At 62.5% G+C, this 57,671-nt stretch carries 52 protein-coding genes (2 of these 52 only partly in view); 40 read left to right on the forward strand and 12 right to left on the reverse strand.

Annotated features, from left to right (window positions below; translation table 11 throughout):
- From FJ492_RS17930 to FJ492_RS18005, 16 genes are all read left to right on the forward strand, one after another.
- Window positions 1-1,883, forward strand: the 3' portion of a protein-coding gene (locus tag FJ492_RS17930) for a TAT-variant-translocated molybdopterin oxidoreductase (protein ID WP_140771254.1). The gene continues 1,096 nt to the left of window position 1, outside the view; the window shows 1,883 of its 2,979 coding nt (coding positions 1,097-2,979); its start codon lies off the left edge, out of view; its stop codon occupies window positions 1,881-1,883.
- Window positions 1,876-3,255, forward strand: coding sequence for an NrfD/PsrC family molybdoenzyme membrane anchor subunit (gene nrfD / locus FJ492_RS17935; protein WP_140771256.1), 1,380 nt, complete (start codon window positions 1,876-1,878; stop codon window positions 3,253-3,255). Before FJ492_RS17930 ends, nrfD begins: the two co-directional genes overlap by 8 nt.
- Window positions 3,252-3,779: a DUF3341 domain-containing protein gene (locus FJ492_RS17940; protein WP_140717491.1), complete on the forward strand. Its 528-nt coding sequence runs from the start codon at window positions 3,252-3,254 to the stop codon at window positions 3,777-3,779. Before nrfD ends, FJ492_RS17940 begins: the two co-directional genes overlap by 4 nt.
- Entirely contained in the window at window positions 3,776-4,315 is a 540-nt protein-coding gene (locus FJ492_RS17945) for a cytochrome c (protein ID WP_140771258.1), read from the forward strand. The genes FJ492_RS17940 and FJ492_RS17945 overlap by 4 nt, the downstream gene beginning before the upstream one ends.
- Window positions 4,312-5,451, forward strand: coding sequence for a hypothetical protein (locus FJ492_RS17950; protein ID WP_140771260.1), 1,140 nt, complete (start codon window positions 4,312-4,314; stop codon window positions 5,449-5,451). The genes FJ492_RS17945 and FJ492_RS17950 overlap by 4 nt, the downstream gene beginning before the upstream one ends.
- Window positions 5,444-5,941 (forward strand): hypothetical protein, encoded by a 498-nt coding sequence (locus FJ492_RS17955; RefSeq protein WP_140771262.1) that lies wholly within the window; start codon window positions 5,444-5,446, stop codon window positions 5,939-5,941. Before FJ492_RS17950 ends, FJ492_RS17955 begins: the two co-directional genes overlap by 8 nt.
- 26 nt (window positions 5,942-5,967) lie before the next feature.
- Window positions 5,968-6,693: an SCO family protein gene (locus tag FJ492_RS17960; RefSeq protein WP_181166675.1), complete on the forward strand. Its 726-nt coding sequence runs from the start codon at window positions 5,968-5,970 to the stop codon at window positions 6,691-6,693.
- The gene (gene coxB / locus FJ492_RS17965) at window positions 6,690-7,649 is read left to right on the forward strand and encodes a cytochrome c oxidase subunit II (RefSeq protein ID WP_140771266.1); all 960 of its coding nucleotides are present in this window, start codon (window positions 6,690-6,692) and stop codon (window positions 7,647-7,649) included. The genes FJ492_RS17960 and coxB overlap by 4 nt, the downstream gene beginning before the upstream one ends.
- Window positions 7,646-9,286 carry a cytochrome c oxidase subunit I gene (gene ctaD / locus FJ492_RS17970; RefSeq protein ID WP_140771269.1) on the forward strand — a complete coding sequence of 547 codons (1,641 nt, stop codon included), beginning with the start codon at window positions 7,646-7,648 and terminating at the stop codon, window positions 9,284-9,286. The genes coxB and ctaD overlap by 4 nt, the downstream gene beginning before the upstream one ends.
- Window positions 9,286-9,924 carry a cytochrome c oxidase subunit 3 gene (locus FJ492_RS17975; protein WP_140771272.1) on the forward strand — a complete coding sequence of 213 codons (639 nt, stop codon included), beginning with the start codon at window positions 9,286-9,288 and terminating at the stop codon, window positions 9,922-9,924. Before ctaD ends, FJ492_RS17975 begins: the two co-directional genes overlap by 1 nt.
- Entirely contained in the window at window positions 9,921-10,175 is a 255-nt protein-coding gene (locus tag FJ492_RS17980) for a cytochrome C oxidase subunit IV family protein (protein WP_051442783.1), read from the forward strand. The genes FJ492_RS17975 and FJ492_RS17980 overlap by 4 nt, the downstream gene beginning before the upstream one ends.
- Before the next feature lie 183 nt (window positions 10,176-10,358).
- Complete coding sequence (locus tag FJ492_RS17985; protein WP_246676055.1) at window positions 10,359-11,462, forward strand: glycosyltransferase family A protein; 1,104 nt, start codon at window positions 10,359-10,361, stop codon at window positions 11,460-11,462.
- A gap of 239 nt (window positions 11,463-11,701) precedes the next feature.
- Entirely contained in the window at window positions 11,702-12,637 is a 936-nt protein-coding gene (locus tag FJ492_RS17990; RefSeq protein WP_246676056.1) for a glycosyltransferase, read from the forward strand.
- 21 nt (window positions 12,638-12,658) lie between these two features.
- Window positions 12,659-15,661, forward strand: a complete 3,003-nt coding sequence (locus tag FJ492_RS17995) for a trifunctional glycosyltransferase/class I SAM-dependent methyltransferase/polysaccharide deacetylase (RefSeq protein ID WP_246676057.1) — start codon at window positions 12,659-12,661, stop codon at window positions 15,659-15,661.
- The gene (locus FJ492_RS18000; protein ID WP_140771276.1) at window positions 15,658-16,647 is read left to right on the forward strand and encodes a glycosyltransferase family A protein; all 990 of its coding nucleotides are present in this window, start codon (window positions 15,658-15,660) and stop codon (window positions 16,645-16,647) included. Before FJ492_RS17995 ends, FJ492_RS18000 begins: the two co-directional genes overlap by 4 nt.
- Window positions 16,644-18,458 carry an ABC transporter ATP-binding protein gene (locus FJ492_RS18005; protein ID WP_140771278.1) on the forward strand — a complete coding sequence of 605 codons (1,815 nt, stop codon included), beginning with the start codon at window positions 16,644-16,646 and terminating at the stop codon, window positions 18,456-18,458. Before FJ492_RS18000 ends, FJ492_RS18005 begins: the two co-directional genes overlap by 4 nt.
- A gap of 63 nt (window positions 18,459-18,521) precedes the next feature.
- On the opposite strand, the gene galE is transcribed toward FJ492_RS18005, so the two are convergent.
- Window positions 18,522-19,493: a UDP-glucose 4-epimerase GalE gene (gene galE / locus FJ492_RS18010; protein ID WP_140771280.1), complete on the reverse strand. Its 972-nt coding sequence runs from the start codon at window positions 19,491-19,493 to the stop codon at window positions 18,522-18,524.
- A complete protein-coding gene (locus FJ492_RS18015) occupies window positions 19,490-20,464 on the reverse strand; it encodes a UDP-glucuronic acid decarboxylase family protein (RefSeq protein WP_140750714.1) in 975 nt (324 codons plus the stop codon). Before FJ492_RS18015 ends, galE begins: the two co-directional genes overlap by 4 nt.
- 369 nt (window positions 20,465-20,833) lie before the next feature.
- Here FJ492_RS18015 and FJ492_RS18020 point away from each other — a divergent pair, with 369 nt between their 5' ends.
- Together FJ492_RS18020 and FJ492_RS18025 are read left to right on the forward strand one after the other, a co-directional pair.
- Window positions 20,834-22,330, forward strand: coding sequence for an aldehyde dehydrogenase family protein (locus tag FJ492_RS18020; RefSeq protein ID WP_140771282.1), 1,497 nt, complete (start codon window positions 20,834-20,836; stop codon window positions 22,328-22,330).
- Window positions 22,331-22,464: 134 nt separating this feature from the next.
- Complete coding sequence (locus tag FJ492_RS18025; protein ID WP_140717463.1) at window positions 22,465-22,740, forward strand: hypothetical protein; 276 nt, start codon at window positions 22,465-22,467, stop codon at window positions 22,738-22,740.
- A 76-nt stretch (window positions 22,741-22,816) separates the two neighbouring features.
- On the opposite strand, the gene FJ492_RS18030 is transcribed toward FJ492_RS18025, so the two are convergent.
- Together FJ492_RS18030 and FJ492_RS18035 are read right to left on the reverse strand one after the other, a co-directional pair.
- Window positions 22,817-23,317 carry a peptide deformylase gene (locus tag FJ492_RS18030; RefSeq protein ID WP_140771284.1) on the reverse strand — a complete coding sequence of 167 codons (501 nt, stop codon included), beginning with the start codon at window positions 23,315-23,317 and terminating at the stop codon, window positions 22,817-22,819.
- Between the two features lie 82 nt (window positions 23,318-23,399).
- Complete coding sequence (locus tag FJ492_RS18035) at window positions 23,400-24,485, reverse strand: CaiB/BaiF CoA-transferase family protein (protein WP_140509290.1); 1,086 nt, start codon at window positions 24,483-24,485, stop codon at window positions 23,400-23,402.
- A 118-nt stretch (window positions 24,486-24,603) separates the two neighbouring features.
- On the opposite strand from FJ492_RS18035, the gene FJ492_RS18040 reads away from it, so the two are divergent.
- Genes FJ492_RS18040 through FJ492_RS18050 form a run of 3 tightly spaced genes read left to right on the forward strand, consistent with a single transcriptional unit; the run spans window position 24,604 to window position 26,534 of the window.
- Window positions 24,604-25,626, forward strand: a complete 1,023-nt coding sequence (locus FJ492_RS18040) for an LLM class flavin-dependent oxidoreductase (RefSeq protein ID WP_140509289.1) — start codon at window positions 24,604-24,606, stop codon at window positions 25,624-25,626.
- Window positions 25,627-25,675: 49 nt separating this feature from the next.
- Complete coding sequence (locus tag FJ492_RS18045) at window positions 25,676-26,320, forward strand: ThuA domain-containing protein (RefSeq protein ID WP_140509287.1); 645 nt, start codon at window positions 25,676-25,678, stop codon at window positions 26,318-26,320.
- Window positions 26,321-26,330: 10 nt separating this feature from the next.
- The gene (locus FJ492_RS18050; protein WP_281408173.1) at window positions 26,331-26,534 is read left to right on the forward strand and encodes a hypothetical protein; all 204 of its coding nucleotides are present in this window, start codon (window positions 26,331-26,333) and stop codon (window positions 26,532-26,534) included.
- A gap of 14 nt (window positions 26,535-26,548) precedes the next feature.
- Here the strand turns inward: FJ492_RS18050 and FJ492_RS18055 are convergent, their stop codons facing one another.
- The 3 genes from FJ492_RS18055 to FJ492_RS18065 all read right to left on the reverse strand — a co-directional run bounded on the left by FJ492_RS18055 (window position 26,549) and on the right by FJ492_RS18065 (window position 30,027).
- Window positions 26,549-26,968, reverse strand: a complete 420-nt coding sequence (locus FJ492_RS18055; RefSeq protein WP_140717546.1) for a VOC family protein — start codon at window positions 26,966-26,968, stop codon at window positions 26,549-26,551.
- A 24-nt stretch (window positions 26,969-26,992) separates the two neighbouring features.
- Window positions 26,993-29,008, reverse strand: coding sequence for an amidase (locus tag FJ492_RS18060; protein WP_140771288.1), 2,016 nt, complete (start codon window positions 29,006-29,008; stop codon window positions 26,993-26,995).
- A gap of 92 nt (window positions 29,009-29,100) precedes the next feature.
- Window positions 29,101-30,027 carry a LysR substrate-binding domain-containing protein gene (locus tag FJ492_RS18065; RefSeq protein ID WP_140771290.1) on the reverse strand — a complete coding sequence of 309 codons (927 nt, stop codon included), beginning with the start codon at window positions 30,025-30,027 and terminating at the stop codon, window positions 29,101-29,103.
- Window positions 30,028-30,111: 84 nt separating this feature from the next.
- Here FJ492_RS18065 and FJ492_RS18070 point away from each other — a divergent pair, with 84 nt between their 5' ends.
- The 5 genes from FJ492_RS18070 (at window position 30,112) to FJ492_RS18090 (ending at window position 34,308) form a co-directional block, all read left to right on the forward strand.
- Window positions 30,112-30,942: a class I SAM-dependent methyltransferase gene (locus tag FJ492_RS18070; protein ID WP_140771292.1), complete on the forward strand. Its 831-nt coding sequence runs from the start codon at window positions 30,112-30,114 to the stop codon at window positions 30,940-30,942.
- Between the two features lie 11 nt (window positions 30,943-30,953).
- A complete protein-coding gene (locus FJ492_RS18075) occupies window positions 30,954-31,463 on the forward strand; it encodes a hypothetical protein (protein ID WP_140771294.1) in 510 nt (169 codons plus the stop codon).
- 156 nt (window positions 31,464-31,619) lie between these two features.
- On the forward strand, window positions 31,620-31,850 hold the full coding sequence (locus FJ492_RS18080; RefSeq protein WP_140771296.1) for a hypothetical protein: 231 nt from the start codon (window positions 31,620-31,622) through the stop codon (window positions 31,848-31,850).
- Window positions 31,851-31,926: 76 nt separating this feature from the next.
- Window positions 31,927-32,127, forward strand: coding sequence for a hypothetical protein (locus tag FJ492_RS18085; RefSeq protein ID WP_140509276.1), 201 nt, complete (start codon window positions 31,927-31,929; stop codon window positions 32,125-32,127).
- 477 nt (window positions 32,128-32,604) lie between these two features.
- Window positions 32,605-34,308 (forward strand): phospholipase D-like domain-containing protein, encoded by a 1,704-nt coding sequence (locus tag FJ492_RS18090; protein WP_140771298.1) that lies wholly within the window; start codon window positions 32,605-32,607, stop codon window positions 34,306-34,308.
- Window positions 34,309-34,378: 70 nt separating this feature from the next.
- Here FJ492_RS18090 and FJ492_RS18095 read toward each other — a convergent pair whose 3' ends face one another.
- The gene (locus FJ492_RS18095; protein WP_140771342.1) at window positions 34,379-35,578 is read right to left on the reverse strand and encodes an alpha-D-ribose 1-methylphosphonate 5-triphosphate diphosphatase; all 1,200 of its coding nucleotides are present in this window, start codon (window positions 35,576-35,578) and stop codon (window positions 34,379-34,381) included.
- Between the two features lie 381 nt (window positions 35,579-35,959).
- Between FJ492_RS18095 and FJ492_RS18100 the strand changes: the two genes are divergently transcribed.
- From FJ492_RS18100 to FJ492_RS18125, 6 genes are all read left to right on the forward strand, one after another.
- Window positions 35,960-39,121, forward strand: a complete 3,162-nt coding sequence (locus FJ492_RS18100) for an AAA family ATPase (protein WP_140771300.1) — start codon at window positions 35,960-35,962, stop codon at window positions 39,119-39,121.
- Window positions 39,122-39,144: 23 nt separating this feature from the next.
- Window positions 39,145-40,299: a YcaO-like family protein gene (locus FJ492_RS18105; RefSeq protein WP_140771302.1), complete on the forward strand. Its 1,155-nt coding sequence runs from the start codon at window positions 39,145-39,147 to the stop codon at window positions 40,297-40,299.
- A 5-nt stretch (window positions 40,300-40,304) separates the two neighbouring features.
- Window positions 40,305-41,027, forward strand: a complete 723-nt coding sequence (locus tag FJ492_RS18110) for a TfuA-like protein (protein ID WP_140717439.1) — start codon at window positions 40,305-40,307, stop codon at window positions 41,025-41,027.
- A gap of 79 nt (window positions 41,028-41,106) precedes the next feature.
- Window positions 41,107-42,288: a hypothetical protein gene (locus FJ492_RS18115; RefSeq protein ID WP_140771304.1), complete on the forward strand. Its 1,182-nt coding sequence runs from the start codon at window positions 41,107-41,109 to the stop codon at window positions 42,286-42,288.
- Window positions 42,289-42,321: 33 nt separating this feature from the next.
- The gene (locus FJ492_RS18120) at window positions 42,322-43,026 is read left to right on the forward strand and encodes a hypothetical protein (protein WP_140771306.1); all 705 of its coding nucleotides are present in this window, start codon (window positions 42,322-42,324) and stop codon (window positions 43,024-43,026) included.
- Window positions 43,027-43,121: 95 nt separating this feature from the next.
- A complete protein-coding gene (locus FJ492_RS18125; protein WP_246676058.1) occupies window positions 43,122-43,703 on the forward strand; it encodes a GNAT family N-acetyltransferase in 582 nt (193 codons plus the stop codon).
- Between the two features lie 62 nt (window positions 43,704-43,765).
- On the opposite strand, the gene FJ492_RS18130 is transcribed toward FJ492_RS18125, so the two are convergent.
- A complete protein-coding gene (locus FJ492_RS18130) occupies window positions 43,766-44,824 on the reverse strand; it encodes an aminopeptidase (RefSeq protein ID WP_140771308.1) in 1,059 nt (352 codons plus the stop codon).
- A 257-nt stretch (window positions 44,825-45,081) separates the two neighbouring features.
- On the opposite strand from FJ492_RS18130, the gene FJ492_RS18135 reads away from it, so the two are divergent.
- Both FJ492_RS18135 and FJ492_RS18140 read left to right on the forward strand, forming a co-directional pair.
- On the forward strand, window positions 45,082-45,834 hold the full coding sequence (locus tag FJ492_RS18135; protein WP_140771310.1) for an SDR family oxidoreductase: 753 nt from the start codon (window positions 45,082-45,084) through the stop codon (window positions 45,832-45,834).
- The gene (locus FJ492_RS18140) at window positions 45,831-46,757 is read left to right on the forward strand and encodes a sigma-70 family RNA polymerase sigma factor (protein WP_140771312.1); all 927 of its coding nucleotides are present in this window, start codon (window positions 45,831-45,833) and stop codon (window positions 46,755-46,757) included. The genes FJ492_RS18135 and FJ492_RS18140 overlap by 4 nt, the downstream gene beginning before the upstream one ends.
- A gap of 80 nt (window positions 46,758-46,837) precedes the next feature.
- On the opposite strand, the gene FJ492_RS18145 is transcribed toward FJ492_RS18140, so the two are convergent.
- The 3 genes from FJ492_RS18145 to FJ492_RS18155 all read right to left on the reverse strand — a co-directional run bounded on the left by FJ492_RS18145 (window position 46,838) and on the right by FJ492_RS18155 (window position 49,303).
- Complete coding sequence (locus FJ492_RS18145; protein WP_140717427.1) at window positions 46,838-47,461, reverse strand: FMN-binding negative transcriptional regulator; 624 nt, start codon at window positions 47,459-47,461, stop codon at window positions 46,838-46,840.
- Window positions 47,462-47,590: 129 nt separating this feature from the next.
- Window positions 47,591-48,739 (reverse strand): amidohydrolase, encoded by a 1,149-nt coding sequence (locus FJ492_RS18150; protein ID WP_140771314.1) that lies wholly within the window; start codon window positions 48,737-48,739, stop codon window positions 47,591-47,593.
- A gap of 108 nt (window positions 48,740-48,847) precedes the next feature.
- Window positions 48,848-49,303, reverse strand: a complete 456-nt coding sequence (locus FJ492_RS18155; protein ID WP_140771316.1) for a hypothetical protein — start codon at window positions 49,301-49,303, stop codon at window positions 48,848-48,850.
- 213 nt (window positions 49,304-49,516) lie between these two features.
- On the opposite strand from FJ492_RS18155, the gene FJ492_RS18160 reads away from it, so the two are divergent.
- From FJ492_RS18160 to FJ492_RS18185, 6 genes are all read left to right on the forward strand, one after another.
- Complete coding sequence (locus tag FJ492_RS18160) at window positions 49,517-50,377, forward strand: xanthine dehydrogenase family protein subunit M (RefSeq protein WP_140509253.1); 861 nt, start codon at window positions 49,517-49,519, stop codon at window positions 50,375-50,377.
- Window positions 50,377-50,853, forward strand: coding sequence for a (2Fe-2S)-binding protein (locus FJ492_RS18165; protein ID WP_140509251.1), 477 nt, complete (start codon window positions 50,377-50,379; stop codon window positions 50,851-50,853). Before FJ492_RS18160 ends, FJ492_RS18165 begins: the two co-directional genes overlap by 1 nt.
- 1 nt (window position 50,854) lies before the next feature.
- The gene (locus tag FJ492_RS18170) at window positions 50,855-53,119 is read left to right on the forward strand and encodes a xanthine dehydrogenase family protein molybdopterin-binding subunit (RefSeq protein ID WP_140771318.1); all 2,265 of its coding nucleotides are present in this window, start codon (window positions 50,855-50,857) and stop codon (window positions 53,117-53,119) included.
- Window positions 53,120-53,137: 18 nt separating this feature from the next.
- The gene (locus FJ492_RS18175; RefSeq protein WP_140509248.1) at window positions 53,138-53,383 is read left to right on the forward strand and encodes a MoaD/ThiS family protein; all 246 of its coding nucleotides are present in this window, start codon (window positions 53,138-53,140) and stop codon (window positions 53,381-53,383) included.
- 208 nt (window positions 53,384-53,591) lie between these two features.
- Entirely contained in the window at window positions 53,592-54,884 is a 1,293-nt protein-coding gene (locus tag FJ492_RS18180; protein ID WP_140771319.1) for a DUF4062 domain-containing protein, read from the forward strand.
- A 129-nt stretch (window positions 54,885-55,013) separates the two neighbouring features.
- A protein-coding gene (locus tag FJ492_RS18185; RefSeq protein ID WP_140771321.1) for an SIR2 family protein crosses the window boundary here: on the forward strand, window positions 55,014-57,671 show its 5' portion. The gene runs 492 nt beyond the window's last position; only the first 2,658 of its 3,150 coding nucleotides appear in the window; the start codon lies at window positions 55,014-55,016; its stop codon lies off the right edge, out of view.

Genomic DNA, 57,671 nt, shown 5'->3' on the forward strand with positions numbered 1-57,671 from the left:
AGACGCCGTTCGTGCATGCGGTGGCCTTTGCCATGAATGTCAGGCTCGGAGCCGTCGGCAACACGCTGGATTTCATCGAGCCGCCGCACGCCATGCCGATCGACGGCGATCTTGCCGCGCTTTGCCAGGCCATCACCAGCGGATCGGTCGACAGCGCCATCGTGCTCGGCTCCAATCCCTTGCACACGGCGCCGTCGGACGTCGATGTGCGCAAGGCCTTTTTGAAGCTGAAGCTTCTCGTCCACTGGGGACTCTATCGCGACGAGACCGCATTTCTGGCGCAGTGGCACATTCCCGCCGCGCACGAGTTGGAGAGCTGGAGCGACATCCGTGCCTATGACGGCACGGCCTCGATCGTGCAGCCGCTGATCCAGCCTCTGTTCGGAGGCAAGAGCCTGCATCAACTGCTGGCGGCGCTCGGCGGTGAGTTCGATGCCGATATGCAAGCCCTGGTGCGCCAGACATGGGCTGACATGGACGAGGCAGGCTGGCGAAAGGCATTGCGCGATGGCGTCATACCGAACAGCGTCATTGCTCCTGTCGTCGTCTCGATGCCGGCGGATATCGGCGATCCCGCGCCGCATGCTCCTGTTGCCAATCGGCTGGAGGTCCGCTTCGAGGCCGATCCCTGGCTTCGCGACGGCCGCAACGCCAATTCGCCGTGGCTGCAAGAGTTGCCCCGCCCGCTGAGCAAGCTCGTCTGGGGCAATGCGGCGCTGATCTCGCCGGCGACCGCACAGCGCCTGGGGCTCGAAAACGGGCAAGTGGTCAATCTGGCACGAGGCGGCAAGGATCTCGACGCGCCGGCCTGGATCATGCCCGGACAGCCTGACGACACGGTGACGCTGTCGCTCGGGTTCAGGCGCAAGATCGGTTCGGTCGCCGCGTTGTCCGGTGGCTACGATGCCTTCATTCTGCGTACCACAGAGGCTCCGTGGTTTGCCGATGGCCTCGTGTTGACCGCGCGCGACGGGTCGGCGCGGGTGGTGACGACCCAGCACCATCAGGCGATGGAGGGCAGGGCGATCGTGCGGCACGCGACGCTCGACGCCTTCAGGCAAGATCCGCATTTCGTTCGTGACGGCGTGCCGCCGGCGCCGACGGAATCGCTGTACCGCGACTGGACCTACGACCAGGAAGCCTGGGGCATGTCGATCGACCTCTCGGCCTGCATCGGCTGCATGGCTTGCGTATCGGCCTGCCAGGCCGAGAACAACATCGCGACCGTCGGACCGGATGAAGCCGCCCGCGGTCACGAAATGCATTGGCTGCGCATCGACCGTTACTACGCCGGCGCGGTCGACGACCCCGACACCTTCTTCCAACCCGTGCCTTGCATGCATTGCGAGAAGGCGCCCTGCGAGGCGGTCTGTCCGGTCAACGCGACGATCCACACCCATGACGGCCTGAACGCGCAGGTCTACAACCGCTGCATCGGCACGCGTTACTGTTCGCAGAACTGCCCCTACAAGGTGCGCCGCTTCAATTTCCTCGAGTACCAGGAGTTCGACAAGGACAGCGCCGGGCAACGGCAGGCCGTGCATAATCCTGACGTCACCGTGCGCTCGCGCGGCGTCATGGAAAAATGCACTTATTGCGTCCAGCGCGTCGCCGAAAAGCGCATCCGCGCGCAGATCGAGAACCGCGAAATCGCCGATGGCGAAGTCGTCACCGCTTGCCAGCAGGCATGCCCGACACAGGCCATCATCTTTGGGGACCTCAACAGGAAGGGTTCTCAGGTATCGCGCGAGAAAGCCGCGCCGCATAACTATGCCCTGCTCGAAGAGCTGAACACGCGGCCGCGCACCACCTATCTCGGCAAGATCACCAATCCGAACGCCGGGATCGGCGGCAAGCCAGGCACAGAGACCGGCGATGGCTGAAGCGGTCGCCCTCAGAGCCGGAAAAGCCCAGCCGCAAGCGCCGGTGCTGCGGGGGCGCCATGATTTTCCCGAGATCAGCGGCCGTATCAGCGCGATCGTCCTGCAAGGCAAGCTGCCGCGCTTCTTCTGGGCGGCGTTCTTCGTCTGCTTCGCCTTCGTGCTGCTGTTCCTCTATTCCATCACCTACCTGATCTCGGTCGGCGTGGGCGCTTACGGCGTCAACATTCCTGTCGTCTGGGGCACGATGATTTCCAGCTTCGTCTGGTGGATCGGCATCGGCCATGCCGGCACGCTGATCTCGGCGGTGCTGCTTTTGCTGCGCCAGCCCTGGCGTGCCTCGATCAACCGCTTCGCCGAGGCGATGACGCTGTTTGCCGTGGCGATGGCCGGGCTCTACCCGATCCTGCATCTCGGCCGGCCATGGTTCTTCTACTGGCTGCTGCCCCTGCCCAACACCCATATGCATTGGCCACAATGGCGCAGCCCGCTGGTCTGGGATTTTGCCGCGATTTCCACCTACGCCAGCGTGTCGCTGCTGTTCTGGTACATGGGACTGCTGCCGGATCTCGGCGTGCTGCGCGACTGCGCCAGATCGCGCGCCGGCCAACTCTTCTACGGCATCCTGGCGCTTGGCTGGCGCGGCTCGGCCTACCATTGGGCGCGCTATCGGACCGTCTATTTCCTGATGGCGGCCCTTGCCACACCGCTCGTCGTGTCGGTGCATTCGATCGTCGCGCTCGATTTCACCTATGCCGTCACGCCGGGCTATCACTCGACGATCTTCCCGCCTTACTTCGTCGCCGGCGCGCTGCTCTCCGGCTTTGCCATGGTGCTGACCATCGCCATTCCCTTGCGCTGGGCCTTCGCGGTCGAAGACCTGATCACGTTGCGCCACATGGAGAACGCCGCCAAGCTGATGATCGCGGCCGGCATGATCGTCATCTACGGCTATGCGTCGGAATCATTCTTCGCCTGGTATTCCGGGCAGCCTTATGAGCGCGCGATGATGGCCCAGCGCGCAGTCGGTCCTTACGCGCCATTGTTCTGGATCATGCTGTTTTGCAATTGCATCGTGCTGCAGCTGCTCTGGCTGCGCCGCGTGCGGCTCAACATGCCGGTTTTGTTTTCGATCGCGCTGGTCATCAACATCGGCATGTGGCTGGAGCGCTATGTCATCGTGGTAACAGGTCCGAGCCGTGACTACCTGCCGTCGTCCTGGGGCGAGCAGTCTCTGACCTGGCTCGATTTCGGCATCCTGTTCGGTTCGGTCGGTACCTTTTTCGCGCTGGTCTTCCTCTTCATCCGCATCCTGCCGGCGATCACCATCTTCGAGGTCGAGGAATTGGTCGAAGAGAAAAGCGGGGCCGCATGAGCCTCCATGGCGTCATCGCGGCTTTCGCCGATCCCGATGCGCTGACGCAGGCGGCGCGCACGATGCGCGACAAGGGTTACCGGCGCATGGATGCGTTCTCGCCCTTCGAGGTGCGCGGCCTTGCCGAAATTTTGGGCATGCCAAGGACGCGGCTGCCATGGGCGGTGCTGGCGGGCGGCATTGCCGGCGGGCTGCTGGTTTATGCACTGATCCTCTATTCGGTCGAGATCGACTATCCCGTCAATGTCGGCGGCCGGCCGCTGCATTCCTGGCCGCCTTTCATGGTGATCGCCTTCGAGGCAGCCATACTGGGCGCGGCCCTGGCCGGCTTCGTCGGCATGCTCCGCGCGAACAGTTTGCCGCAATATTACCATCCGGTGTTCAACGCCAAAACTTTCACCTACGCGCAGGGCGGCAAGTTCTACCTTCTCGTCGAAGCCGCCGATCCGAAATACCGCAAGGGCATCACCAGGCGGCAGCTGACCCGGCTTGGCGCGGAGACAGTCGAGGATGTGGAGGCATGAGATGGCGGACGCCGTTCTTGCCATTCATCCTGCTGCTCGCTGGCTGCAAACAGGACATGGCCGACCAGCCGCGCTACAATCCGCTCGAGGCCAGCAAGCAATTCGCCGACGGCATGTCGGCCCGGACGCCGGTCGATGGCAGCGTGGCGCGCGACACCGACCTCGCGGCAACGCCGGACCGATTTCCGTACCCGGTCACCACAGCGTTTCTCCAGCGCGGGCAGCAACGCTTCGACATCTTCTGCTCGCCCTGCCATGGCCGCACCGGCGACGGTCATGGGATGGTGGTCCAGCGCGGTTTCCCGGCACCGCCGAGCTATCATCGGGACGCGCTGCGCAAGGCACCCGATCGCCATTTCTACGACGTGATCACCAACGGCTATGGCGCGATGTATTCCTATGCCGCGCGGGTGCCATCGACGGATCGATGGGCGATCGTCGCCTATATCAGGGCCTTGCAATATTCACGCTACGCACCTGGCAAGGCGCTGCCGGATACGCTTCGCGCGAAACTCGATGCGGAGGCCGCGCGATGAGGCATTTCGCATGGCCCGATGGTGTTTTTGCTCCGATGGTTGTTGCGGCCGCCGCGGGACTTCTGCTTTGCGGCATCGGGCTTTTTCACAATCCGCAGACAGCGCTTGCCGGCTGGCTGACTGCAGCGCTGTTCCTGCTCGGACTGCCGCTTGGCGCGATGACTGTTCTGATGGTTCATGGCCTGACCGGCGGTCGTTGGGGCGACGCGCTGCGTCCGCCCCTGCGCGCCATCGTCGCGACGCTGCCGCTGGCGCTGTTGTTGTTTCTACCTGTCCTCACCCGGCTCGATCTGGTCTTTCCCTGGGTGGGAGCGGACCCTGCGATGCTGCCGGAAGCGGTGCGACAAAAGCTTGCCTATCTCAACGTGCCATTCTTCATCGGTCGTTTCCTGGCGTGTGCACTGGCGTGGCTGGTGCTCGCTTGGCTCGTCATCGGCTGGACAGCGCCTGATGGCGACAGATCGAGACAGGGGAACACCACCGGCTATGCGATCGGGCTCATTGTCCACGGCCTGGCAGCAACGGTGCTTGCCATCGACTGGATGCTGTCAATCGAGCCGGAGTTCACGTCGACCATCTACGCGCTGCTCGAAGCCGCTGCCGAAGTCGTCGGCGCGTGTGCATTGGCTCTGGTGGTGTTGGCAGCCAGCCGCGCGATCGAGACGATGCCCGGTGGCGAGGAGGACGTGGCGCTTGGCGAAGACGTCGCCAACATGCTGTTCGGCTTCATGCTTATGTGGACGTACCTGTCCTTCATGCAGTGGCTGATCGTCTGGGCCGGCGACCTGCCGGAAGAAATCCACTGGTACGTCCTTCGTGGCCGGAACGGCTGGCAATATCTGCTCTGGCTGCTGATCGCGCTGCAGTTCGTGGTGCCCTTCTTCGCCTTCCTCATACGCTCGGTCAAACGCAGCCATCGCGGCCTGCTGGGGCTTGGCGCGGTCGTTCTTGCCGGACATTTCCTTGATGTCGTCTGGCGCGTTCGCCCGTCGCTGTCGGCAGCCGGCGCGCAGGTGTCCTGGCCGGACCTGGCGGCGTTTGCAGGGGCGGGTGGCGCGTGGTGCGCGTGTTTCCTCTACCTCTGGGAGAGGCCAGACCGCATTGCTGTGTGGCGCAGGAGGCTGGTCCGTGGCTAAGGCCTCGCATCCTGAAACGCGTGATGTCTGGCCACGCGCCCTGCTGCTCTTCGGGGTCGCGCTGGTGGTCTTCCTGGCGCTTGCGGCGCTGGCGCTGAAGCTGATTTTCGACACGGCTCCATACTGGCCCTTGGTGAATGCCGAGAAGACCAGCCAAGCAGGTCCCGCATTACAGCGCTTGCCGGGAGCCGATCTCGCGGCGTTCCGCAAGCGGGAAGATGAGGAACTCGGCAGGCTTGCCTGGGTTGATCGCGGTGCCGGCATAGCGCGCATTCCAATCGAAGACGCGATGAAGCTGGTTGCGGCGCAAGGTCTGCCGGACTGGGCAGGCGCGGCCGCTTCGCCAGGTCAGGATTGCGGCTTGCTCGAAGGCCAGGTCCCACGCGCGCCACCGGCCAGCGATTGCCACGCCGGATCATTCACCGCGCAGCCAAACGACAAGGCGCCCCAGCCGAGCCAAGCCGCACCGGCCCCGGGGGCGAGCCCATGACGCGTTTGGGGCTGCTGATATTTTTGTTGCTTCTTTCAGCTGCCGCCAGCGCTTCGGCGCGGCCGTCTTTCGAACCGAAAATCGGCGCCCAGCTCGATCTCGATCGGGTTTTTCAAGACAGCTCCGGCAAGCAGGCGCCGTTGTCGACCATTCTCGACGGTCGGCCGGCGCTCGTCATCTTCGGCTATGACAAATGTCCCAACCTGTGCGGTGTCACCCAGCAGGCGGTGGCCTCGGATCTGAACAAGACCGGCCTGGATCCTTCCACCTATCACGCGCTTTTCGTCTCGATAGATCCTTCCGAGGCGGTTGCAGACGCGGCCTCCGTCCGGAGCGAGGTCGCGCAGTCCGCCGGTGAAGCCGGCCTGTCGGCCTGGCGTTTTCTGACCAGTGCCGATGGCGGCGGTGCCGACCTTGCATCGGAGGCCGGCATCACCTTCGACCGACGTGACCGCATCGCCCAATACGTCCATCCGATCGCCGTCATCGCGCTGACGCCGCAAGGGCGGATCGCACAGGTGCTGCCGGCGCTGACTTTCGAGCCGCGCGATTTGAGGCTTGCTCTGGTCGAGGCGTCGGCGGGGCGGCTGGGATCGATCGCCGACCATGTCTTCCTGCTCTGCGCCGGCTTCGATAGCTCCAAAGGGCAGTACACCTCGACGATACAGGCGGCTCTAAAGATAGCGGGACTGGCAACGCTGCTGGGGCTCTGTGCGAGCCTTTTCATGCTGACGCGGGGGAGGCGGGTTTGAGCTTCGGCATCCCCTTCACGCCACCCGAGGCCTCGTCGATCGCCGGCAGCATCGACATGTTGTTTTACACCTTGCTGGCATTCACCGCGGCCTTGGGGATCTTCCTGGCGAGCCTCGTCGTCTTCTATGCCATCAAATATCGCGCCGGCTCCAAGGCGGAACGAACCGGCGAGCGCGCGCGCAGCCTGCCCCTGGAAGTGGCCTGGACAGTAGTGAGCCTGCTGATCGCTTTCGCCATCTTCGGGTGGGGCGCCGTGCTGTTCCTGCGCCGCGAACATCCGCCGCTCGACGCGCTCGAAATCGCCGGCCTCGGCAAGCAATGGATGTGGGAGTTCCGCCATCCCGGCGGCCAGCGCGAGATCAACGAACTGCATGTGCCGGTCGGAAAGACGGTGATCGTCTCGCTGGCATCGCAGGATGTCATCCACTCGTTCTTCGTGCCGGCCTTTCGGGTCAAGCAGGACGCCGTGCCGGGGCGCACCACCCATGTCTGGTTCATAGCTGACGAGCCGGGGCGCTATCATCTGTTCTGCGCGCAATATTGCGGCACGCAGCATTCGGAAATGGGTGGCTGGGTAACGGCGATGCCGCCGGAAGATTATGCGGCGTGGCTGGGAAACCAGGGCAAGGGCGACACGCTCGCGGCCGATGGTGAAAAACTGTTTCGGGCGCTCGGCTGTTCCGGCTGCCATGAAAAGTCCAGCAAGGTGAGGGCTCCGGATCTTGCCGGCATCTTCGGACGGCCGGTGGCGTTGGACAACCAGCAGACAGTCGTCGCCGACGAACGCTATCTGCGCGATTCCATCATAGAGCCGAAGAAGGAAATCGCCGCCGGTTACGATCCGGTGATGCCGAGCTTCGATGGAATCGTCGACGAGGGCGAGATGCAGATGCTGCTCGCCTATCTCAAATCGCTTTCACCGCGGGCGGCAACCAGGAACGAGGCGACCCAATGAGCACCGAAGCGCTGAGGCCTTCGAGCTATCTTGGCGAGGGCGCCGGTCCCGCCGCATGGCTGTTGACCACCGACCACAAGCGCGTCGCCTGGCTCTATTTGATGTCGCTTACGGCTTTCTTCTTCCTCGGCGGCGCCTTTGCCGTGCTGATGCGCGTGGAACTTGCCACGCCTGCCGGCGACCTCGTTTCCGACGATACCTACAACCGATTGTTCTCCCTGCACGGCATCATCATGGTGTGGTTTTTCCTGGTGCCGTCGATTCCGGCGACATTAGGCAATTTCCTTTTGCCACTGATGATCGGCGCGCGCGATCTCGCCTTCCCGCGCTTCAACCTCGCCAGCTGGTATGTGTTCATCCTCGGCAGTGCCTTTGCCCTGGCCTCGGTGCTCGCCGGCGGCGTCGACACGGGCTGGACGTTCTACACGCCGCTCTCGACGCTCTACGCCAACGGCTTCGTCTCCATGGCGGCCCTTGGCGTCTTTATCGTCGGTTTCTCGACGATCATGACCGGCATCAATTTCATCGTCACCATCCACACGTTGCGCGCGCCGGGACTGACCTGGTTCCGGCTGCCGATCTTCGTCTGGACGATGTACGCCACCGCGCTGGTGATGGTGCTGGCAACGCCCGTGCTGGCCGCCTCGCTGATCCTGATCGTGCTTGAACGGGTGTTCGGCATCGGCATCTTCAACCCGGCGCTCGGCGGCGACCCGCTGCTGTTCCAGCATCTGTTCTGGTTCTATTCGCACCCGGCCGTCTACATCATGATTTTGCCAGGCATGGGCGTGGTCTCGGAGGTGCTGCCCTGCTTCAGCCGCCGGCCGCTGTTCGGCTACAAGGCCGTTGCCCTGTCCTCAATGGCAATCGCGGTGTTCGGCTTCCTCGTCTGGGGCCACCACATGTTCGTCTCCGGCCAATCGGCCTATGCCGGGGTGCTGTTCTCTTTCCTGTCGTTCTGCGTCGCCATCCCCTCAGCTATAAAAGTGTTCAACTGGAGCCTGACGCTGCGCAAGGGCGAGATCACCTTCGAGACGCCGATGCTTTACGCGCTGTTCTTCCTGGCGCTGTTCACCTTCGGCGGGCTGGGTGGTCTGTTCCTGGCGGCCCTCGCCATCGATGTCCACGTCCACGACACCTACTTCGTCGTGGCGCATTTCCACTACATCATGGTTGGCGGCATGGTGACGGCCTACATGGCGGGGCTGCATTTCTGGTGGCCGAAACTGACCGGCCGCATGTATTCCGAGACGTGGGGGCGGATCGCGGCGACCGTCACCTTCCTCGGCTTCAACCTGACCTTCTTCCCGCAATTCGTGCTCGGTTTTATCGGCATGCCGCGGCGGTATCATACCTATCCGCCCGAATTTCAATTCTGGCATGTCCTGTCGTCGGCCGGCGCGGTGGTGCTGGCGTTTGGCTACCTGATGCCGTTGTTCTATCTCGGCTGGTCGATGTTTCGAGGTGCGCGAGCGCCCGCCAATCCGTGGGGCGCGACCGGGCTCGAATGGCAGACGGCTTCACCACCGCCACCGCATAATTTCGACACCATGCCGAGCGTCAGCCGGCCCGCTTATGACTATGCGATGAAGGGGTTGCAGCACGAGACGTTCAGTCCGCACAAGGACGAAGCCTGATGCGTTCATCCACCGAAAGTGTCGCCTTCGATACAAAGGCCCGCGAGAAGGCCGCCGACACGTTCGGCATGTGGGTGTTCATCGGGTCCGAGGCGATGCTGTTCGGCGCGATCCTGCTGGTGTTCCTGATCGCAAGGATCAGCTACGACACGGCTTTTGCCGCTGCTTCACAACGCCTGTCGCTGCCGCTCGGCACGCTGAACACGGCCGTTCTTTTGACCAGCAGCTTTGCAATGGTGCTTGCTCACATGTTCACGGCCAGCCGGCGTTGGCGCCCGGCTGTCTGGGCATTGATCTGCACGAGCCTGCTTGGAATTGTTTTTCTATTCGTCAAGGCCGTCGAGTACGGCAGGGAATTCAAGGAGGGCCTGGCGCCGGTTCTTGGTGCGCCGTTCAGTTTCACAGGCCCCGATCCGACCCACGCCGAGTTCTTCTTCGCGCTTTATTTCGCCATGACATCGCTGCATGCGCTGCACCTGATATGTGGCATCGCCGTGATCGCCGGCATGCTGCTGCTTTGGCCAGGAACCACGGAGGCCAGCCGCACCCACCGTGTCCAGGCAATCGGGCTTTACTGGCATTTCGTCGATATCGTCTGGGTCTTCCTGTTTCCCGTTCTCTATCTGATCAACCGATGAGCCACATCCGCAAACTTATAGTCGCTTATCTCGGGCTGCTGGCCTTGCTGGCTTTGACGGTGGGCTCGTCGTTCCTCGACCTCGGCGGATTGAACTCCGCGCTCAACCTGGCGATCGCCGCGGCCAAGGCCGCGATCATCGCCACTCTGTTCATGCACCTGACCAGCGAGGGCATCTTGCCCCGGCTGGCGGTGGCGGCGACAGGCCTGTGGCTAGCCGTTCTGTTTGGCTTGACGTTGATCGGACAATAAGGCCGAGCCTGGCCGCGTTTGGACATAGGTCATCGCCTCGCGCGCTGAGTTGGCTTGAGCGCCGCTTTTGAGGCCCTGCCTTGGCGAGATAAACACCTAGCGACTTTTTAGAACGGCCTTCGCTACCGGTCAGGATTCGGCGACCGGAGCCTTCCGGTTGACTGGCTTATTAAGGAAAAGCTAATGGACTGGCGGTTTTGCCGCGAATTCGCCCCGATCTTTGACGAGAGCGGTACCGACGACCATGCCCGCATAATTTTTATCAACCCTTGCGGAGAAAACGAAGTCCCGATGATCTCGGACAAAGCCACAGTTGGCGTCGTGGTGCCGATGTTCAATGCCGAGCGAACCATTCGCTCTACCCTGACCAGCATTTGCCGGCAGAGCTACCAGACATTGGACATCGTCGTGGTCGACGATGGATCGACGGACGGATCCGCATCGATCGTGGCCTCCTGCGCCGAGAAGGATCGGCGCATACGCCTCATAGGGCAGTCAAATGGCGGTGTTGCGCACGCTCGCAACAGCGGTGCCGCTTCTACTGACGCAGAGTTTCTGGCGTTTGTCGACGCGGATGATCTTTGGGCTCCATCCAAAATCGCACTTCAGTTGGGGACCTTGAGGGACGGTGGCTCGTCAGCAGGCCTGGCCTATTGCTGGTTTGCGCATATCGACGAGGACGATCGGGTCTTCTCGCTGCGCAATCAGCCCGATGCCCAAGGTCACGTTCTCCAGCGCATGTGCAGACAAAATTTTGTCGGTAACGGAAGTTCGCTGCTTGTCCGCCGCTCCGCATTCGAGCGAGCCGGACAATTCGATCCGTCGCTGCGAGCCAGGAGCGCACAAGGCTGCGAGGACCTTTTGATGTGTCTGAGAATAGCGGAAAGTTACGAGTTCCGCGTCGTGCCCCAGTACCTCGTGGGTTACCGGATGACGAATTTCAACATGTCGAGCGATGTCATGCAGATGCTTCGTTCCTGTGAAATCGTCCTTGCCGAGTTTCGTCGAAAATATCCGCAATTCGAAAGCGATCTCGATGCCCATCTGGTCGACATGATCCAGTGGCTTGCCACAAGAGCCCTGATTGAGGGGCGGTTTCGCGCGGCCGGCAGCCTGTTGAAGACGTCAGTCACCCTGGACCCGCGCACGACGATTTCGCGTTTGCCCGACATGGTAAACTCATATTGCCGGGCCAGGCTGGTTCCTCGCTGGATCAAGGTTGGCATGAAACGGATGTTACGCACAGACGCCGAGTTTCGGCCTGTTTACGGCGAAATTAGCTGGTGAAGATGTCATCCACCCCAGACGGGCACGCGAATATACTGAAAGCGGAACTGCGCGAGATATTTGGCGTGGAAGGCTGCGCGGGTGTCCGCCATGTGGATTTGGACATCCAAGATGCTCCCGAAGGCTGCGATGCCGGCATGATCGTCTTGTGGCGCGGCGGACGGCCGGTCGGGCATTTGCTCAGGGCGAGCGACGGCGAGTGCCGCATTGCCCCGATAGCGACCGCTCGAGACTCAAGCATGATTGCACCGGTTCTGGACCTGCCGAGCGCCAGCGTGGTCATCTGCACGCGCGACAGGCCGAACGAATTGCGGCGCTGCCTCGCCTCGCTTCCTCGGCAAACCTTCCCGCCTGAAGAGATCATTGTGGTCGACAACGCATCGAGAGGCAGCGAAACGCGCGAGGTAGCGCTCGCTGCCGGCGCGATCTATGTGCGCGAGGATCGACCTGGCCTGGATATAGCCCGCAACCGGGGAGCCTTGCGTGCATCCTCGGAGATCGTTGCATACACCGATGATGACGTTCTGCTTCATCCGCAATGGCTTGAGCGGCTGGTCACGGCATTCGACGGTCCCTCGATCGGCGCGGTGACGGGTCTCGTATTGCCCGCCGAGCTTGCCACCGAAGCGCAGTGCTATTTCGAGACATTCTGGAGTTTCGGGCAGGGCTATACACCCCGAATTTTCCGCGCGGCCGATTTTGCCGCCAGCAGGCACGAGGTGTTCCCAGCCTGGAAAATCGGGGCCGGCGCCAGCATGGCGTTCCGGCGCGACGTGTTCGACCATGCCGGGTTGTTCGACGAGCGCCTCGACGTCGGTCAGGCCGGATGTTCGGGCGATTCCGAATATTGGTACCGGCTGCTCGCCAATGGATATGACTGCCGTTACCAGCCCACCTCCGTCGCGTTCCATTTCCACAGGCGGACCATGGAAGGCTTGGCCAAGCAAATCTACTCCTACATGCGCGGTCACTCAGCGGCGTTGCTCGTCCAGCACGAGCGGACCGGCGTCAAGGCGAATTTGACGCAGGTTCTCAAATGGAAGCCACTTTGGTACCTTGCCAGGGTTCGCAGGAGGCTGCTTGGACGCAGGGTCCCTGAGGACCATTTCCTTTGGCAGGAAATCGCCGGCTATGCTTCGGGAATCCTGTTCTACCTCCGAACCAGGCGCGGGTAAGACGGCGTGGCGCATAATCCCTTGGTTTCAGTCGTGGTGCCTGCCCGGAACGCCGAGGTCACGCTCACACAGGCGCTCGATTGCCTCCTCGCTCAGGGTATCGCCGATTGGGAGGCGATCATTGTCGACGACGGCTCGACGGATAATACCGCACAAATCATCGCCGGTTATGTTGAGCGCGATGCCCGGTTTCGGACAGCGAACTCTTGCGCCCATTGCGCCGCGGGGGCGCGCAATGAAGGGATTTCGATGGCGCGTGGCCGCTGGCTGATGTTCCTGGATGCGGACGATTGGGTGGATGCCGGCTTCCTCGCAAAGATGCTCGCCGCACTGGAGGCCGCGCCTGATGCCGTGGCTTGCTATTGCGGTTCCCGGCGCGTGATGCCCGATGGCGCACTGACCCCGTCGAGCATCGCGACCGAGGTTGCGATTGAACCCTTCGAGGCCTTCGCGCGCCGATGTGCCATCCGCACGCACGCGCTGCTGATCGATCGGGCGACAATTGTCGAGTTGGGCGGCTTTGATGTGTCGCTGCACACCTGCGAGGACTGGGATTTGTGGCAGCGCGTCGCACGTCAAGGCAAACCTTGGGTGATGGTCGACGAGCCGCTCGCTTTTTATCGGGCAAGCCCCAACTCGCTCACCCGCAATTCGAGGCAGATGCTGGCAGACGCGGAAATCGTTATCGCCCGCGGCTTTTCCGCCGACTCCAGGGTCAAGCATCCAGCGTCGGCGCATGCCAATGGGGCGATCTCGGCGGACGGCCGCACCGCTTCCCAAGCACTGGCGTGGTTCGCGCTGTGGATCGCGGCAGCTGATTGCGGCGGCGGCGGCGGCTCGATCGACCGGCAGATCCTGCGTGCGCTCCCGGCCAGATATGAATGGGTGCGTGAGATCGCCAAGGTCGTTTTCGACGGCCTGATGGTGGGAAGCCTGTCGGTGCCGGAGCAATTGGCTTCCAGGTGGGACAGGTTCGGCGGCCCCTTGAGCGGTCTGATCATCGACCTCGGCCAAGTCTGGGGCGATCCCGTGGCGGGTCGCCGCGTACAATATCATCTTGAGCAAATGCTTCTCGACTTCGACGATCTTGCCGCGCCGCGCCCGCTGGCGCTAACGCTCGGCATTCGCGTCGATGCTCGAAATCCGACCTCGACCGAATTGCCGGAAGGGATCGATCAAATCTACGCCTACCTGATGATCGACGGCAAGATCGGGGCTCTGGTGCAGTTCGGTGCGCTCGGCAGAGTGACAAGGCGTCATTGGATTGAACTGATTCTCAATTTCGTGCCTCCTGAGAAGGTCATACGCGGCCTTTCCGGCTACCGCCGCATGGCGTTTCGCCTCTGGAAGGGAGCCGCGCGGCTGACGGGCCGATCGCCCCTTCCAGATCCGCGACAGAACGCCGGAGCCGACAAGCAGGATAAGCTTGCAGCAGACGCATTGCTGTCGGCGGCGGGACGCCGGTCTGATCCGGGCAGCCACTACGACAGACTGGCGCGGTTGGCAGCGGAAGCCGAAGGGCTGGTGCGTTCGAGTGCCGAGGCGGTAGAACCTCTTGCGCCGCCGCGCCGTGTCCGGGCCGAGGGTGGGCGCGACAATGATCGCGCGTCGTTCTGGGATCGCCATTTCGCGACTGAGGATCCCTGGAACTACGGTTCGGCCTATGAGCAGGAAAAATACGAGCGGCAACTCGAAATTCTGCCGGCCGGTCCCATAGAGCGGGCGCTTGAACTGGCCTGCGCGGAGGGCCACTTCACGCGGCAACTGGCGCCGCTGGTGGGCCATTTGACCGCAACCGACATTTCGGCCGTAGCCGTCGAACGCGCGCGCGCGCGCTGCTCGGACCAGAAGAATGTCGAGTTCGCCGTGCTGGATTTCGCCGCGGCTGTCCTGCCGGGTGGGATGGACCTGATCATTTGCTCGGAGGTGCTTTATTTCCTGGACGATCCCGCCGAATTGCGGCAACTCGCCTCAAAACTCGTCGCGGCGTTGGCGCCTGGCGGCAGTCTTGTCAGCGCAAACGCATTCGTGCTTCGTGACAATTTGGAACGGACGGGCTTTGATTGGGACCACCAATTCGGCGCACAAATCATCTCGCAGACGCTGGCAGCGACGGAAGGCCTCGTCCTCGAGCGATCGATCCAGACCGATCTCTACCGCATCGACCGCTTCCGCCGGGTGTTACCTGAGGATGTGGCAACGGAACCGACGATCGACCATGTTCCAATCCGCGCGCCGATCGAAATAGAGGTCGCGCGAAATATCGTCTGGGGCGGGGCGCGGGCGCTGCGCCGCGACGTCGCGCGCAGCGAGCGGCGGCAACGCATCCCTGTTCTCATGTATCACAGCATCTGCGATGAAGGTCCGGCCGCGCTCGCCCGTTATCGGTTGACCCCCGCCGCGTTCGCCGACCAGATGGCATGGCTGCGCGCCAATGGCTTTCACACGATCATTTCCGATCAGCTGGAATGGTTCGTCGCCAACCGCCATCCTTTCGTTGGCCGCCCGGTGCTCATCACCTTCGATGATGGTTTCCAGAACTTTGCCGACCAAACCTGGCCGATCTTGCGAGCGAACGACTTGACCGCGGAGGTCTTCCTGGTGACGGACCTTGTGGGGGAAAGCGCGCGGTGGGATGCCGACTTTGGTCCACCGGCGCCGCTCATGGACGCCGGGTCGGTGCGTCGCCTCGCCACCGAAGGTGTATTCTTCGGAAGCCATCTGGCGACGCACCGCGCGATCGATGGTCTTTCGAGCTCCGACCTGGCCGGTGAGCTGTTACGCTCACGGATGTTCATCGAACGGTGGACCGGCCGGCCCACGATGGCGTTCGCGGCACCTTTCTCGGTCACCGACCGACGGCTTGGCCGCCTGGCCAAGGAGTGCGGCTATCGGATCGGCTTTGGCGGCGGACATGGGCCGGCGGACCTTAATAGCGATCCCATCGACCTTCCCCGCATCGAGATTCGCGGCGATCGTTCGCTCCATGACTTTGTTGCCATTTTAGAGGCCGTCCTTGAATGAACGGCGAACCGGTCAGCGTCATCATCCCCGCGTATAACGCGCAAGATACGATCGACGAGACGCTCCGCAGCGTTCGCTCGCAGTCCTACAAGGCGCTTGAGATTATTGTCGTCGACGATGGGTCGCGCGACCAGACTGTTGCCATCGCCCGGCGTCACATGGAGATCGACCCGCGCGTGCGGCTGATCGAGCAGGCAAACGCCGGGGTAGCCGCTGCCCGCAACAGGGGATGGCAAGCGGCGCGATCTGATATGATCGCATTTGTCGATGCCGACGATCTCTGGGCGCCGACTAAGATCGAGCGGCAGATGGCTGTGCTCGATCGGACAGACGAGAAAGTAGGGCTCGTCTACTGCTGGTATTTGGTGGTCGATGCCCAGGGTGCGGTAACCGATGACCGGCATCGGCCAAACTGGCGGGGCGATGTGCTTGAACGCCTCTTCCACGGCAATTTCGTTGGTAACGGCAGCGCCGCCCTGGTACGCCGACAGGCACTGATAGACGCCGGCGGTTTCGAGAGCGGACTTCGAGAGGCCGGTGCGCAGGGTTGTGAAGATATCCTCTTCTATTGTCGCGTCGCCGAAGGGTACCACTTCGAAGTCGTCGAAGAGCCGCTGGTCGGGTATCGCTATTTGCCGGGAAATATGTCGAGCGACATGACCCGCATGCTACGATCCTGGATGCTCGTGGTGGACGAGATGCTCGGCCGCCACCCGGATGCGGCACCGACGCTGCGTGAGGGCCTGCATTTCTATTCGGCCTGGCTCCTGGAGCGAACGTTGCGCCAGAGGCAACCGCGCTATGTGCTCCCGATCCTGTCACTGTTGCTGCGCTACCATCCGGTGATCGCCATGCGGATAATCGCCTTCGATTTGCCGTGGATCGGTACGCATCTGGCCAAGCGTGTCGCGACGAGGCTGGCGCGCGGTCGGGGGCCGATCCGCCCGCGGGTGACCACGCGCTTCCCGATCGGGGACCTGAAATGAGCGACGCCAAGGATGCCATACGCCGCGGTGCGGTCCGTGCTTCGTTGCGCGATCTTTCACACCTGCTTCGCATCGTTGGAAAGCCGCGCTGGGCGACCCCCGTGCTGCTCGCGCTTGGTTTTCTGTCGTCCTTGGCCGAGACGCTCGGCATCACCCTGATCCTGCTGTTCCTCTATCTGGTGTCCAACCGGATCACGGAGGCAGGAGGTGGCCTTCAAGGTCGAGCGCTGGGCCTGGCAGTCGCCTGGTTCGGTAGTCCTACCCGGCTCGCCTTGGCGATCCTGCTGCTCATCCTCGCGCGTGGTGCGCTGGCGCTGGTATATTCGTTGATCAGCTCCAGCATTGGCGAACGGATCAGCGAACGGTCGCGAAACCTCGTCCACCAACAATATCTCAGGGTCGCTTTCGGAACCATCCAGCAGCACGAGCAATCGCAACTCATGGAGGTGCTCGGGACGGAATCGTGGTTGGTCGCGCAGGCTTATGGCGCGGTCACCCGGCTCATCATAAATAGCTGCTCGATCGTCGTGTTCGCCGTCTTCCTGCTCACTATCTCCTGGAAGATCCTGCTGATCGCAGCCCTCGGCTCAATCGCGATCTCCGCGATCTTGCGCATCTTTTCGCGGCCCGCGCGTGACCTGGGCCATCAGGTGAAGAAGATCCACCAATTGCTCGGCGAGCACATGCTCATGACGCTCCAGGCGTTGCGCACCATCCGCGCCTACGGACAGGAGGCGCTTCATCAGCGCCGCTTCGTGCAATCATCGGCGGCCGCGCGCAACGCTTCGTTGTCCATGATCCGCCTGTCGTCATGGATCGGGCCAACCACCGAGATCGGCTACCTCGGAATGTTGGGCTCCATCGTTCTGGTCTCGGGGTGGTGGCACATCAGCTTCGAGGTGACGCTGGCCGCGGTCGCGCTGCTGTATCGATTGCAACCGCATACCCAGGAGTTCGAAAGCAACCTGCTGTTTCTGGCGCAGATACAGCCGCAACTGCGCTCGGTCCTGGAGATGATCCAGTCCGAAGACAAGGAATATCCATCGCAGGGAACAATCGCGCTCAGGAATTTGGACGCGAGTATCGTCTTCGAGCGCGTCACCTTCGGATATGATCCAAACGCGCCGGTGCTCACGGACCTGTCGCTCGAGATTCCAGCCGGAGTAACCACGGCCCTGATCGGCGCAAGTGGCGCCGGCAAGACCACGATCGTCAATCTCCTCCTGCGGCTATACGAACCGACCTCCGGAGAGATCAAGATCGACGGTACCCGGCTCCAGGATATCAGGCGGGACGATTGGCTTTCCAAGATCGCGGTGACCGGGCAGGACGTCGACCTGGTCGAGGGCACGGTGACGGAGAACATCCGAATGGCCAAAGCCGATGCGACCGAAGAAGAGATCCTTGCCGCTGCCCGCAGTGCGGGTGTCGCGGCATTCGTCGAGGACCTTCCCGACGGCTACGACACCTGGATCGGACAGGAAGGACTGCGATTTTCCGGTGGCCAGCGACAGCGCATCGGCCTCGCGCGAGCTGTATTGCGCGATCCGGACTTCCTGATCCTGGACGAGGCTATGAACGCACTCGATACCGCGCTCGAGGACCAGGTTCGGCGTGCGATTGATAGAAAGCTTGGCAACAGGACCATTTTGCTGATCACGCACCGCATCGAAACGGCGCGTGACGCCGCAAACGTCATTTGGATAGAGGACGGCAGAGTGAACAGCCAAGGGCCCGCTTCTCTCGTCGTTCCTCAATATCAACGTCGCCAGCACGAAATCGTATGTGCCTCCGAGGCCGAGGGTAAGTGATCCCTACTTGAGGACGCCGCTTTTCTGGATGGTGGCGTAGGGCCACCCGGCCGTCTGGTGTAGCTATCGGCTGCGATACCAAGCCAATGCCGTCTCGACGATCCTGTCGATTCCAGATTGCTCGGGCACCCAGCCGAGTTCCCGGTGCGCCTTGCCGGCCGCGGCCACGAGCGCTGGCGGGTCACCAGCCCTGCGCGGACCGTAGATCACCGGAACGCGCGATCCCGAAGCCCGGTTCACCGCATCGACCAATTCCTTCACCGTCGTTCCGGTTCCGGTTCCGAGATTGTAGACGTCGACACCTTTGTCGCGGAGAAGCTTCTCCCCTGCCAGGACGTGGGCACGCGCGAGATCGGTGACATGGACATAGTCCCGCACCGCGGTTCCATCGCGGGTATCGAAGTCGGTGCCGTTGACGGTAAAGATCCGGCCCGGCCTGACCGCCGCCTCGATAGCGAGCGGTATGACGTGTGTTTCCGGTTCATGCCGTTCACCGATCTCGCCGTCGGGATCGCATCCGGCCGCGTTGAAATACCGGAGCATGACCGCGCTCAGACCATGGGCGAACGACAGGCTGTCCACCATCCGTTCTATGATGAATTTCGACCATCCATAGGGATTGATGGGCGACTGCGGATGCATTTCGTCAATCGGCGAGCGAACCGGTACGCCATAGGACGCGCAGGTGCTGGAAAAGATCAGCTTGTCGGCGCCGGCCTTCAGCATTTCCTCGAATAAAACCAGCGAGCCGAAACTGTTGTTTCGATAATAGAGTTCCGGGCGCTCGACGGACTCGCCCACATAGGCATAGGCGGCGAAATGCGCCACCACATCAGGCTTGTATTGTCGCAGCGCCGCCGACACGGCCGCGGCGTCGCAAATATCGCCCTCGACGAGCGGCCCCCATTTGACCGCGTCGCGCCAACCGCGCGAGAGATTGTCATATGCAATGACGGACCAACCGGCTTCGGCGAAAGCCTTGCAACAATGTGATCCGATATAGCCGGCCCCGCCGGTGACCAGGACTGTCTTCATTCGGCGGCCGCGGGCCGCAAATGCCCAGACGAAGCCAAGCCTTCGAAATAGGCGATGGTCTTGGCAAGACCATCTCGCAATGCGGTTTCCGGCCTCCAATTCAACTCGTGCAAGGCTGTCCCGATATCGGGTTGTCGCTGTTTTGGATCGTCGATCGGCAGCGGCATAAATTCGACAGTCGACCGGCTTCCAGTGAGCTCGATCACAAGATTGGCGAGTTCGAGCATCGTAAATTCGACCGGATTGCCAAGGTTGATCGGACCGGTAACATCGTCAGCTGTCTGCATCATGCGAACCAGACCTACGATGAGATCGTCGACATAACAAAATGAACGTGTCTGCTGGCCCGTGCCGTACACTGTTATCGGCTCGTTCTGCAGTGCTTGCACGATGAAGTTGGAAATGACGCGGCCGTCGTCCGGACGCATCCTCGGGCCGTACGTGTTGAAGATGCGCGCGACTTTGATCCGCAGCTTATGCTGTCGCCAATAGTCGAAAAACAGAGTTTCGGCACACCTTTTGCCTTCGTCGTAACAGGAACGAGGTCCTATCGGGTTTACCCGGCCCCAATAGTCCTCGGTCTGCGGATGAATTTCGGGGTCGCCGTAAACTTCGGACGTGGACGCCTGAAGAATTTTTGCGCGAACGCGCTTGGCCAGGCCCAGCATGTTGATCGCCCCGTGGACGCTGGTCTTGGTCGTCTGGACCGGATCGAACTGGTAGTGAACCGGGCTCGCAGGGCAGGCGAGGTTGTATATCTCGTCAACTTCTACGTAGAGTGGAAACGTGACATCGTGGCGGATGATCTCGAAGGACCTGTTGTCGAGCAAATGCGAGACGTTTCTTCGGCTTCCGGTGAAGAAATTGTCGACACATATAACCTCGTGACCTTCGCCAAGCAGTCGCTCGCACAAGAACGATCCCAGGAAACCCGCGCCTCCGGTTACCAGGATTCGTTTTGCCACCTGCATTTTGGGATCTCCAGGCCGATTTAGGATAATTCAGGAACTAGCCTGACAGTTGGGCGACTTTCCAGCCTACCGCTTTCAATTTACATTACCGACAAGACATGTTGCCTAAGTGCGCGCCCAGCGGTGTCTCGGCATTGTTTGGATCACACGAAGGGTATGGGTTGGCCAGACGCCTGCTAACCAGTTGATTTCCGACGGCTTCTCGCCCTGCGGGTCCACTATCAGCCTTGACTTAAGACGCCCGCGCGGGCCGATGCGGATGCGCTGCGTGGCCCCGGTCGTGGCCGCCAAAACGCCTTTTCAGCTTTCCTGTTTGAGGTCGCCCGCGCCGGGAGTATTAGTCGCCACGGAATTCGGGAGGAGAAAAAGATGACGCTGAATTTCGACCCGAGGACGAAGGCCACGGCGCTCTATCGTGGCGAATTCAGGCCGATGTTCATCGGCGGCATGTGGGTCGCGGCGCAGTCCGGCGAGGAGATGCAGGCGCTGAACCCGGCGACCGGCGAAGTGCTGGCGACGGTGCCGCGTGGCGGAGCTGCCGATGTCGACGCGGCGGTGGCGGCGGCGCGCGCGGCGTTCGAAGGTCCCTGGTCCAAGTTCTCGCCCTACGAGCGGCAATGCGTGCTGCTCAGGATCGCCGACCTGTTCGAGACACATTGGGAAGACCTCAGCGTCTCCGACACGCTCGACATGGGGCTGCCGATCACGCGCACGCTGGCCAACCGGCGCCGCGTCATCGGCATGCTGCGCTTCTATGGCGGCATGGCGACCGCGCTGCATGGCGAGGCGATCGACAATTCCATTCCCGGCGAGATCGTCACCTTCACAAGGCGCGAGCCGGTTGGCGTCGTCGGCGCGATCATTCCTTGGAACGCGCCGACAGCGGCCTCGATCTGGAAGATCGCGCCGGCGCTCGCCACGGGCTGCACCATCGTGCTGAAACCGTCCGAGGACGCATCGCTGACGCCGCTGCTGATCGCCCGGCTGATGCAGGAAGCCGGCGTGCCCGACGGCGTCGTCAACATCGTCACCGGTACCGGGGCCGAAGCGGGCGCGCGGCTCGCCGAACATCCCGACGTCAACAAGATCGTCTTCACCGGCTCGACGCTGACAGGTCAAGCGATCGCGCGGGCTGGGGTGACCAATCTCAAGCGCGTTTCGCTGGAGCTGGGCGGCAAGTCACCGATCATCGTCTGCCGCGACGCCGATATCGACAAGGCGGTTCCGATCGCGGCGATGGCGGTGTTCGTGCATTCGGGCCAGATCTGCATTGCCGGCTCGCGCCTGTTCGCGGCGCGCGAAATCCATGACGAATTCGTGCGCCGGCTGGCCGAGTTCGCCGGCAGGCTGCGCGTCGGCCACGGCATCCAGGCGGAAACCGAAATCGGTCCGCTCATCAATGCGAGGCAAGCCGGCAAGGTGGAAGGCTACATCAAGGCCGGCAGCGACGAAGGCGCCGAACTGGTCGCCGGCGGCGCGCGGCTGACAGGCGAACTCTATGATGGCGGCAACTTCATCGCGCCGACCGTGTTCGGCGCGGTGTCGGACACCATGACCATCGCGCGCGAAGAGATTTTTGGGCCGGTCATTTCGGCGATGCCGTTCGATACGCTCGACGAGGCCGTCACCCGCGCCAACGCAACGCCCTACGGTCTGGCCGCCGGCATCTTCACCAGCCATCTCGGCACCGCGCACAAGCTGGCGCGCCGCATCAAGGCCGGTTCGGTCTGGGTCAACATGTACCATGCCATCGACCCGGCGGTGCCGTTCGGTGGCATGAAGATGTCCGGCCATGGTCGCGAGGGCGGCATCGAGCACCTGCACGAGTATCTGGAGACGAAGTCGGTCTGGATCCAGACCGACTAGGTGTCCCGACATTCAGGTGAGGCCGGGCGGCATTGCGTGCGGCCGCAAATCGGCTGGCAACGCCCTGGTCCAGGAACTTCTCGTCATCTGAGGATTTGAATATAGGATGGAATCCCAACAGAAGGGTGTTTGCGATGACGACCAAACGGTTAGCGATCTGCGTTCTTGCCGTCGCAATGGGCTTCGGCATGTCCTCGGCATTCGCGGGGGCCAAGCACCGTCACTATCAACAAGGCGAACAGGAACGCTATGTTCCGGCCGACGACGATCTCATCGATTTTCTGTTCGGCGGCCCGCGCTATTATGACCAGCAGTTGTTCACGACGGCTGCGGGGGCCTGCTCCTACCACCGGACTGGTCCGGACGGGTTTGCGATAAACAAGATCAACGATCACCACTGCGGGAAATAATCGGCTGCCGGCCATCAGGCCAGCACGTTGCGAAGGTGACACGGTGCCGGCGTCGCTTCTCTTGCGGGTACAGCGCCTAGGAGGCTCGCATCAGCTTGCCGTAGCGCTTGATCAGCCGATCACGCTTGAGGCGCGTCAGCCTGTGCGTCCAGAACAGCCCGTCGAGCTGATCGATCTCATGTTGGTGGCAAACCGCCAGCAGGCCCTCGGCATCCTCGAACCGCTCAATGCCATCCAGATCCTGATAACGGACGCGTATGCGGGCGTGCCGCTCGATGTCCTCGGTGACGCCGGGCATCGAAACGCTGCCTTCCGCGTGACGGATCATCTCGGTGGAGGCCTGGATGACAGATGGATTTACATAGATTCCCCGCTTTGCGGCGGAAGGAAGCTGGATCACCACCAGGCGTTTCAAGATGCCGATATGCGGGCCGGTGATGCCGATCCCGGGCGCCGCATGCATGGTGTCGATGAGGTCGCTGGCCAAACCGTGCAGCTCCCTGTCGAACAGCTCTACAGGCTCCGCGACGGCACGAAGGAGGGGATTGGGGAACTTTATGATCGGTCGAACCGCCACTGACCTCGTCCTATCTGCCAGTCACTTCGTCGGGTGAGGCCGTAGACTACCGGCCAAGCTGGTATAGCCTAACACGGCGCCATCACGGTTCCGCTAGGCCCGCACGGATTTCGGCATCGTGCTCGCCGCGCGCCGGGCTCTTGGCCGATGTCTTTTGTTCCCCTCCGGAAAAGCGCGGCGCAGCAGCCGCCTGAAGCGCGCCGTCCACCGTCTGCCATGTGCCACGCGCGGTCATGTGCGGATGCCGGGCGGCTTCATGGGGGCCAAGCACAGGTCCGACGCAGGCATCGGACCCTTCGAACAGTTTGACCCATTCGTCGCGAGGTCTCGTGGCAAAGATCGCTGCAAGCCGGTGGCCGAGCGCCGGCCAGAGATCGCGATCGAACTGGTTGGCGAATTGCGGATCGGCGGCGAGGCCAAGCCTGTCGAGGAAAAGCGCGTAGAATTTCGGCTCGATGCACTGGACGCTGATGAAGCCGCCATCCGATGTCCGGTAGACGCGGCACCAATGCGGTCCGTCGAGCAGGCTTTGACCGCGCTCGGCTGCGAGCGCGCCAGACTGGCCGAGCGACATCAGCAGGTTCATCATGTGGGCCGAGCCGTCGACGATCGCGGCATCGACGATGGTGCCTTTGCCGCCGGCGCGGACGTTCATGATGCCGGCCAGCATGCCGATCACCAGATAGAGCGCGCCGCCACCTATGTCGCCGACCAGCGTCGGCGGCGCCATGGGCGGTTCTCCCGGCAAGGAGGCGTACCAGAGCGCGCCCGACAGGCCGATATAGTTCATGTCATGTCCTGCGGTGGAAGCCAGCGGTCCGTCCTGGCCCCAGCCGGTCATGCGGCCGTAGACTAGGCGCGGGTTGACGGCGAAGCAGGCCTCCGGGCCGAGCCCGAGACGTTCCAGCACGCCGGGCCGGAATCCCTCGATCAGCCCGTCGGCGGTGGCGATGAGGCGCATCAGCACGGTCACGTCGTCGTCATTCTTCAGGTCGAGCGCGATGGAGCGCTTGCCGCGATCGAGCAGCGAGCGCTCAGGCGCGCCCTGCATGGACGCTAGCTTGCGATGAACGACAATGACATCGGCGCCGTGATCGGCGAGCAACATGCCGGCGAAGGGCGCCGGCCCCAGCGCCTCGATCTCGACGATGCGGATTCCCCTGAGCATCCCATCCTCCACAGCGTTGGTGCTTTGGATTGCGAACTTTTGGCACCGAGAGGGCGACGGTGTGTAACCCCGCTCTTTTGCCATTGAAGCACGTGCCGCTCGCATATACTTCACGGCGATGAAGAAAATCGGTTTCCTGTCATTCGGGCACTGGACGCCCTCGTCGCAATCGCAGGTGCGTTCAGCTTCGGACGCGCTGCTGCAATCCATCGATCTCGCGGTCGCGGCCGAGCAGCTCGGCGCGGACGGCGCCTATTTCCGCGTGCATCACTTCGCCCGCCAGCTCGCATCGCCATTCCCGCTGCTGGCGGCCGTCGGCGCCAAGACCAGCCGCATCGAGATCGGTACGGCGGTCATCGATATGCGCTACGAAAATCCGCTCTACATGGCCGAGGATGCGGGTGCCGCCGACATCATCGCCGGCGGACGCCTGCAGCTCGGCATCAGCCGCGGCTCGCCGGAGCAGGTGATCGATGGCTGGCGTTACTTCGGCTACGTGCCGCAGGAAGGCAAAAGCGACGCCGACATGGCCCGCCATCACGCCGAGGTCTTCCTCGACACGCTGCGCGGCGAAGGCTTCGCCCAGCCTAACCCAAGGCCGATGTTTCCCAATCCGCCCGGCCTGCTCAGGCTCGAGCCGCATTCGGAGGGCTTGCGCGAGCGCATCTGGTGGGGCGCGGCCACCAACGCCACCTCGCAATGGGCGGCGAAGCTCGGCATGAATTTGCAGAGCTCGACGCTGAAATTCGACGAGAGCGGCAAGCCGTTCCATGTCCAGCAGGCGGAGCAGATCCGCATCTATCGCGAGGCGTGGGAGGCGGCCGGACATGAACGCGAACCGCGCGTTTCGGTCAGCCGCAGCATCTTCGCGCTGGTCGACGATCGCGACCGCGCCTATTTCGGCCGCGGCAATGAGAGCCGCGACCAGATCGGCTTCATCGAGGAGAATACGCGGGCGATCTTCGGCCGCAGCTACGCCGCCGAGCCGGATGTGCTGATCAAGGAGCTTGCGCAGGACGAGGCGATTGCCGAGGCCGACACTCTTCTGCTCACGGTTCCCAACCAGCTCGGCGTCGACTACAACGCCCATGTCATCGAGGCGATCCTCACCCATGTCGCGCCGGCGCTCGGCTGGCGCTGACCCATGCGGCGAGCGGTCGTCGGTCTAATAGATCGAGGGAGGTTGCCGCATGTCGAAGAAAGCCCTGATTGCCTGGGGCGGCTGGGAAGGCCACACACCGGAGCGCAGCGCCAACGTCGTGCGCGATATGCTCGAGCGTAACGGGTTCGCGGTCACGCTCGGCCACGGCACGGCGATGTTTGCCGATCCGGACCTCGCTTCATTCGATCTCATCGTGCCTGTCATCACCATGTCGACGATCGAAAAAGCGGAACTGAAGAACCTGACGCAGGCGGTTCGCCAAGGGAGCGGGCTCGGCGGTTTTCACGGCACGATGGGCGACAGTTTTCGCAATGAGCCGGACTACCAATTCATGACCGGCGGCCAATGGGTCGCGCATCCCGGCGACATCATCGACTATCGTGTCGTCATCGCCCGGCCGGACGACCCGATCACCAGCGGCGTCAGTGGCTTCGCCTACCGGTCGGAGCAATATTACATGCATGTCGACCCGGGCAACGAGGTGCTGGCGACAACCACCTTCACCGACGCGCATTTCCCCGGGATTGGCGGCGTCGTCATGCCGGTCGTCTGGAAGCGGCGTTATGGCGCCGGCAAGGTCTTTTACAGTTCGCTTGGCCACACGGCGGACGAGTTCGCGGTGCCGGAAATGGCGCTGATTGCCGAGCGCGGTTTGCTGTGGGCCGCGCGCTAGCGCGGAGACGGTGATGGACACCCGGGATAGCTGGTCTTTGCGGGAACAGCGACGGGAGATCGACGGGATGTTCGACTACCGTTACTCCCAGCTTCTGGACGTGTTTACCCGTCTCATTCTCGCAAGGCATATGGACGAAGCTCTCATCTCCGGCTTGTCGCAAGACAAGCTGGAAACGATCCGCTCATACCTTGCCCATACCGCAAAGCGTTAAATCTTGATCAGGCTCTACCAGTCGGCGACCCGATCGCCGCCGGTAAATTGCGCGCTTTTGCCGGTGTATTCGAACAGTTCGATCTTCACGCCGTTAGGGTCGCGCAGCCAGGCCTGGTAGGTGTCGTCGCAGGCGAGTTTCTTGGCGGTGACGTCGACGTCCATGGACGTGATGTGGGCGATCGCGGCGTCGATGTTCTCGACCTCCAGGCAGAAATGGTTGATCTGGTCCGTCTCGCTGAACCGTGCTCCGTCCTTCTGGAAAACCTCGACATGGCTGCGGCCGCCGCAATTGAGGTAGAAGCCGAAAATCGCGCCGTCGCGCAGGAAGTTGAACTGGACGTCCATGCCAAGGACATCACTGTAGAAGCGCCGCGTCTCTTCGAGGTCATCGGCGAAGATGCAGACATGGGCGAGTTGCTTGACCTTGATCATGGCTGAGCCCGTCCTGGCTGCTCCTCACCCAATCCCGCCGGTAACCGCATAGGCGCCGGCGGTGCGCCCATCATGCAGTCGCAGCTCCGCCGTGACAATGGAGCCGTACGAGCCGCGCCAGACACTGTGGGACCGACGATGCTCGGCGGCAGGGACAAGCGCCCGCCCGGTGAAACACGCACCGCTTCGCTGCATCTCCACGGCTTCCCCGTTGAGATGTACCTTGACGCTGGCCGTTTCGGCAACCTCGCCAACCATTTCGAGTGTGATGGCGATCTCGTCCAGATCACCCGAAGCCCGTGTCACGGCCATAAGCTTGAGCGCGGGCGCCTTGCCATTGCCGGCTCGGCTGGGTTGGCCTGAAAACACATCGCCGGCCAGCTCGGGCGTGCGCGGCGGGCGGGTGCGGCGCTGCGTGGCGCACTCGAAATCGCCGGCCATGCGCAGCAGCTTTTCGTCGTCATAGGCCTTGCCGGCGAAGGTCAGGCCGACCGGCATGCCGATGTCGGCCATGGTGCCCATCGGCACGGTGACGGTCGGGATGCCGAAATGGCGCCAGACCAGATTGCCATTGGCGACCCAGGTGCCGTTGCGCCAGGCAAGATCGGCGGACGCCTCGTTGACGTCGGCGTCCGCCGGTCCGACATCGGCGGCGGCCGGCAGGATCACGGCGTCGAGGCGGTTGTCGTCTAGCCAGTCCTCGAAATCGATGCGCCTTGTCGTCTCCAGTCCCTTGATGCCGTCCTCCAGCGTGGGAATGTCGGCCAACGGCGTGACGCCCGATTTCGCGCGCTCGACATACTGCGCCAAGTCGAAGCCGCCCTCATAACGGTCTGGCAGCGTGCCGGGCGGCTGCGGGAAAATCCTGGGGCCGTCGACCGCGGCGAGATCGGGTAAAGCGGGGTCGGCATTGGCGCGCAGGAAATCGTCCCAGCCCCAGATGCTGAGGTCCCAGAGTTCGCGCTCGGCGAAATCCCGCGGCACCAGTCCGCGCTCGACCATGGTTCGCGCGCCGGGACGGTCACGCTCGTAGTTGGAGACGACGGGAAAATCGACCTCGACCACCTCGGCGCCCAGCCGTTGCAAATCCGCACCCGCCTGTTCCCACAGCGCCAGCACCGAGGCGCGGGTTGCGATCGGCCGGTCGGCCTCGCTGTCGCGGCCGATATACATTCTGGGTACGCCGAGCCGCTTGCCCCGGAGCGACCCTTCCAACGTCATGTCCGTGTAGCGCGGCGGGCGTAGCTCGGAACATCTAGGCAAAGCGACCCAAGGCTGCGCGCGCCAGAAATCGCCTCGGGTTTCCGGATCGTCGGCGACGATGACATCGAGCAGTTCCAGCATGTCGGGTACGCTGCGCGTGTGCGGCACCACCACGTCCATGGTCGGCACCAAGGGCCAGTTGCCGCGCACCGAGATCACGCCACGCGAGGGCGTGTAGGCGACGAGCGCATTGTTGATGGCGGGAGCGCGGCCGGACGACCAGGTTTCCTCGCCGAGCCCGAAGGCGCAGAAGCTGGCCGCCGTTGCCGTGCCGGACCCGTTGGACGAACCCGACGCGAATGCGGCGGTCAGGTAACCGGCATTGTAGGGGCTTTCGGCGCGGCCATAGACGCCGCGCTGCATGCCGCCATTGGCCATCGGCGGCATGTTGGTGAGGCCGATCAGCACCGCACCGCCGGCACGCAGCCTGGCGATGGTGAAGGCATCCTCGTTGGCGACGAGATGCTCGAAGGCCGGCGAGCCGGCCGCCACCGTCAGGCCCTTGACCTTGTAGCTGTCCTTGGCGGTGTAGGGGATGCCGTCGAGCGGCCCGAGTGTCTTTCCTTGCCGGCGCCGCTCGTCGGAAGCGGCGGCATCCTCGAACATATCAGGGTTGAGCACGGGCACGGCGTTCAGCGCGATGCCGTGCCGGTCGAAATGCGCGATGCGCCTGAGATAGGCCGCGACCAGCTCGATGCTGGTGACGAGGCCGTCATCCAGCGCGCGGCGCAGTTGGTCGATCGTCGCTTCGACGAGGTGAAAGCTGGCGTCGGTCATCATTGTTCCCAGGCTGTTGTTTGTTCGCCATGGATGAGCAAGGCCGCCGGCTTCGGCAAGCGCCAATCGCAATTCGTTGCGGGCCAGGTAGCTCAGGCGCGTGCCTCGGCGTCGCCTCGGTGCCTGACATGGTCGATGAACGCGCGCAGCTTGGGCAAGACCTGGCGCTTCCCCGGGTAGTACAGGAAAAGCCCAGGCAAGGTCACGGCAAAGGACCTCAGCACCTCCTGCAACCGGCCGTCAGCGACCGGCACGCTGGCGAGCGGCTGGGGCACCTGGGCAAGGCCGGCCCCTTGCATCGCCGCGCCCAGAAGCGTCGGATAATCATGCGCGATCAGCGGCCCGGAGACGATGGCCTCGACCGACTTGTTGCCGTCGACAAAGGGCCAGGGCGCGGTCGATCCGTTTGACCGGCGCATGCGCAGGCAGGCATGGCTGCGCAGATCCTCGATGCGTTGCGGCACGTTCCGCTGGCGCAGATAATCAGGGCTACCGACGACCACGAATGGCAGCGGCGGCGTCAAGCGCACCGCGATCATGTCGGCGGCGACAAATTCGCCGGGCCGGATGCCGGCGTCGAAGCCCTCGGCGGCAAGATCGACGAGTTCTCCACTGGCGACGATCTCCAGCTCGATTTCCGGATAGGCCTGGCAGAAGGATGCGATGAGCGGCTCCAGCAGGATCGGCACCACCGACGGCGGTACCGAGAGGCGCAGCAGTCCGGTCGGCCGCTGGCCGAGGTCGCGCGCCACCTCGCTCGCGGCAACCAGTTCCTCGAATGCAGGTCCGGCACGTGACAGAAAGCGCTCCCCGGCTTCGGTCAGGCCGACGCTGCGCGTCGTGCGGGTGAAGAGCGCGGCGCCGATGCGCGCCTCGAGCGTGCGGATCGCCTGGCTCATCGCCGACGGCGTTACCTTGAGCTCGGCCGCCGCCTTGCGGAAATTACGATGCCGGGCGACGCTCAGGAAGGCCTCGACGCCGTCGAGCGCTCCCTGCCTGACTGTGAAGTTCTGCTTCATGGCGCATCGACATTATCGCGGATAGTCGCGGTTAGAAAGCGCCTCTATCTCTGCGGCAACGACGGAAATCCAGAGGAAACCGCAATGACGGATAATCTCGACGCAGTGCGCGCTCACTACCGCGCGAGCGGCCTGATCGATCGTCTCAAGACGGCGCTGGCCGCTTTGGGACCAGAGGGCCAACGGCTCATGCCGGAGCAGTTGGCGGGGCTCGACCAATTCCACACCCGCGGGCTGGCGGCGACCGCCGAGCTTGCCGGGTTGGCCGGAATTGGCCCGGAAACGATCGTCCTCGATGTCGGATCGGGGCTCGGTGGGCCGGCCCGTTTCCTGGCGGCGACCCGCGGCTGCCGGGTGACGGGCGTAGACCTCAGCGAGCCGTTCGTCGAGGCCGCGCACTATCTGACCGAACGAATGGGGCTGAGCGAACAGGTAACGTTCGAGGGCGCCAGCGCGCTGGCGCTTCCCTTCGACGACAGCCATTTCGATGTCGTGTTGCTGCAACACGTGGCGATGAACATCACCGAGCGCGGACGGCTCTATGACGAGATCAGGCGGGTGCTTAAGCCGGGCGGCAGGTTTGCCACCTATGACGTCGTGTTGAACGGCGGCGATCCGCATTATCCCGTTCCCTGGGCACGAAGCCCGGCGGAGAGTTTCTTGCTCACCGCGGCTGAAACGCTAGCGCGGATCGAGCAGGCAGGCTTTGAAACGCTGGTATGGCAAGACGACACCGAGGCAGCCAAGGCGTGGTTTTCGCAATTGCGGGCGTCCGGACCGCCCCCTTTGCTCAATCTCGGCCTCGTCATGGGGTCGGACTTCGCGGGAGTTGCCGCCAACCTCGGACGCAATCTCGGGGAAGGCCGGCTGGGCATTCTGACCGCCGTCTTCGAAGCCATTCCGGGCAAGGCTTGAAGGAGGCAGGAATGTCGCCGGCCATGATCTTCGACATCCCTCTCGCTCTGGGCTACGTGCCATGGTTGCTGTGCTTCGGCGCCTATGCCTGGCCCAGGCTCAAAGCGATGGACCGCCTCGAGGCGCAACGCGCCATCGCCACGCTGCACAGCTTCCGCTTCTTCGGGCTTATCTTCATGCTTCCAGGTGTCGTCGGGCCCAATCTGCCGGCTGGTTTCGCCGTCCTCGCGGCCTATGGTGACTTCGCCACCGGCCTGCTGGCCATGCTGGCGCTTCTCACGGCACGCAGACATCAGCTATTCTGGCCGCTTGTCATCGCCTTCAATCTCGTGGGAGCCGTCGACATCGTCGTCGACTATTATCAAGGGGTCCAACTCGCCCTTCCCGATCTGGCAGGGGAACTGGGGGCGGCCTACGCGATCCCGATCCTCTATGTGCCGCTTCTGATGATCACGCACATCGCCGCGTTCTATCTGCTGATGCGTCGCCGGCCCGAGGCGATTCAGGGCTCCCACCCCTGATGAGGAGGGACGGCATCGGCCTCAGTTGCCGCCTGCCTCCTTCATCTTCTCGATGATTTCGGCCATCAGCGGCGGCCCTCGGGAAAAATCGATTTTTTATGCAACCTCTGATGGGTGCGTGCGTTACAGGCCTTACGGGGAGATGAGGTTTGCGACTTGGAGCGTTTCGAGATCCTGTACGAGCCGACAGGCACGTTTTCCATTTTCGACAGATACACCGAATTACCGGTTGCGGTAGAAGGCAGGGCTTTGATCGGGCTCTGTCGGCACGAAGTGCCGCTCGCCCTGCTCGCCGCCATGGAACCCGACGACAGCAGGGTGCCGTCGGCCTCGCTGTTGAGCGGCTGTCGATCATACGAATATCAACGAGACGACTTGCAAGCGTGAATGAATGCTCGCATAAGTTGCGACAAGGCATACAGCATGAAAGAAAATGGTGCCGTTATAGCATGAAGGGGGAATCATGCCCGATCAGAATGCGCTTATCCGCGCAGCTATCGCACGGCTGCTCTCGGAGAAAACCGGGTCTGCCGTGATTTCGATGAAGGAGAGTATCGAGGAACTGCCGGCGACAGCCCGCAAGGCCCAGACCATTGAGACCCTGCAGGATCTGCTGCTGGAAATGGCAGAGGAGCGTGGAATGATGGTGGAGCTCGATCTTTAGCTCCGACCCCAATCGACATTTTGATCGGGTTCGGACCCGGCATGCGTGCCGTTTCGTGTGGCCGAAGGGATTCCTTCAAAATGCAATGTCGTCCGCGCTTCGGATCGGGCGGGAGGGCGCGGCAGGAAACGACCGGCGCGTCCATGTTGCCATAGGAAATAAATCCGCCCAATATTTGGGCTCTTCTTGCCGGAACGCCGGCGCGAGCGGTCCAGGCAATAACCTACCTCTGCAATACGCTTGGCACAAGCTTCGAGTTCGGATGACGCAAAGGTTGAGTTTTGAACTTAATAAGCCGGCGAATTATGTGGCGAGGAATGTTGCCAATTTTATCGAAAAGACGGCAATTTAGATGCATTTTTCGCCCTTCTTTCGTTTGCTGGACTCTCGGATCAAAGCTTTTCTATACTGACTGATCCAGTGCTGATACTGTTGTAGGGACGATAAGAAGCCCTGACAGCGGCGAGGGAGGCTCATGTGGCCGATATCATCTTGAAAGTGTTTGCAAATGCCGACGATGTGCATCTCGTCTGGTCGCATCAGGAGGACATTGAGGGATGTCTGGGATTTGCCATCCAGTGCCGCCGCGGCGCCTCCGCCCCCAACTATCTGTCGAACCGCGTCGGGTTCGAAGACGATACGGAGGTCGACAAGGACGGCAACCGGATCACCTCGCGTTCCTCGCGGATCTGGCCATTCCAACGCTATGACTGGACAGACCACGCCGCCGACCTTGGCGACGTCATTGCCTATCGTATCGTCGCGAGGGTCAAGGGTGCCTCTGGCGCGCTGGAAGACGGGCCGGCGAGCGAATGGTCCGAAATGCTGACACTTTCCGCCGATTGCGGCGACGGTGCGAGTGTCCACTTCAACCGGGGTTATGTGCTGTCGCAGTTCATGGCGCGTTACATGAAGCGCAAGGGGATCACGCTCAAGGAGTTGAAGGAAACCGCCGTCATCGTCAGCAAGAATGTCGACCGTGAGGCGAGGGCTTTTCTGGGCGGCACTTTGCGCGAAACGATGCTGAAGATGATGGCCGAGGTCGCGGCCGATGAGGAGCTGGAGCTGCATGCCGCGCTCTATGAGCTCGGCGACGAGGAACTCATCGACGGGCTGAGCGCCATCGGCAAACGGGCGAAGATCGTCCTGGCGAATGGAAGCGTCGATGCCGAGGGCGAGGACGAAAACGCGGATGCGCGGGCGCGCCTGCGCGGCGCGGATGTTGTCGTGCACGACCGCTTCCTCGCACCGAAAGCACTGGCCCACAACAAGTTCCTGGTCATCGGGCGCGCTGCGAACGACAAGTTCGAGCCGGCCAAGGTGTGGACCGGGAGCACGAACTGGACACCGACCGGTCTCTGCACGCAGCTCAACAATGGCATCATGCTCGAGCATCCGGTGCTGGCAGAGCGGTACGAAGCGCAGTTCAACCTGCTGGTCGACGCAAAGAGCGCGATTTCCGACGACCTGCTGCGATCCAACAATTCGCCCGAGCAAGGCATCGCTTTCGGTGCCGGCGCCATCGACAGCTGGTTCTCGAGCTTGAGCGATGAAATCGACATCAAGGAACTCGTCAAACTGGTGGAAGGTGCGCAGCATGGGGTCTTTTTCGTGATGTTTCAGCCGGGCAACGAGCCGGTGCGAACATTGCTCAGGCTTCAAAAGGAGAAGAAGCTCTATGTGCGCGGCGTCGCGACCCGATTTACCGGCAAGGGTCTCGAGGAGTTCAAGCTGCTGAAGGCGAAGCCCGAGGATTTTTTCCTCGATGCGGCGCAGGACACCGGGGTTGAGAAACCGGTTGGGCAATGGGCCGTGGAAGGTACGGCTGCCGACTTCCAATCGGCCATAGGTCACGCCATCACGCATTCAAAAGTGCTGGTGATCGATCCATTCAGCGACGATCCCATCGTCGTCACGGGCTCACATAATTTTTCGCACTCGGCGAGTGCCGCAAACGACGAGAACTTCATCGTCATTCGGGGCCACAAGAAGATCGCCATGCACTACGCCATCAACGCCATGCAGACCTACAGCCACTATCGCTGGCGTGCCTATCTCGCGGAGGCGGCCAAGGAGAGGAAGGATCCCTTCCAATATCTGTCGCGTGACCCGGACTGGCAAAAGCGCCGGACCTCCGGCGAGACCAAGCGCATGCTGGCGTTCTGGATGGCAGGCACCTAGAGCAATTCCGGGAAAACCGTGAAGTGGTTTCCCGGGAAAAGCGCGCGGCGCTTTCCCCGCGGGAATTGCGTCAAGACAAAGCGTTAGAGCCGTTTGCCATCCCGGGAGGCGGCGAACGGCTCAGCGTGCCGTCGCCGTAGATCATGCGGCCGGCGCGGAAGGTTGCTCGCACACGTGGCACCGGCTGGCGGTCGGCGACGACGAGATCGGCCAGAAGCCCGGCTTCGATGGCGCCGCGATCGGTGAGCCCGAGTGCCTCGGCCGGATTGGCGCTTGTCAGCGCCGCAGCCTTCGCCAGGCCACCGTCGCGCAGCTCCGCCAGGCCGAGCACGGCCGGCAGGATCGAGGCCGGGTGATAGTCGCTGGCCAGCATGTCGAGCAGCCCGGCCTCATAGGCCTGGCGGGCGGAAAGATTGCCCGAATAGGATTCTCCACGCAGCGCGTTGGGCGCGCCCATGGCCGTATACATGCCCAGCCGGCGGGCTTCCCGCGCAGCCTCCAGGGTCACCGGGAATTCGCTGAGCACGGTTCCCAGGCCGTGGACAAATTCCACCTTTTCCAGAGTGTCGTCATCGTGCGAGGCGAGCACGATGCCGCGGGCGCGGGCAAACGCCGACAGGCTCTGCAACGTGCCGAGCACACCGCCATGCCCGTTTCGATCGGCCATGCGCTTGCCGACGACCTCGGATACATCGGCTATCGACATGCCGCGCTCCTTGGCCATGCGGGCGATATACAATTCGACATCGCGGTACTGTCCCTGTCCGGGCGTATGATCCATCAGCGAAACCAGATGCAGCTTGCCGGCATCCATCAATCTTTCCAGCACGCCGACAGCCGCGGTGAACGTCACCTCGAAACGGGCATGGATGCGGTGATCGACCAGAAGGTCGTCTTTCAGCCCGGTGATGGTCTCGATGATCGAAGATGTATGTTCTTCCGAGCGCAGCAAGGCTGCGGTGGCGCTGTTGCCGATGAAGGAGAGCGCGGCATAGGCGGTGGTCACGCCGCAGGAGGCCAGCCGCTTGTCGAGTTCGGCGATGCCGATTGCCATCGGCACGTGGACCCCGCTGCGCGGCTCCACTTCCCGCTCCACCATGTCGCCATGCATATCGATGAAACCGGGCAGCAGCAGGCGGCCGCCGCCGATGAGGTCGGCGTTCTCGACAGGCTGGTCGCGGATCTCCGCGATCCGGCCGTCTTCGATCCTGACAGCGCCATTGGCAATGACGCGGTCGCGCAGGACAATCTCGAATTCACTCAGCCACATGTCCTGTTTCTTCGCGTGATCCCGGTGGGGCGCGGCCCTGTCTGTCCGTTCAAGCATGGTCGTCTCCGAAAACAGCATTCCACATTTCCGATCGCCCTCCGGCCAGGCGGTTTTCAAGGCGTGTCACGTGGATGGTTCATTCCCGAGGATCGGATAAGCTCGGTTGGTGACAGCTTTATTTCGGTCATCGAAGTCATCCCGGCCGCCCACCAAAAGCGGTCGCGGCTAATGTCAACACCACGGGGAGTTTACGCCGTGAGCATATCTCTCCATATGATCCCGGCATCGGCTTTCCCGCCCCGCCCACCGATTAAGTGTTTTGTGAACAGCATCGCACTTTGCTAATATTGCCGTCACTGTGCTCGGCGAGGAAATCGCAGCATGTCGGAGAAGAGCCCGGTCGCGTTGCCGGCGGCGTCGGTGGCAACAGGTTTTCTGGGCGGCAACGGCAAAAATGCGTCCGAAGCCCGGCATGAGCGCCGGATCCTGACCGCGCTCTGCTACGACCTGGTCGGATCGACCGACCTTCTTGCCATCCTGGACATCGAAGAGTTCGAGGAACTGATATCAGCCTTCCAGCGGGCGGCGAGACAGGCGGTCGCGTCGTGCTCGGGTGCCGTCCAGGTCGAGGTCGGCGATGGCGGCGTTGCTTTGTTTCCCGCCGAAATAGACGCCAAGGACGCGGCATCGCTGGCGATCCGGGCCGGGCTCGAAATCATCGACGCCTGCAGGCGGGTCGGTTCGGACCAAGGCCGCGCCGATCTGCATGTCCGGGTCGGAATCGCGACATCGATGACCCTGATCCACAAGGGTGACGCCGACACCGGTCGTGACAATGTCACCGGCCCTGCCTTCGCGATGGCCACGCGGCTCCAGGCCATCGCGCAGCCGGATACGGTGGTGGTCTCGGACGCGACGCGCAACCTGGCGCGACGGTCGCATGTGTTCAGCTTCAGGGGCCCCCATGCGATCAAGGGGTTTGCCGAGCCGGAGCTGGTCTGGCGCGCGCTGAGTCACAAGCGCGAGGTCGACCGCTTCTTCGCCTTCGGGCGGCTGAGCAGTCCGCTCGTCAATCGCGAGGCCGAGCTCGCCACGATCGCCGAAGCATGGGACAGCGCCGTCGCGGGAAACGGCGGCGTGGTGGTGATCGAGGGCGAGGCCGGCATCGGCAAGTCGCGCATTCTTCACGAAGTGCGCCGGCGCACGCGTCACCAGCGCGCGAAACTGCTGCTCTTCCAGTGCACGCCCGGCGGCTTGCGCTCGGCGCTGCATCCGCTGCTACAGAACGTACGCGGCGATCTCGCCGGCAACGAAGGACAGCTGAGCGCTGCCGCCGTGGCGGAAGTATTCCGCGATCATGAGGTCCGCGATCCCGAAATCATCGACATCTTCTCGTTCCTGCTCGGCGCCGAGGGAGCCGATCCGATGCTCAAGGAAATCGACGCCGAGGCGATGCGCGCGAAAGCCAATTGGGCGGTTCGCCACTCGCTCGAAGCCTTGTGCGCCAGCGGACCGATCGTCCTGGTGGTCGAGGACATACATTGGATCGACCTGACGTCGAGACAATTATTGGCTGAGCTTGCACGGTCGGCCCGTCACTTCCGGGCGCTTGTCATCGCGACGACGCGCCCTGAATCCGAAAGCTGGCTGGCAGCATCGAATCCAAGGCATATCTCACTAGAGCCGCTCAACCGCGAGCAAACGCGGCTGGCGATCGCGGCCATGTGGCCGCAAGGCAAGCCGTCAACTTCCCCGGAATTGCTCGACGTGGTGGAACGCGTGACCGGAGGCATCCCGCTGTTCATCGAGGAAATCTGCCAATGGATGACCGAGAACGCGGCCTCGGCAACGGATCGGCTGGCGCGGACCGCGACGCGCAGTCATGCCTCGGTGTTCGAAAGCGTGATCGAGGCCAGGCTCGAAACGCTGGGGCCGGCACGCGAAGTCGCGCGCGCCGCCGCCGTCGTGGGCAATCGTTTCAATCAGGAATTGCTGCGCGCGCTGTTGCCGGAGCTCGACGACGAAATCATCGCAAACGCGCTGGATTCGCTGATGGAGGCCGGGTTCCTGATCCGCGTGCGGTCTTCCGGCGTTCCGGTCCATGGCGTGCGCCATGCGCTTATTCAGGAGACGATCTACAACGCAACGCTGCGCAAGAGACGGCAGGCCTTGCATCGCCGCCTGTTTGCCGCGGTCAGCCGCAACCGAAACCTGGCCGGGTGGCTGGGCACCGCCGAGATCGCCGAGCACGCCGAGCGCGCAGGCCTTCTGGAGGACGCGATCGCTCAGTTCGTGATTGCAGGCACGGAAAGCTCGTCCCGCTCAGCAATGGCGGAAGCGAGGCAGCTACTCGAGCATGCATTGGCGCTCTGCGAGCGCGTTGCGGCAGCCGACACGCGAGACGCGCTGCGGCTATCGGCAATGATCGTGCTCGGTCCCATCCTGACCGCTGTCGAAGGTCCGAACTCGGCGCCCGCCCGCGAATTGTACGAGAACGGCGTGGTGATCGCCCGGCGGCGGCCGGTGGCGGAGCGGGCCAAGTGGTTCCCGATCTACTGGGGTTGGTGGTTCACGGATACCGTCATGGACGGCGAGCGCGCGGAAGTCGTGCTCAGGGATCTCAGGGATGTCGAGGATGCCGAAGTGCAACTCCAGGCCAGGCATTGCGTGTGGGCAATCGACTTCAATCTTGGCCGCCACGACCGCTGTATCGCGGCCGTCGACGCCGGACTGTCGCTCTATGAGCACGGCCAGGGCAAAGCCAATGCCGCGTTGTTCGGCGGGCATGACGCGAGGGTCTGCGGGCTCGCCCACCGCGCCTTGTCGCTGTGGTTCGTCGGAAAGCCGGCAAGCGCGATCCATTCGATGTCGGAAGCTAGGAACTGGGCGCAGCTAACCGAACATGCCGGCAGCATCGCGCATGCCTACCTCAACGAGGCGATGCTGCATTGCTATCGCCGCGATTTTTCGATGCTGCGAAGCGTGATAGCGGATTTGCGCCACTTGACGGAGCGCCATTATATGCCCGCCCTGGCCGCCGCGGCGCAAATCTTCGAAGGCTGGTGCGACGGCAACGCCGGCCAGGTCGAGAGCGGCAGGGAAAAAATGCGGCAAGGCCTTGGCCTCCATGGCGCGTTCCAGACGCCTGAGGACGAACCGGTCTATTGCAGCATGCTGGCAGAGCTTTTGACACGAACCGCCGAGGTCGATGAGGCGCTCGCGCTGCTGGGCTCGGCCGTGGCGCAGGCCGAGGCCGGAGGCAGCCGCTTCTGGCTGGCGGAGCTCTACCGGCGAAGGGCGGAGCTACTTCTTCTCCAGGGCGATGCGGAGGCGGACATAATCGCTGCCCTCGAAAAGAGCATCGCCATAGCCGCGGAGCAAAGCGCTGTGCCTTTCCTCGTCGGTACATACGAGACCCTTCAATCATCAGGCCTGTCACCTGAACTGTCGTCGCGCTATCGCGATCGGGTCGAACGTGCGAAATCCGCTCTCGAGCCGGGCGCCGCGCTGATCGTCAATCCCGAATCGGCCGTTCAGCACTAGCCGGCCCTGCAAGAGTATCCGCGATGCTGGAGCGATATGAACGCCTGGGTCCGCCGCCCGATGAGGCGCTGGCGAGACTGATGAAGATGCGCGAAGGCTTGGGCATCACGCGGATCGCCGACATTACCGGGCTCGACCAACTCGGCATCCCGGTCGTGCAAGTGACAAGACCTTTCTCGCTCTCCAACGCGGTCGCGCAAGGGAAGGGCGCCACCCTGGCGCAAGCCGCGATATCGGCCATGCTGGAATCGGCCGAGAGCTTCTTTGCGGAGCAGGTGGCGAATTTCGACACAGTCGTCGGCCGCGCCGATCTGTTGGGCATCCCGCCCGATCGTTTCGAAAGGCATCTCCAGGGTGGCACCGCGCCCGGATGGCGCGGCAGGGAGACGGCGTGGGTAGCCGCGGACAATCTTCTTACCGGCAGCCGCGACCTAGTCCCTTTCGAGCTCGTGCACACCGCCTATGTGTTGCCGTCACTGCCCCATGACGGCATTTTCGCGGCATCGACGAGCGGTTTGGCCGCGGGCTTCGAGGAGCCCGATGCCATCGTTCATGGCATGCTTGAATGCATCGAACGCGACGCGATCGCCACGGCATACCGGACCCACGGGTTTTTCCACCGTCAACGCATCGATACCGAGACGATCGATGATCCGTCGCTCCGCGATCTCCTGGAAACCTTGGCGGCCAAGAACGTGCTGGTCGGCCTTTGGCAAGCTTTGTCGCCGTTGGGTATACCGGTGGTGTGGTGCCATTTGCTGGAGGACGAACCGACGGAAATGGTCCTTTTGGATCATCCGGCCGATGGTTCGGCTGCCGGTTTCAGTCCCGCCGGCGCCGCGGCGCACGCCATCCACGAAGCGGCCCAGGCCCGTCTGGCGGCGATCTCGGGCGCGCGCGACGACCTGACGCGTGCGTTCTATCGGAAATACCCGGATCGGCGGATGATCGCAGCGCATCGCCGGCTCCTCCGCGATGGCCCGCGCAGCGTGGATTTCCGCGCGCTCGCCGAGCAGAAATTCAACACGGCGTCGGACGGGCTGTCGGTCCTCTTGGCAATTCTCGAAGAGAGAGGGTTCGATGCGGTTCACCTAATCCGGGTGGGAACGAAACCGCTCGACGCCCTGTCGGTTGTCAGGATCGTCATCCCCGCCTTGCAGCCGCTCTTGCAGGAGTAGAGACCATGCGCCCGAAACTCGTCTTCACCGGCCCTACCGTGTCCCATGCCGATGCGTTGAAGGTCGTCGACGCGGTATGCCTTCCCCCGGCCGTGCAAGGTTCGATCGTTTCGGCCGTGCAGCATTTCGACCCGAGTGCGATCCTTGTAATAGACGGCGGTTTTCAGGCCGAGCCGGCGGTTCGGCACAAGGAAATCCTGTGGGCCCTCAGCCGCGGCATTCATGTCGTCGGCGCGGCCAGCATGGGTGCGCTTCGAGCAGCCGAGCTGTTCCCTCATATGCAAGGCGTCGGGCTTATCTACCGATGGTATCGCCGCTTCGCCTTTGCACCCGACGACGCGGTAGCGGTATTGCACGGACCAGCCGAGGTGAATTTCGCTCAATTGACGCATGCGCTGATTGACCTACGCCGGACCGTTCGCGCCGCTTGCCGGCGCGGCGTGATTTCACCCGAACAGCAGGCGAGGCTCGAGGGGGCGGCGCAGGCCGTCAACTTTCGCGAGCGCACCCTGGCACGGATGGTCCGGGATGCGCACGACGGCAAGGACGACGTCGAGAATTTGTGCAGGGAACTCGGCGCGGCTTTCGTCCAGCAAAAAAAGCAAGATGCCCTGCGGGCACTCGAACTTTTGCGGGAGCAAGCATTTGAAAAAGCACACCCCATGCCGGAATTGCAGCTAACCTCGGCCTTCTCCAAGGATATGGATGATGCGGGGCTGGCGCTATAGGCCCTGGCCTCTTGGCGGTCGATGATTTACGTAACGTAAGCGCCGTGATACGGTCATAGGCTCAGAGGGGGCCAAGCAATTGGACGCGGTCGATCGTGTCGTTGCGCAAGATCCCGCGTTGGGAACGCGGTTCCTGGTCTACGCGCAGGTCCCTCACCTTTCGGGTTACGGAACACCTGAGACAGTATGGATTTCTACTCCACCGGATCTGATCCGCCCCGGTCCGGAAGATCACCGCATCTACGTTCGCGATCCGCTCCTCGACAAGGAGCCTTACGACTACCCTTATCTGCCACCCTTTGCCGGCGAAATCTTTCCGCCCGCGGAGGCTGGCTTTGACGGCCATTTCGATCAGCTTTCCCCGACATCGAGGCAGTTCCTTTCCGCGCACGCTTTCGCCTCGGTCAGCCGCGTGCTGGACATCTGGGAAAGCTACCTCGGCAAACCGATTGTCTGGTATTTCGCCGAGACGTACGAGCGGCTCGAAATTATCCCGTTCGTCGACTGGGAGAATGCGCAATCGGGTTATGGCTATCTGGAACTCGGCCGAGAGCGCGGCATCGACGGAGGCAACTATCCCTATGCGCTCAACTTTGACGTGATCGCACATGAGGTCGGCCACGCAATCTTGTTTTCGCTGTTCGGGACACCAGCCGGCGGCCTGACTCAAGGCGATTTCGGGCCGTTCCACGAAGCCAGCTCGGATCTGGTCTCGCTCTTGTCCTTCCTGAATTTCGACAGCGGCATGGACCGGCTGCTGCGGCACTGCGATGGCAACCTGCTTGTTCTCAACGAATTGAACCGGATTGCCGAACTGACTGGCGATCGGCAGATCCGCCTCGCCAGCAACGCACGCCGCATGTCGGAGGTGACGGCGGAAATCCATGACAGGTCACGGCCGTTCACGGGAGCTGTGTTCGACACGATCGTCGACGTCTACCACGCGGCATTGGTGCACGAGGGGTTGGCCGACGAGCGGCTGCTGGGGATCGATATCAGGGATGTCGACCAGTCCGACATGCAGCGCATCTCGGATTTCACGTCCCGCGCCTTCCGCGCTCGGCCCTTCATGTTCAAGAGCATGCTGATCAGAGCTAGGGACGAAGTGGCCCTCACACTTGCTCAGGCATGGCCGCGCCTCGATGCGGATGACCTGACCTTCGAGAATGCCGCTGCCACGCTGGTCGATGTCAGCGACCGGCTGGCGCCCGCGCTTGCGGAAAAGTTTGAAGAAAACTTCAGATGGCGAGAGATTCTATGAACTGATCGATTGCAACAAAAGGGAGCGAGGAAAATGAGCGACGACTATCACCGACCGACATTGACGTTTCCATCGGGCGCTTACAACGCGACACAGGTCAGGCTTTACGGTATCGCCCCAGGCGGCGGAGATCTTGTTTACCCCAATCATCCAAAAAACCTTGAGAGCTCGGACTTCGCAATATCAGTTCGATCACAATCGGATGATATAAGTCAAAATGAGCAATTTCTGACGCAATTGGGTGATTCAAAACTTACAAAGGAAGAATTTCTTAACTTGATTGCAAATCGAAGAATCAACGGATTTCCCGATGGGTTTGGCTACGCGACTCAGATTTCCTTAGCCGTGCGAAATATCGGATTTATCGTGATTTCTACGGTGGTGTCATTCGATGAGGCATATAAGAGCGGAAAAGTACTGTCATCTGGAATTATCGTCGGGTATTCATATGATGGGCATTGCTTTGATCTTCCAAAACCGAAGATCATGCTTCTCCCAGTTCTCCCTCAAATGATACCTCTCGACGATTGCGGGTATGATAAGAAATTTAATAAGCATGGCTCGGAGAAATATATGCTCTGGATTGTCGATAAGCTTGACGAATGCGTGGAATTCGAAATGAACCAAGGGTTTGTCGAGCAGATCGTCCTCGAGGCGAACCTGCCAGGCAAGCGTGCACCGACGATGTACGCATCCAAGATGACGATGGGACACCGTGGCGGAAAGCTGAGCGAATAGTCTCTCATGTTCCCCGTCAAGGTTGAAGGCAAGAAGGCTCGCCTGCCTGGCGGGTTTGCCATGAGTCGGATCGGCTGAGCTGCACAGGGCTGGGGATGGAACTCAGAGACGGCGGTCCATTGTCCTCCATGGAAGCAGTTCCCAGGCTCACCACGGCAAGGCTCGTGCTTCGGGCGCCGGGCGAGCGGGATATCCCGGCGTGGTTCGCGCGCGCGAGCGATGTCGAATCCGCCTCCCTTGCAGGCGATCCCGTTGCCGACGACATCAGCGCGGGCAAGCGATGGCTCGCCCTTGCGCGTCAGCGGTTCGCCGACCGCAAGGCGATCAAATGGTCGATAGACCAGGCAGGCGTGTCGGAGGCGATCGGGACGACAACCCTGTCCTTCGCAATCGACGCCAAGGCAGCCGCATTGGGATTTGTGCTGGGGCGTGCGCATTGGGGGCAGGGGCTCGGCAGCGAGGCCGCGCGCGAAGTCATTCGCTATGCTTTTGAGACCCTGGCGCTTGACCATCTGACGGCCGAGGCGGCGGCGCGCAATGTCGCGTCGCTGCGGATCTTGGCGAAGCTCGGCTTCAAACATATCGAAAGCTTCGTCGATGAGTCCGACGGCGAGCACTGCGAGCGTTTTGCGCTCGACGCAGACGACGGAACGTCACTCTTGGCGAGCCAGGCTTAGGGCCATCCGCTTGCGGCCCCAGCCGACATCTGAGCACGCCAAAAGCCCCGTGCTTGTTCAAGTCAATCACAGGAAGTCGCAGCCTTAAGCGCTTCGGCACGGGCAGGTTCGGGCAAATTCGCGATCCTTCGAACGGAAGCGTAGAACCTCGGATAATCGCCGGAGCACAGGTCGAACAGGCGAAGAAACGCCGGAACCTGTTCGCCGTAGACAGAAGTCGCGGCGAGCTTTGCATTGTTGATCGGGGCGTTGAACCAGGCGTCGTATCCCCGGTATCCGGCCCAGCGTCTGTCGCGCATTTGCCGGTAGCGTGTCCGCAGGCTGTCGAGCGTGGCTGCCTTGGCCACCGCCATCTCATCCGGCGTGCGGGAGCTTTCATAGACCTGCCTCAACTCGTCGCGCGTTTTCGACACCAGTCCGAGAAAATCGGCGCTGCGTTTGCGGTCGGCTTCGTAGCGGCGCAATCCGGCGCGATCGCCGGCGGCGCGGAGCCATTTTCTTGTGCCGGTGGTTTCGACGGAAACCGCGAAAGCCTCATTGAATGCGGAATCGCCGTTCACATAGAGGCGCTGATGCGCCAGTTCATGAAAGATAAGGCTCGCGAGATAGGTGTCGTCCTGACGCAGCATGGTGCTGAGCAGCGGGTCACTGGACCAGCCCAGCGTGGAATACGCGGTAATGCCGGTGACATAGACGTCCAGCCCCTGTCCATGAAGTGCGACGGCGCTTTCGGTTGCGGATTTGCGATCGAAGTAACCCCGGTACGGAACGCAGCCGAAAACCGGAAAGCACCATGTTTTTGGCGTGAGCGAGAATTGCGGCGCGGCAAAAACGGCCCAGGTCACTGCATCCCGGTGGATATCGACATAGCTGCGGTAGCTGCTGTTTTCGGGCAGTGCCAGCTCGTCTGTCGCGAAACGCCTTATGGCGCTCGCCGACGTCAATTTGGTTCGCAATGCCGCAGGCGTCGAAGGGGCCTTGATCAGTTTCCCGACGTCTTCGCGCGCGGCCATGATCCGGACATGACCCTCCAGCGATTGCGCGTAGTAGGAAATGCTGGTGCAACCGCTCATGGCGGACGCCACGATCGCCGCGGCAAACAATCGAAAAACGCGCTTCACTTCTTCCCCACCGCTTCGTCACCTGCCCATGGAGCACATGTCCGGCGGACCGTCCACTGGGCATGACCTCGAAGCTGCCGGCCTGCCGCCGGCTCCATATCGGCCGAGTGCATGTCTATCGCGAACCTCTCCACCACGAACCTCTCCAACACACCACGATCCCGGAAGGCCGGGGCGGATGCCAAATCTCGCCCACCCCTGACTCTTTTCCCGATCCTCAAACGTCTTAGCTACAGTGAAACACTGGAGCAGGGTCAATGAGCCTCAGGGACAGGAATATCGTGGTCACCGGCGGCAGCCGTGGGCTTGGCCTCGGCTTGGTCGAAGCGCTGGTCGAGCAGGGTGCAAGCGTGACCGTGGTCGCGCGTGGCGCCGAGGCGCTGGAAGCGGTCGGTGCGCGGCTTGGGGTCGCCACCATTGCGGCCGATGTCACGAACGAGGACGCGGCCTATCGCATTCTTGGCGAGGTCCGCCCAGACATAGTGGTGCTGAACGCCGGTGCCACGCCCCGGATGGGGCGGCTGGACGAGTTCAAGTGGGAGGATTTCTCCATCGCCTGGGAAACCGACGTCAAGGCCGGGCTCTACTGGCTGCAGGCGGCGCTGAACCTGCCGCTCAAGCCGGGCAGCCGGGTGCTGGTCGGGTCGAGCGGAGCCGCCGTCACCGGGTCGCAGATGTCGGGCGGCTATGGCGGCTCCAAGCGGATGCTGTGGTTCATGGCCAAATACGCCAATGGCGTGGCGCGGGAGAAGGGGCTCGGCATACGCTTCCAGGCGATCGTGCCGCGGCAGATGATCCTCGGCACCGGGATCGGCGATGCGGCGGCCGGCGCCTATGCCGGCTCGATGGGCATCACGCCGGAAGAATTCATCACCCGCTTCGGCGCGCCGATGCCGCCCCGGGCTTTCGGCGACAGGGTGGTTTCCGTGCTGGAAGACCCGCAATATGCCGAGGGCGTCGTCTTCGGCCTCAGCGGCGACGCGGGCGTGACGATCATGGAGGGCCCTTGAGCGAGGGAAAGTCAGCCATGGAGCGCAACCGGCCGGAGGGGCTGCTTGCCCTTGCCGCCGCCTTGCGGCCGGAGCTGCACCGCTATTGTTCGCGCCTGATGGGCTCGGTCATCGACGGCGAGGATGTGGTGCAGGATACGTTCGCGCGCGCCTTCATTGCCCTGGACGAGTTGCGCGAGGTGCCGCAACTCAGGCCCTGGCTGTTCCGGATCGCCCACAACCGCGCGCTGGACCTTTTGCGCAGCCGCGCGATCCGCGCCGCCGAGCCCATCGAGGCGGCGCTTGAGATTGCCGACGAGGCCGACCCGGTGGAGATGCTGATGCACAGGCAAGCCGTGCAAACCGCCGTGTCGCGCTTCGCGGAGCTTCCGGTGCCGCAACGCAGCGTGATTATCCTGAGGGATGTGCTCGACGAGCCGCTGGCCGACATCGCCGCTTTGCTTGGCATCACGGTCGATGCGGTGAAGGCGCATCTGGCGCGCGGACGCGCCCGGCTTCGGCGGATCAACGCTGAGGCCAATCCGCTCCCCGATGCGCGCATCGCGTCCGCGGCGACCGTGCGCTACGTCACTCTGTTCAACCAACGCGACTGGGACGGCTTGCGCGCGCTGCTCGCCGATGATGTGCGGCTCCATCAATCCATGCACCCGCCGCGCGCGGGCGCCGCCGACGTCGGCATGTTCTTCACGATCTCCGCCAAGAGCGACGGCTTGTGGCTCAGGCCGGCATGGGTCGAGGGCCGCGAAGTGATCGCGGTGTTCGAAGACCGGGCCGCCCCGAAGCCAAGTCATTTCATGTGGCTGGAATGCCGCCACGGCCGGATCAGCTTCATTCGCGACTACCGCTATGTCCGCTACATTCTCGACGACGCGGACCTGGTGCTGGCGAGGGAAGCCGGCTCTGGTGGCAATGGACGCCGATAGGCGAAGCAGGTCGCGGGCCGGATCGACGCCTGACGGCGGCGGGCGCGGGCCGCCGAATCAAAGGCGAGGCGTCGTGTGCTTTACGACGGGATCAAGGACGAGACTTCGCGGTCGGACGGCCGCTCGCTCGTCGCCAGCCCAGTGGCCACGCCGGCGCGGTCGGCGGCGTTGCGGTTCTGGCTCATCTTGCGCTTGCCTTCGAGCCTCACGACCGGCATGCGCAGGCCGACAATGCCGCGAAGCTGCGACTGGATGAAGTCGGGCGGCGCGTCCGACACCGCCCAGGGCGCGGCGCGCGCCCCTTCATGCAGGTTCGTCAGCCGGGTGACGACCTCCAGCAGCCTGTCCGCATCGTCGAAGAACTCGACCGGCCCATAGGCGTGGACGGCGGCGTAGTTCCAGGTCGGCACGACCTTGCCGGTTTCCTGCTTGGTCGCGTACCAGGCCGGCGTCACATAGGCGTCCGGCCCCATGAAGATGGCGAGCCCGTCGCCGATCGAAGGAATACGCCACTGCGGGTTGGCCCTGGCCAGATGGCCATGGATGACGCCATGCTCGCCCTCGGTTTCGTCAAGAAAGAGGGGCAGGGGGGTGGCGAGCGGCCCGTCCGCCGTGGCGGTGACGAGGTTGGCCAGCCGCGCGGCGCGGATCGTCGCCATGAGGCTGTCCTTGTCGTCGTCGCGGAAGGCGGGCGGCGTGTACATTTTGAACTCCTTGCGTTGGCCTGACAGATGCCACACAATTCGGCCCGTTGGAAATGTCCCAGTTTCGAAGAGTCCAGATGTCCAGTTGATCCGGGACGGAGCCGCGGTGCTGGCCGGGTTGCGCTGAAATCAGCCGAGCAGGTTGCGCGCCGTGCGCATGAAGATCCTCGAGCCGATCGGGATCAGGTCGTCGGGAAAGTCATAATCGGGATTGTGCAGCGCGGGGTGGCGTTCGCCGGCACCGAGGAAGAACATCGCCGACGAGGCGCTGTGGCCGAACAGGCCGAAATCCTCCGAGGCGCGCATCGGCAGGGCTTCCTCGCCATGCGCGACGCTCTCTTCGTCGAGGGCGCGCCGCAGATGCTCGACCGCATCGGGTGCGTTGACGCTGGCGACGAAGATCTCGTGATAGTCCCAGCTGGCGGAGAGGCCGTGGCGGCCGGCGATCTCCTTGACCAGCGCCTCAGTGGCCGCACAGAGGTCCGCCATGCGCTCGTCGCGGCGGGTGCGCAGCGTCGCCCAGACCTCGGCGTAAGCAGGCGCGATGCCGAACACCGCCTCGCCCATTCGCGCATGCGTGACGGTGATCATGGAGAAATCATCATCGGCGAAGGTCGCGCGGCCGAGCGCGGGCAGGGCCGGCATCAGCTCCGAGATCGCCGGCATGGGCGAAGTTCCGGTCTCGGGCATGGAGGAATGCGCGGTCTTGCCCTCCAGCACGATGCGCATGCCGCGCGAGGCGCAGTTGACCACGCCGGGCTTGAGCCTGACCTCACCGAACGGCACGCCGGGCAGATTGTGCAGCGAGAAGGCGAAATCGGGCGCGATCTCGCCGAAGCGCGGATCGGCGACGACGCCGGCCGCGCCATTGCCGGTTTCCTCCGCCGGCTGGAACATCAGCACGACGCGGCCGCTGGCCGGCCGCTCGCGGCCGAACTGGCGGCCAAGCGAGGCCAGGATCGCGGTGTGTCCGTCATGGCCGCACATATGCGACTTGCCAGGCACTTGCGATGCATGCGGCACGCCGGACAGTTCCTCGATCGGCAGCGCATCGAGTTCGGACCGAAACAGGACGGTCGGTCCGTTTTTGCCGCTATCGTAGATGGCGGCGACGCCGTGACCGCCGAGGCCGGTCAGCACCTTGTCCGGCCCGGTATCGGCGAGAAAGGCGACGACCTCGCCCGCCGTCTTCTCCTCCTCGTTCGAGATTTCCGGCTGGCGGTGCAGCTTGCGCCGCCACTCGGTCAGTTCGACAATGTCGCGATTGGTCAGGGTCATGGTTTTTCGCCTCCACTGCAGTCCTGTGCTAGCGATAAACGGCCGTGCCTGCCACGGTCCAACTCCCAGGCTTCGGCGGGCCAGACATGGCACTCCTTTGTGGATCGGCTACCGCACGCGATTGGGGCAGAGCGCCTTGAACTGATCCAGCGTATAGTCGTAGCCCGAGGCGCCGGAGCCATCCAGCACCACGTTCTCGTCGACGGCGGTGATCCGGTAATCGGTCGTCACATCGGTGCCCTTGTTGCGGCCCTGGAACAGCATCTTGGCGCCATAGAAGGTGGTGAACTCGCCGGTCTTGCAGTTGGCGGTGATTTCGAAGTGCAGCGGCGCCTTCATTTCCGCGTCGATGCACTCCTCGGTGAAATCGTGGCCATATTCACGGCAGTAGACGCGCGCCTTCCGCCTGTCGTGTCTGGCCAGGATGCCGGCGTGCGTGGAGCCGATGCCTGACTTTTTGACGATGGTGAGCTCCATCCCGACCCGTGAGCCGTAGTAGAGCGTCGCGGCGCCCGCCGGCGCGGCCAGCATCACGGCGCAAAGTACAGCCAAGAGACGTGGCATGGAAACTCCTCCACTGGGACAGAGGATTGACGCGCGGCATCATCCGGTCAAGCCTTAATGCGGCCCCGCACCTGCGCTTCCCTGGGCGGGCTTCAGGTGAGGTGGACCGCATTTTGCCGCACCTGGCCCAATCGCCTCGGCCCGGGAAACGGATGGTCATTATGAGACGATTGTTTATAACGGTCGCTGAAATCGCGATACCAAGGGGAGACGATGCGCTACATACGTCCGCTTTCAATCGAAGATGCCGTCGGCCAGCTGGCCGGGTCGGCCGGTCCGGCCGCCATTCTTGCCGGAGGCAGTGACCTGCTGGTGAGGATGAAGGGCGGCTTTGTCGAACCCGAACTGATCATCGACATCAAGTCGATCGCCGGCTTGCGCGACATCAGGGAAACCGCCGACGGCTTCAGCATCGGTGCTGCCGTGCCTTGCGCCGTGCTGGGCGAGAACGCCGCGCTCAAGAAGGCGTGGCCTGGCGTCGTCGAAGCGGCGAAGCTGATCGGCTCCAAGCAGGTGCAGGGACGCTGCACCATTGTTGGCAATCTGTGCAATGCCTCGCCGGCGGCCGACAGCGTGCCGGCGCTGGTGGCGGCTGGCGCCAAGGCCGTGGTCGTCGGCCCGTCGGGCAAGCGCACCATTGCCGTGGAGACCGTGCCGACCGCGCCGGGCCGGACATCGCTCGCCAAGGGTGAGATCATCGAGGCGATCCTGCTCGACAAGCGCGCGCCGCGCTCGGCCGATGCGTATCTCAGGTTCATTCCGCGCACCGAGATGGACATCGCCGTGGTCAGCGCCGGCGTGAACCTGACGGTGGACGCAGCCGGCGTCGTGACGGCGGCCCGCGTGGCGATCGGCGCCGCCGCGCCGACCGTGCTTTTGGTGGAAGAAGGGGCGCAGGCCCTGATCGGCCGCAAGCTCGATGAGGCAGCGCTGGAGCGGCTGGCCAAGGTCTGCGCCGGGGCCTGCCGACCCATCGACGACAAGCGAGGCACAATCGAATTCAGACGCAAGGTTGCGGGCGTGCTGGCGAGGAGAGCCGCACAGACCGCCTATGCACGCGCAGGAGGCAAATGATGGCTGGTGTAGCTGTTTCAACCACAATCAACGGCGACAGCGTCGAATATCTCTGCCAGCCCGACGAGACGCTGCTCGACGTGCTGCGCGACCGGCTCGGGTTGACCGGCGCCAAGGAAGGCTGCGGCACCGGCGACTGCGGCGCCTGCAGCGTCATCGTCGATGACCGGCTGGTGTGTTCCTGCCTGGTGCTCGGCGCGGAAGCGGAAGGCCGCCGCATCGAGACCGTCGAGGGCATGGCGCATGGCGATACGCTGCACCCGCTGCAGCAGAAGTTTTTGGAGCACGCCGCCCTGCAATGCGGCATCTGCACGCCCGGCTTCCTGATCGCGGCCAAGGACCTGCTCGCCAAAAACCCCGACCCGACCGAGGAGGAAATCCGCTTCGGGCTGGCCGGCAATCTCTGCCGCTGCACCGGCTACGACAAGATCGTGCGCGCCGTCCAGGACGCGGCCATCGTTATGAAGGGAGCCTGAGATGAATTTCGATCCGCGTTTTTCGGGGCGTAAATTCGCATCCGTCGGCACCCGCCCGATCCGTCCCGACGGTGTCGACAAGGTGACCGGCCGCGCCCGCTACGGTGCCGACTTCAACATGGCCGGCCAGCTGGTCGGCCGCGTGCTGCGCAGCCCGCACGCGCATGCCAAGATCAGGAAGATCGACACCTCGAAAGCGGAAGCGCTTGCCGGCGTCAAGGCGGTGATCACCGCCGCCGACCTGCCCGATCTCACCGATGGCGATGCCGCCATGTACGACATCCTCGACAATTGCATGGCGCGCACCAAGGCGCTCTATGACGGCCATGCGGTGGCAGCGGTCGCGGCGATCGATGCCCATACGGCGAAGAAAGCGCTGAAGCTGATCGAGGTCGACTACGAGGTGCTGCCGCACGTCACCGATGTCGACGAGGCGATGGCGCACCACGCGCCGCTGATCAACGACACGGTCTTCACTGAGGGGCTGGAGGAAAAGCCGGTCAAGCCGTCCAACGTCACCAAGCGCTCGCAGTTCGGCCATGGCGACGTCCATCAGGGTTTCGGCCAGGCCGACTTCATCGTCGAGCGTTCGTTCAAGACCGAGCAGACGCACCAGGGTTACATCGAGCCGCATGCCTGTGTGGCCAATGTCAGCTCCGACGGCACCGCCGACCTCTGGGTCTGCACGCAGGGTCATTTCGTCTATCGCCAGCACTGCGCGCAGCTGCTCGGCATGGAAGCCTCGAAGCTGCGCGTCACCTCCTCGGAGATCGGCGGCGGTTTCGGCGGCAAGACCCATGTCTGGGCCGAGCCGGTGGCGCTCGCACTGTCGCGCAAGGCCGGACGCCCGGTGAAGCTGGTGATGACCCGCGACGAGGTGTTCCGCGCCTCAGGGCCAACCAGCGCCACCTCGATCGACGTCAAGATCGGCGCCCGCAAGGACGGCACCATCACGGCGGCCGAAGCGACGCTGCGCTACACCAGCGGCCCCTATGCCGGCACCTGGGCCGAGATCGGCGCCATGACGGCGTTCGCCTGCTATCGTCTAGACAACGTCAAGACGGTGGGCTTCGAAGTGCTGGTCAACCGGCCGAAGACCGCCGCCTACCGCGCGCCGTCGGCGCCGATGGCGGCGTTCGCGGTGGAAAGCACCGTCGACGAGCTCGCCAAGGAGCTCGGCATGGATCCGGTCGAGTTCCGCATCAGGAACGCCGCCCAGGAAGGCACGCGGTCGTCCTACGGCCCGGTCTACGGCCCGATCGGCATCGGCCCGACGCTGGAAGCGGTGAAGAACCATGCGCACATGAAGGCGCCGCTTAAAGCAAACCAGGGGCGCGGCATGGCCTGTGGCTTCTGGTTCAATTTCGGCGGCCAGACCTGCACCGACCTGAACATCGGCATGGACGGCTCGGTCTCGCTCGCCGTCGGCACGGTCGACGTCGGCGGGTCCCGCGCCTCGCTGTCGCTGGTGGCGGCGGAGGAGCTCGGCATCGCCTATGAGCAGGTCAAGGCCGTCGTCGCCGACACGTCGAGCCTCGGCTACAACGACATGACCGACGGCAGCCGCGGCACCTTCTCGTCCTCGATGGCGACGATCTCGGCCGCCCGCAACGCGATAAAAATCCTGCGCGAGCGCGCCGCGCAAATGTGGGACATTTCGGTCGACGACGTGATCTGGGAACAGGGCCACGCGGTCGCCAGGGGCGAGAAGCACGGCAATCTCGGCAAGCTGTCGCTGAAGGAGATCGCGGCGCAGTCCGGCAAGACCGGCGGGCCGATCGCCGGCCATAGCGAGCTCGTCGCCGACGGCGCCGGCGTCTCCTTCGCCACCCATATATGCGACGTCGAGGTCGATCCCGAGACGGGTTCGACCAGGGTGATCCGCTACACGGTGGTGCAGGATGCCGGCAAGGCGGTGCACCCGACCTATGTCGAGGGCCAGTACCAGGGCGGTGCAGCGCAAGGCATCGGCTGGGCGCTAAACGAGGAGTATATTTACGGCAAGGACGGCCGGCTGCAGAACGCCGGCTTCCTCGACTACCGCATCCCGGTGTGCTCCGACCTGCCGATGATCGACACGCAGATCCTGGAAATCCCCAACCCCAACCACCCCTATGGCGTGCGCGGCGTCGGCGAAACCTCGATCGTGCCGCCGCTGGCGGCGATCGCCAACGCGGTCTCGAACGCGGCGGGCGTGCGAATGACCCACATCCCGATGTCGCCGCCCCGCATCCTGGCGGCGATCGAGGCGGAACGGGAAGGCTAAGGGCCAGATGAGGTTCTGATGGTCGAAGTCACGCTCTGGGGCGCGCTGGCCACGACCGCCGGAGGCAAGAGCAAGGTCGAGGTCGAGGCCAAGGACATCAGGGAGCTGTTCAGGAAACTCGCTGAACAGTATCCCGGCCTGGAGCCATGGATCGACCGCGGGATCGCCGTGGCGATCGACGGGACGATTTACCGGGATACGTGGTCAAAGGAACTGCCGCCGGGGGCGGAGATATTTTTGCTGCCGAGGCTGGCTGGGGGGTGAGGGGCGGACGAGCGGTGTAAGTTACAGCTTTGCGCCTCATGTCGGCCATCGAGAGCGCTATGGCCGCTTCCTGAAAGCCGCCATTACAAATTCCAACACGGTACTCGGTGTCGCGCGCCAATCGGAAGCTCGGTCCTAGTCGAGAACGCACGTTCAGAACTCGAAATGCCGTAATCTGCTGCCGAATCGAAACAGGTGGAGGGTCCGCATGCCGGCAAAGATCCGAGTGTTCGTGAGCAGCACGATGGAAGACCTCGCCAACGAGCGCGCAGCGGTGGTCGAGGCCATCAAGCGGCTCAATTTCGAGCCTGTGAACGCTGAAGGAATCCTCCCGACCGGCGGGACCAGTTGGGAGGTCCTGGACCTGGAAATTCGCTCCTGCCTCATTTGCATCCTGATCCAAGGCGATCGATACGGCTGGATTCCAACCAAGGGATATGGTGCGGGACAAAGCAAGTCTGTGACCCATCTCGAAATCGAGATCGCACGCAGTCAGAAGATTCCGATCCTGCCCTTCTTCAAGAAGCTCAACTACGGCGCGGACTCAACGAGCCCAGATGCCATGCTCAGGGACAAATTCCGTAAGGAAATCGGCGACTGGAAGGACGGTCTGTTTCGAGGCGAGTTCAATCTTGCCTCGGACCTCAGTGACAAAGTCTTTCAGGCATTGTTGGACGTGCTTACCGGGTCATACCTGCGGACTGCGGTGCAGGCCCGCGTGGAGCAGACAGCCGCGCCCCTCTCGAACACCCCGGCATTCGGGCCGCTGGCCCCATCGCATCGCTTAGCAAACACGACCGCTCCCCGAGAGGTCTTGTTTGCGGGTGCGGGCCTATCCCTCAGCGCCGGCCTCCCCAGCGCCAATGCCCTAGCGGGAATCCTTGGCCGAGCGCTTGGCCTCGATCCATCCCTCACCTTGCGTCACAGCTTGGCACAATTGTTCGAAGTTGCGGAGGCGACGTTGGGTCGAGTCCGAATCCTTCAGATCGTCGGTGAGTTACTCAATCCCCCTCTGCCCGTTGAACCGACGCCAGCCCACGTCGCGGCCGTGCGGCGGTTTCCGATCATTCTAACGACCAACTACGACCGACTATTCGAACGCGCCTGCGAGATGCTCAAGATTCCCTATGTCGTCAGAACGCCGGGGGGCGACGTGACGGAGGATGTGAAGGGACAGGTCACGATTTTCAAGATCGACGGATCGATCGACAGTCCCGACACGCTGGTATTGAACCCTGATGACGCACAGCGCGCGCGTTCGGATACCTCATTCTGGAACGCGGTCGAAGCAGTGCTGAAGCTGTCCCGGCCTATCGTCATCGGTCACTCCATGCGCGACGAAAACAGCCTGAGCCTTATGCAGGGTCGGAACCGAGAGATCAAAGGGATCTTTGTGGCGCCGGTCATTGATCCTATTGACGGACGCCTTTTGCTAGACCGTCTCAATCTCGATGGCGTGGAAAGCTCTGCCAGCGACTATCTATGGTCGACACAAGTTTAGCACCAGTCCGCGTTATCTTCTAGGGTTGCTCCCATCGCAAGTTGCATACGAACCGCGCTACCAGTAGGCTCGATTCTTTGCCGAAAATAAAACGTAGCAAGGCGGAACATAGGGGCCAGAACTAGTAACATGTTTACAGACTTACCGCCTGAGTTAATTGCCGCAATACGGGAGGGTCGCGTTGTTCTGCTGCTTGGCGCTGGCGCCTCCTATGGTGCAGATGATCGGAATGGCCACAACATTCCCATGGGTACGGATCTTGCTTCGAATCTGATCAGCAAGTTCCTTAGTCCTGAATACGCAGGGTTGGACTTCCGACTTGCTTACGACCTGTCATGCTCGCAGCGCGATGTTCGCACCGTTCAACGGTATGTTCATGAACGGCTTGAGCCGTTCCAACCGGCAGACTATCACGCGTTAATACCTTCGTTTGCTTGGGCAGGATTGCTTACAACGAACTACGATCTCATCATCGAAAGAGCCTATGACAAGGCAGGCGGCAGTGCCCTGCAGCGGCTTATTCCGCACGTCAAAGATGCGGACGGAGCCACAGCGAACCAGGATGAGAAGTCAGTTCTGTACGTCAAGTTGCACGGTTGCATAACGCGCTCGACGGAAGTCAACCCGCCGATGATCGCCTCGACGGAACAGCTGATCGCGTTTCGGGAGGGCCGCGCGGGACAGTTCAACCTGTTTCTGGAATGGTCTCGCAACAAAACCCTGGTGTTTGTTGGCTACGCGTTCGGCGATCAAAACCTGCGGACCCTACTCGATGAGATCGTGCGCGAAGGAGACAATCGGCCCCGCCACTACATCGTGGATCCTCTCATCCTACCGGCCTTCAGCGACTACTGGCGAGATCGCCGCTTTCACACCATCAAGCTCGGCTTCGAGCAATTCCTCCGACAGGCCGACGTGGCTATCAGCGCCGCTTCCAGAAGTCTGACGACGTTGAGTGTGGCCCTTAGCGGCTCTACGAGTTTCAGCAAGTTTATCACTGTTCCAAATCAGGTCGAAAGCGACGAGCTCACTCAATATTTGAAGTTTGGCATCTCTCATCTCTACGATGGATTTGAGCCAACCAACGCCGAAGAACCAAACCGTTTCTACCGCGGGTTCGACCTGGACTGGGTTCCCTTCAAGCACGAGCTCGACATCGAACGCAAGGTAAGCGACGCCATCCTCAGCGAGCACGTCATTGCCACTGTCAGTGGGACCGCGCAGAAACTGATCGTCCTGAAGGGGCATGCAGGCTCAGGCAAAACTGTCAGTTTACGCCGGGCCTGTTGGGATGCTGGACAATCCTACGAAAAGCTTTGTTTCTTTGTCCCGCGAGATGGAACCATCAAGGTCACAGCGTTTGCAGAGATATTTGCTTTGAGCAATATACCATTGTTCTTGTTTGTCGATGGCGCTTCTATTCACCAACGACGGATTGTGGAACTGATGGCCCTCGCGAGAGCCAAGAAAGCAAGCATTACAGTAATCGCGTCGGAGAGCTTCAATACTTGGAACACCAGCTGCGACTCTCTCGAACCGCTCGTCAATGCCGTTTATGAGATGCACCCCCTCTCGACGGACGAGATCGACAAGCTCATCGAAAAGCTCGAGCAGAACGACAGTTTAGGGACGCTGAAAGCCATTCCTCGAGACAAACGCAGGGCCCAGTTCGAGGTCGCATATGCGAGACAAATACTTGTCGCCCTTCTCGAAACAACCCATGGGTTGCCGCTGGTTGAGATCATCACGGGAGAGTACCAGTCGATAATCCAACCTGAAGCTCGCTCGATATACCTCGATATCTGCTCACTTCATCGGTTCGGCCCTCCCGTGCGTGCAGGACTCATCTCTCGAATACACGGAATAACGTTTGAGGAGTTCGAGGAGAAGTTCTTCCGTCCCCTTGAGCAAATCGTCCGGTTGCGGCCTGATCGACGATCAGGGGATTATGTTTATGAGGCCCGGCATCCCCAGATTGCGGAAGCTTTGTACGAGGCCGTACTTGCAAATCAGGAAGAGCGATTTGATAATCTTGCCAGGATAATCGCGAAGCTCAACCCCTCTTATTCCTATGACCTTGAGGTCTTGTCCAAAGTGATTAAGGCCGATAACATCATCGCTATAATTGCAGATCGCAACAAGGCCCGGCAACTCTATGAGGTCGCTGTTGAAAACATGGGAGAAATCGTTGTCGTGCTTCATCAGCGCGGCATCTACGAGATGAAGACGGCGAGCAACATGGCCGAACTCCGTAAAGCGTCGGAGTACCTGGAAAAAGCCAGCGAAAAGGATCCCAGAAATCGAAGCCTCAAGCATTCCCTCGCCGAACTCGATCTCAAACGCTCCCAGCTTTCTACCGACGATCTTGAAAGGGCGACTTGGCGGCGCTCGGCAATCGAGCGTGCCGCAGAGCTGACAACCGGGGACTCCAGCCCCTATCCGTATCATACGATCATAAAGGCCTACATCAATGAGATCGAAGATGCTCTTGTCGCGGTCGAAAGTCGCGAAACGGAGGCGAATACTCGGCAGTTAGGAGATGCAATCACCTCTGCCGAAGACTCCATGAAGCGCGCTCTACAGAAGTTCCCGGACGATCCCTCCTTGCTGGGCGCCGAAGGGCGGCTGGCCGAAGTCCTCGCGAATTCGGTGAGAGCGGAGTCCGCATTCAAGCGGGCCTTTGAAGCAAACCCGCGCAGTGCGTTGATCGCGCGCCGGCTTGTCAAGATATTGAGAGCCAAAACCGACCTTGCGGAGGCAACAACGATCCTTTCAAAGGCGCTGGCG

The sequence above is a fragment of the Mesorhizobium sp. B2-5-4 genome, from assembly GCF_006441095.1.
Lineage (GTDB): Bacteria > Pseudomonadota > Alphaproteobacteria > Rhizobiales > Rhizobiaceae > Mesorhizobium > Mesorhizobium salmacidum.

Coding starts and splice junctions, on each gene's coding strand:
- FJ492_RS18165 (WP_140509251.1), top strand. CDS start 50,377: ATGGCTGGTGTAGCTGTTTCAACCACAATCAACGGCGACAGCGTCGAA.
- FJ492_RS17980 (WP_051442783.1), top strand. CDS start 9,921: ATGAGCCACATCCGCAAACTTATAGTCGCTTATCTCGGGCTGCTGGCC.
- FJ492_RS18155 (WP_140771316.1), bottom strand. CDS start 49,303: ATGCCACGTCTCTTGGCTGTACTTTGCGCCGTGATGCTGGCCGCGCCG.
- FJ492_RS18100 (WP_140771300.1), top strand. CDS start 35,960: ATGTCGGAGAAGAGCCCGGTCGCGTTGCCGGCGGCGTCGGTGGCAACA.
- FJ492_RS17990 (WP_246676056.1), top strand. CDS start 11,702: ATGATTGCACCGGTTCTGGACCTGCCGAGCGCCAGCGTGGTCATCTGC.
- FJ492_RS18075 (WP_140771294.1), top strand. CDS start 30,954: ATGTCGCCGGCCATGATCTTCGACATCCCTCTCGCTCTGGGCTACGTG.
- FJ492_RS18060 (WP_140771288.1), bottom strand. CDS start 29,008: ATGACCGACGCCAGCTTTCACCTCGTCGAAGCGACGATCGACCAACTG.
- FJ492_RS18105 (WP_140771302.1), top strand. CDS start 39,145: ATGCTGGAGCGATATGAACGCCTGGGTCCGCCGCCCGATGAGGCGCTG.
- FJ492_RS18070 (WP_140771292.1), top strand. CDS start 30,112: ATGACGGATAATCTCGACGCAGTGCGCGCTCACTACCGCGCGAGCGGC.
- nrfD (WP_140771256.1), top strand. CDS start 1,876: ATGGCTGAAGCGGTCGCCCTCAGAGCCGGAAAAGCCCAGCCGCAAGCG.
- ctaD (WP_140771269.1), top strand. CDS start 7,646: ATGAGCACCGAAGCGCTGAGGCCTTCGAGCTATCTTGGCGAGGGCGCC.
- FJ492_RS18055 (WP_140717546.1), bottom strand. CDS start 26,968: ATGATCAAGGTCAAGCAACTCGCCCATGTCTGCATCTTCGCCGATGAC.
- FJ492_RS18085 (WP_140509276.1), top strand. CDS start 31,927: ATGCCCGATCAGAATGCGCTTATCCGCGCAGCTATCGCACGGCTGCTC.
- FJ492_RS18170 (WP_140771318.1), top strand. CDS start 50,855: ATGAATTTCGATCCGCGTTTTTCGGGGCGTAAATTCGCATCCGTCGGC.
- FJ492_RS18180 (WP_140771319.1), top strand. CDS start 53,592: ATGCCGGCAAAGATCCGAGTGTTCGTGAGCAGCACGATGGAAGACCTC.
- FJ492_RS18020 (WP_140771282.1), top strand. CDS start 20,834: ATGACGCTGAATTTCGACCCGAGGACGAAGGCCACGGCGCTCTATCGT.
- galE (WP_140771280.1), bottom strand. CDS start 19,493: ATGAAGACAGTCCTGGTCACCGGCGGGGCCGGCTATATCGGATCACAT.
- FJ492_RS18135 (WP_140771310.1), top strand. CDS start 45,082: ATGAGCCTCAGGGACAGGAATATCGTGGTCACCGGCGGCAGCCGTGGG.
- FJ492_RS18040 (WP_140509289.1), top strand. CDS start 24,604: ATGAAGAAAATCGGTTTCCTGTCATTCGGGCACTGGACGCCCTCGTCG.
- FJ492_RS18000 (WP_140771276.1), top strand. CDS start 15,658: ATGAACGGCGAACCGGTCAGCGTCATCATCCCCGCGTATAACGCGCAA.
- FJ492_RS18025 (WP_140717463.1), top strand. CDS start 22,465: ATGACGACCAAACGGTTAGCGATCTGCGTTCTTGCCGTCGCAATGGGC.
- FJ492_RS18160 (WP_140509253.1), top strand. CDS start 49,517: ATGCGCTACATACGTCCGCTTTCAATCGAAGATGCCGTCGGCCAGCTG.
- FJ492_RS18015 (WP_140750714.1), bottom strand. CDS start 20,464: ATGCAGGTGGCAAAACGAATCCTGGTAACCGGAGGCGCGGGTTTCCTG.
- FJ492_RS18125 (WP_246676058.1), top strand. CDS start 43,122: ATGGAACTCAGAGACGGCGGTCCATTGTCCTCCATGGAAGCAGTTCCC.
- FJ492_RS18045 (WP_140509287.1), top strand. CDS start 25,676: ATGTCGAAGAAAGCCCTGATTGCCTGGGGCGGCTGGGAAGGCCACACA.
- FJ492_RS17950 (WP_140771260.1), top strand. CDS start 4,312: ATGAGGCATTTCGCATGGCCCGATGGTGTTTTTGCTCCGATGGTTGTT.
- FJ492_RS18145 (WP_140717427.1), bottom strand. CDS start 47,461: ATGTACACGCCGCCCGCCTTCCGCGACGACGACAAGGACAGCCTCATG.
- FJ492_RS18095 (WP_140771342.1), bottom strand. CDS start 35,578: ATGTGGCTGAGTGAATTCGAGATTGTCCTGCGCGACCGCGTCATTGCC.
- FJ492_RS18110 (WP_140717439.1), top strand. CDS start 40,305: ATGCGCCCGAAACTCGTCTTCACCGGCCCTACCGTGTCCCATGCCGAT.
- FJ492_RS18150 (WP_140771314.1), bottom strand. CDS start 48,739: ATGACCCTGACCAATCGCGACATTGTCGAACTGACCGAGTGGCGGCGC.
- FJ492_RS18065 (WP_140771290.1), bottom strand. CDS start 30,027: ATGAAGCAGAACTTCACAGTCAGGCAGGGAGCGCTCGACGGCGTCGAG.
- FJ492_RS18005 (WP_140771278.1), top strand. CDS start 16,644: ATGAGCGACGCCAAGGATGCCATACGCCGCGGTGCGGTCCGTGCTTCG.
- FJ492_RS17940 (WP_140717491.1), top strand. CDS start 3,252: ATGAGCCTCCATGGCGTCATCGCGGCTTTCGCCGATCCCGATGCGCTG.
- FJ492_RS17945 (WP_140771258.1), top strand. CDS start 3,776: ATGAGATGGCGGACGCCGTTCTTGCCATTCATCCTGCTGCTCGCTGGC.
- FJ492_RS18120 (WP_140771306.1), top strand. CDS start 42,322: ATGAGCGACGACTATCACCGACCGACATTGACGTTTCCATCGGGCGCT.
- FJ492_RS18175 (WP_140509248.1), top strand. CDS start 53,138: ATGGTCGAAGTCACGCTCTGGGGCGCGCTGGCCACGACCGCCGGAGGC.
- FJ492_RS18035 (WP_140509290.1), bottom strand. CDS start 24,485: ATGCTCAGGGGAATCCGCATCGTCGAGATCGAGGCGCTGGGGCCGGCG.
- FJ492_RS17975 (WP_140771272.1), top strand. CDS start 9,286: ATGCGTTCATCCACCGAAAGTGTCGCCTTCGATACAAAGGCCCGCGAG.
- FJ492_RS17985 (WP_246676055.1), top strand. CDS start 10,359: ATGGACTGGCGGTTTTGCCGCGAATTCGCCCCGATCTTTGACGAGAGC.